The sequence below is a fragment of the Phytoamicus setariae genome (assembly GCF_016722925.1).
Taxonomy (GTDB): domain Bacteria; phylum Pseudomonadota; class Alphaproteobacteria; order Rhizobiales; family Rhizobiaceae; genus Rhizobium_E; species Rhizobium_E setariae.
Genome location: NZ_JAEQNC010000001.1, coordinates 1 through 54,289, shown reverse-complemented (window position 1 = coordinate 54,289; position 54,289 = coordinate 1). Strand labels below are relative to the sequence as shown.

57 protein-coding genes and 1 tRNA gene (1 of these 58 cut by a window edge) are annotated in these 54,289 nt (G+C 59.0%); 26 read left to right on the top strand and 32 right to left on the bottom strand.

What is annotated here, in order from left to right:
* On the bottom strand, positions 1-250 hold the start of the coding sequence (locus tag JJB09_RS00290) for a 3-deoxy-manno-octulosonate cytidylyltransferase (protein ID WP_201651652.1). 497 nt of this gene lie to the left of the window's left edge; 250 of the gene's 747 nt are visible here — the first part of the coding sequence; the start codon lies at positions 248-250; its stop codon lies off the left edge, out of view.
* Between the two features lie 152 nt (positions 251-402).
* On the opposite strand from JJB09_RS00290, the gene JJB09_RS00285 reads away from it, so the two are divergent.
* Both JJB09_RS00285 and JJB09_RS00280 read left to right on the top strand, forming a co-directional pair.
* Positions 403-954 (top strand): c-type cytochrome, encoded by a 552-nt coding sequence (locus JJB09_RS00285; protein ID WP_201651650.1) that lies wholly within the window; start codon positions 403-405, stop codon positions 952-954.
* Positions 955-1,073: 119 nt separating this feature from the next.
* Positions 1,074-1,550 (top strand): VOC family protein, encoded by a 477-nt coding sequence (locus JJB09_RS00280; RefSeq protein WP_201651648.1) that lies wholly within the window; start codon positions 1,074-1,076, stop codon positions 1,548-1,550.
* 35 nt (positions 1,551-1,585) lie between these two features.
* Here the strand turns inward: JJB09_RS00280 and JJB09_RS00275 are convergent, their stop codons facing one another.
* The 3 genes from JJB09_RS00275 to aroA all read right to left on the bottom strand — a co-directional run bounded on the left by JJB09_RS00275 (position 1,586) and on the right by aroA (position 4,246).
* Positions 1,586-2,206 (bottom strand): glutathione S-transferase family protein, encoded by a 621-nt coding sequence (locus tag JJB09_RS00275; protein ID WP_201651646.1) that lies wholly within the window; start codon positions 2,204-2,206, stop codon positions 1,586-1,588.
* A 66-nt stretch (positions 2,207-2,272) separates the two neighbouring features.
* On the bottom strand, positions 2,273-2,878 hold the full coding sequence (locus JJB09_RS00270) for a class I SAM-dependent DNA methyltransferase (protein ID WP_201651644.1): 606 nt from the start codon (positions 2,876-2,878) through the stop codon (positions 2,273-2,275).
* Between the two features lie 21 nt (positions 2,879-2,899).
* On the bottom strand, positions 2,900-4,246 hold the full coding sequence (gene aroA, locus JJB09_RS00265; RefSeq protein ID WP_201651642.1) for a 3-phosphoshikimate 1-carboxyvinyltransferase: 1,347 nt from the start codon (positions 4,244-4,246) through the stop codon (positions 2,900-2,902).
* 276 nt (positions 4,247-4,522) lie between these two features.
* On the opposite strand from aroA, the gene JJB09_RS00260 reads away from it, so the two are divergent.
* Complete coding sequence (locus JJB09_RS00260; RefSeq protein ID WP_201651641.1) at positions 4,523-4,915, top strand: TIGR02300 family protein; 393 nt, start codon at positions 4,523-4,525, stop codon at positions 4,913-4,915.
* A gap of 139 nt (positions 4,916-5,054) precedes the next feature.
* Positions 5,055-5,130: transfer RNA gene (locus JJB09_RS00255), tRNA-Ala, on the top strand.
* Positions 5,131-5,271: 141 nt separating this feature from the next.
* On the opposite strand, the gene JJB09_RS00250 is transcribed toward JJB09_RS00255, so the two are convergent.
* A complete protein-coding gene (locus JJB09_RS00250) occupies positions 5,272-5,835 on the bottom strand; it encodes a dual specificity protein phosphatase family protein (protein ID WP_201651639.1) in 564 nt (187 codons plus the stop codon).
* Between the two features lie 225 nt (positions 5,836-6,060).
* Between JJB09_RS00250 and JJB09_RS00245 the strand changes: the two genes are divergently transcribed.
* Positions 6,061-6,291, top strand: coding sequence for a hypothetical protein (locus JJB09_RS00245; protein WP_201651637.1), 231 nt, complete (start codon positions 6,061-6,063; stop codon positions 6,289-6,291).
* 69 nt (positions 6,292-6,360) lie between these two features.
* Here JJB09_RS00245 and JJB09_RS00240 read toward each other — a convergent pair whose 3' ends face one another.
* Complete coding sequence (locus JJB09_RS00240; protein WP_201651635.1) at positions 6,361-7,785, bottom strand: mannose-1-phosphate guanylyltransferase/mannose-6-phosphate isomerase; 1,425 nt, start codon at positions 7,783-7,785, stop codon at positions 6,361-6,363.
* Between the two features lie 281 nt (positions 7,786-8,066).
* Between JJB09_RS00240 and lnt the strand changes: the two genes are divergently transcribed.
* Together lnt and JJB09_RS00230 are read left to right on the top strand one after the other, a co-directional pair.
* On the top strand, positions 8,067-9,653 hold the full coding sequence (gene lnt, locus JJB09_RS00235) for an apolipoprotein N-acyltransferase (protein WP_201651633.1): 1,587 nt from the start codon (positions 8,067-8,069) through the stop codon (positions 9,651-9,653).
* A 145-nt stretch (positions 9,654-9,798) separates the two neighbouring features.
* Positions 9,799-10,221: a helix-turn-helix domain-containing protein gene (locus JJB09_RS00230; RefSeq protein WP_201651631.1), complete on the top strand. Its 423-nt coding sequence runs from the start codon at positions 9,799-9,801 to the stop codon at positions 10,219-10,221.
* Positions 10,222-10,318: 97 nt separating this feature from the next.
* On the opposite strand, the gene blaOXA is transcribed toward JJB09_RS00230, so the two are convergent.
* Complete coding sequence (gene blaOXA, locus JJB09_RS00225) at positions 10,319-11,101, bottom strand: class D beta-lactamase (RefSeq protein ID WP_201652622.1); 783 nt, start codon at positions 11,099-11,101, stop codon at positions 10,319-10,321.
* A gap of 151 nt (positions 11,102-11,252) precedes the next feature.
* On the opposite strand from blaOXA, the gene JJB09_RS00220 reads away from it, so the two are divergent.
* From JJB09_RS00220 to trmB, 3 genes are all read left to right on the top strand, one after another.
* The gene (locus tag JJB09_RS00220) at positions 11,253-12,134 is read left to right on the top strand and encodes a LysR family transcriptional regulator (protein WP_201651629.1); all 882 of its coding nucleotides are present in this window, start codon (positions 11,253-11,255) and stop codon (positions 12,132-12,134) included.
* 145 nt (positions 12,135-12,279) lie between these two features.
* The gene (gene metK / locus JJB09_RS00215) at positions 12,280-13,521 is read left to right on the top strand and encodes a methionine adenosyltransferase (RefSeq protein WP_201651627.1); all 1,242 of its coding nucleotides are present in this window, start codon (positions 12,280-12,282) and stop codon (positions 13,519-13,521) included.
* Positions 13,518-14,231: a tRNA (guanosine(46)-N7)-methyltransferase TrmB gene (gene trmB / locus JJB09_RS00210; protein ID WP_201651625.1), complete on the top strand. Its 714-nt coding sequence runs from the start codon at positions 13,518-13,520 to the stop codon at positions 14,229-14,231. The genes metK and trmB overlap by 4 nt, the downstream gene beginning before the upstream one ends.
* A 22-nt stretch (positions 14,232-14,253) precedes the next feature.
* On the opposite strand, the gene JJB09_RS00205 is transcribed toward trmB, so the two are convergent.
* Together JJB09_RS00205 and JJB09_RS00200 are read right to left on the bottom strand one after the other, a co-directional pair.
* Positions 14,254-14,511 (bottom strand): BQ00720 family protein, encoded by a 258-nt coding sequence (locus JJB09_RS00205; protein WP_201651623.1) that lies wholly within the window; start codon positions 14,509-14,511, stop codon positions 14,254-14,256.
* Positions 14,512-14,561: 50 nt separating this feature from the next.
* On the bottom strand, positions 14,562-14,993 hold the full coding sequence (locus tag JJB09_RS00200) for an Hsp20 family protein (RefSeq protein WP_201651621.1): 432 nt from the start codon (positions 14,991-14,993) through the stop codon (positions 14,562-14,564).
* A 167-nt stretch (positions 14,994-15,160) separates the two neighbouring features.
* On the opposite strand from JJB09_RS00200, the gene JJB09_RS00195 reads away from it, so the two are divergent.
* The gene (locus tag JJB09_RS00195; protein ID WP_201651619.1) at positions 15,161-16,105 is read left to right on the top strand and encodes a nucleoside hydrolase; all 945 of its coding nucleotides are present in this window, start codon (positions 15,161-15,163) and stop codon (positions 16,103-16,105) included.
* Positions 16,106-16,171: 66 nt separating this feature from the next.
* On the opposite strand, the gene JJB09_RS00190 is transcribed toward JJB09_RS00195, so the two are convergent.
* The 3 genes from JJB09_RS00190 to JJB09_RS00180 form a co-directional block, all read right to left on the bottom strand.
* Positions 16,172-18,415 (bottom strand): methyl-accepting chemotaxis protein, encoded by a 2,244-nt coding sequence (locus tag JJB09_RS00190; RefSeq protein WP_201651617.1) that lies wholly within the window; start codon positions 18,413-18,415, stop codon positions 16,172-16,174.
* A gap of 163 nt (positions 18,416-18,578) precedes the next feature.
* Positions 18,579-19,478: a ribokinase gene (locus tag JJB09_RS00185; protein WP_201651615.1), complete on the bottom strand. Its 900-nt coding sequence runs from the start codon at positions 19,476-19,478 to the stop codon at positions 18,579-18,581.
* Positions 19,479-19,528: 50 nt separating this feature from the next.
* On the bottom strand, positions 19,529-20,749 hold the full coding sequence (locus JJB09_RS00180; RefSeq protein ID WP_201651613.1) for a DNA recombination protein RmuC: 1,221 nt from the start codon (positions 20,747-20,749) through the stop codon (positions 19,529-19,531).
* A 285-nt stretch (positions 20,750-21,034) separates the two neighbouring features.
* Between JJB09_RS00180 and def the strand changes: the two genes are divergently transcribed.
* The 5 genes from def to truA all read left to right on the top strand — a co-directional run bounded on the left by def (position 21,035) and on the right by truA (position 24,067).
* Complete coding sequence (gene def / locus JJB09_RS00175) at positions 21,035-21,547, top strand: peptide deformylase (RefSeq protein WP_201651612.1); 513 nt, start codon at positions 21,035-21,037, stop codon at positions 21,545-21,547.
* 64 nt (positions 21,548-21,611) lie between these two features.
* A complete protein-coding gene (locus tag JJB09_RS00170; RefSeq protein ID WP_201651610.1) occupies positions 21,612-21,902 on the top strand; it encodes a FitA-like ribbon-helix-helix domain-containing protein in 291 nt (96 codons plus the stop codon).
* Positions 21,899-22,321: a type II toxin-antitoxin system VapC family toxin gene (locus JJB09_RS00165; protein WP_201651608.1), complete on the top strand. Its 423-nt coding sequence runs from the start codon at positions 21,899-21,901 to the stop codon at positions 22,319-22,321. Before JJB09_RS00170 ends, JJB09_RS00165 begins: the two co-directional genes overlap by 4 nt.
* 22 nt (positions 22,322-22,343) lie before the next feature.
* A complete protein-coding gene (fmt, locus tag JJB09_RS00160; RefSeq protein ID WP_201651606.1) occupies positions 22,344-23,279 on the top strand; it encodes a methionyl-tRNA formyltransferase in 936 nt (311 codons plus the stop codon).
* Positions 23,279-24,067, top strand: a complete 789-nt coding sequence (truA, locus tag JJB09_RS00155) for a tRNA pseudouridine(38-40) synthase TruA (RefSeq protein ID WP_201651604.1) — start codon at positions 23,279-23,281, stop codon at positions 24,065-24,067. Before fmt ends, truA begins: the two co-directional genes overlap by 1 nt.
* Here truA and JJB09_RS00150 read toward each other — a convergent pair.
* From JJB09_RS00150 to dapD, 4 genes are all read right to left on the bottom strand, one after another.
* The gene (locus JJB09_RS00150; protein ID WP_201651602.1) at positions 24,062-24,661 is read right to left on the bottom strand and encodes a hypothetical protein; all 600 of its coding nucleotides are present in this window, start codon (positions 24,659-24,661) and stop codon (positions 24,062-24,064) included. The genes truA and JJB09_RS00150 overlap by 6 nt on opposite strands.
* A complete protein-coding gene (dapE, locus tag JJB09_RS00145; RefSeq protein WP_201651600.1) occupies positions 24,648-25,841 on the bottom strand; it encodes a succinyl-diaminopimelate desuccinylase in 1,194 nt (397 codons plus the stop codon). Before dapE ends, JJB09_RS00150 begins: the two co-directional genes overlap by 14 nt.
* A gap of 51 nt (positions 25,842-25,892) precedes the next feature.
* Positions 25,893-26,270 carry a DUF805 domain-containing protein gene (locus JJB09_RS00140; protein WP_201651599.1) on the bottom strand — a complete coding sequence of 126 codons (378 nt, stop codon included), beginning with the start codon at positions 26,268-26,270 and terminating at the stop codon, positions 25,893-25,895.
* A gap of 127 nt (positions 26,271-26,397) precedes the next feature.
* Positions 26,398-27,255 (bottom strand): 2,3,4,5-tetrahydropyridine-2,6-dicarboxylate N-succinyltransferase, encoded by an 858-nt coding sequence (dapD, locus tag JJB09_RS00135; protein WP_201651598.1) that lies wholly within the window; start codon positions 27,253-27,255, stop codon positions 26,398-26,400.
* A gap of 85 nt (positions 27,256-27,340) precedes the next feature.
* Between dapD and JJB09_RS00130 the strand changes: the two genes are divergently transcribed.
* On the top strand, positions 27,341-28,228 hold the full coding sequence (locus JJB09_RS00130) for an LOG family protein (RefSeq protein WP_201651597.1): 888 nt from the start codon (positions 27,341-27,343) through the stop codon (positions 28,226-28,228).
* A gap of 39 nt (positions 28,229-28,267) precedes the next feature.
* Here JJB09_RS00130 and JJB09_RS00125 read toward each other — a convergent pair whose 3' ends face one another.
* From JJB09_RS00125 to JJB09_RS00110, 4 genes are all read right to left on the bottom strand, one after another.
* Positions 28,268-28,759, bottom strand: a complete 492-nt coding sequence (locus JJB09_RS00125; RefSeq protein ID WP_201651596.1) for an EF-hand domain-containing protein — start codon at positions 28,757-28,759, stop codon at positions 28,268-28,270.
* A 248-nt stretch (positions 28,760-29,007) separates the two neighbouring features.
* Positions 29,008-29,709: a pyrimidine 5'-nucleotidase gene (locus tag JJB09_RS00120; protein ID WP_201651595.1), complete on the bottom strand. Its 702-nt coding sequence runs from the start codon at positions 29,707-29,709 to the stop codon at positions 29,008-29,010.
* A 48-nt stretch (positions 29,710-29,757) separates the two neighbouring features.
* Complete coding sequence (locus tag JJB09_RS00115; RefSeq protein ID WP_201651594.1) at positions 29,758-30,189, bottom strand: PIN domain-containing protein; 432 nt, start codon at positions 30,187-30,189, stop codon at positions 29,758-29,760.
* Complete coding sequence (locus tag JJB09_RS00110) at positions 30,186-30,458, bottom strand: FitA-like ribbon-helix-helix domain-containing protein (RefSeq protein WP_246748518.1); 273 nt, start codon at positions 30,456-30,458, stop codon at positions 30,186-30,188. Before JJB09_RS00110 ends, JJB09_RS00115 begins: the two co-directional genes overlap by 4 nt.
* A gap of 46 nt (positions 30,459-30,504) precedes the next feature.
* On the opposite strand from JJB09_RS00110, the gene JJB09_RS00105 reads away from it, so the two are divergent.
* Complete coding sequence (locus tag JJB09_RS00105) at positions 30,505-30,915, top strand: ACT domain-containing protein (protein ID WP_201651592.1); 411 nt, start codon at positions 30,505-30,507, stop codon at positions 30,913-30,915.
* Between the two features lies 1 nt (position 30,916).
* Here the strand turns inward: JJB09_RS00105 and JJB09_RS00100 are convergent, their stop codons facing one another.
* Complete coding sequence (locus JJB09_RS00100; protein WP_201651590.1) at positions 30,917-32,911, bottom strand: CocE/NonD family hydrolase; 1,995 nt, start codon at positions 32,909-32,911, stop codon at positions 30,917-30,919.
* Between the two features lie 122 nt (positions 32,912-33,033).
* The gene (locus JJB09_RS00095; protein ID WP_201651588.1) at positions 33,034-33,984 is read right to left on the bottom strand and encodes a LysR substrate-binding domain-containing protein; all 951 of its coding nucleotides are present in this window, start codon (positions 33,982-33,984) and stop codon (positions 33,034-33,036) included.
* Positions 33,985-34,109: 125 nt separating this feature from the next.
* Between JJB09_RS00095 and JJB09_RS00090 the strand changes: the two genes are divergently transcribed.
* Both JJB09_RS00090 and JJB09_RS00085 read left to right on the top strand, forming a co-directional pair.
* Positions 34,110-34,397: a YjiS-like domain-containing protein gene (locus tag JJB09_RS00090; RefSeq protein WP_201651586.1), complete on the top strand. Its 288-nt coding sequence runs from the start codon at positions 34,110-34,112 to the stop codon at positions 34,395-34,397.
* A 193-nt stretch (positions 34,398-34,590) separates the two neighbouring features.
* On the top strand, positions 34,591-34,854 hold the full coding sequence (locus JJB09_RS00085; RefSeq protein ID WP_201651584.1) for a DUF1127 domain-containing protein: 264 nt from the start codon (positions 34,591-34,593) through the stop codon (positions 34,852-34,854).
* A gap of 163 nt (positions 34,855-35,017) precedes the next feature.
* Here JJB09_RS00085 and JJB09_RS00080 read toward each other — a convergent pair whose 3' ends face one another.
* Positions 35,018-35,647, bottom strand: coding sequence for a TetR/AcrR family transcriptional regulator (locus JJB09_RS00080; protein WP_201651582.1), 630 nt, complete (start codon positions 35,645-35,647; stop codon positions 35,018-35,020).
* A 407-nt stretch (positions 35,648-36,054) separates the two neighbouring features.
* On the opposite strand from JJB09_RS00080, the gene JJB09_RS00075 reads away from it, so the two are divergent.
* From JJB09_RS00075 to JJB09_RS00065, 3 genes are all read left to right on the top strand, one after another.
* Entirely contained in the window at positions 36,055-37,338 is a 1,284-nt protein-coding gene (locus JJB09_RS00075; protein WP_201651580.1) for a D-arabinono-1,4-lactone oxidase, read from the top strand.
* A complete protein-coding gene (locus JJB09_RS00070) occupies positions 37,335-38,504 on the top strand; it encodes an alanine racemase (RefSeq protein ID WP_201651578.1) in 1,170 nt (389 codons plus the stop codon). The genes JJB09_RS00075 and JJB09_RS00070 overlap by 4 nt, the downstream gene beginning before the upstream one ends.
* Before the next feature lie 70 nt (positions 38,505-38,574).
* A complete protein-coding gene (locus JJB09_RS00065) occupies positions 38,575-39,447 on the top strand; it encodes an NAD(P)-dependent oxidoreductase (RefSeq protein ID WP_201651576.1) in 873 nt (290 codons plus the stop codon).
* Here JJB09_RS00065 and JJB09_RS00060 read toward each other — a convergent pair whose 3' ends face one another.
* Positions 39,448-41,148 (bottom strand): long-chain-fatty-acid--CoA ligase, encoded by a 1,701-nt coding sequence (locus JJB09_RS00060; RefSeq protein ID WP_201651575.1) that lies wholly within the window; start codon positions 41,146-41,148, stop codon positions 39,448-39,450.
* A gap of 183 nt (positions 41,149-41,331) precedes the next feature.
* On the opposite strand from JJB09_RS00060, the gene JJB09_RS00055 reads away from it, so the two are divergent.
* A complete protein-coding gene (locus JJB09_RS00055) occupies positions 41,332-42,414 on the top strand; it encodes a lactonase family protein (protein WP_201651573.1) in 1,083 nt (360 codons plus the stop codon).
* Here JJB09_RS00055 and JJB09_RS00050 read toward each other — a convergent pair whose 3' ends face one another.
* The 5 genes from JJB09_RS00050 to JJB09_RS00030 form a co-directional block, all read right to left on the bottom strand.
* Positions 42,415-43,374, bottom strand: a complete 960-nt coding sequence (locus JJB09_RS00050; protein WP_201651571.1) for a 2-hydroxyacid dehydrogenase — start codon at positions 43,372-43,374, stop codon at positions 42,415-42,417.
* A gap of 14 nt (positions 43,375-43,388) precedes the next feature.
* The gene (locus JJB09_RS00045; RefSeq protein ID WP_201651569.1) at positions 43,389-45,017 is read right to left on the bottom strand and encodes an ABC transporter ATP-binding protein; all 1,629 of its coding nucleotides are present in this window, start codon (positions 45,015-45,017) and stop codon (positions 43,389-43,391) included.
* On the bottom strand, positions 45,014-46,126 hold the full coding sequence (locus JJB09_RS00040; protein ID WP_201651567.1) for an ABC transporter permease: 1,113 nt from the start codon (positions 46,124-46,126) through the stop codon (positions 45,014-45,016). Before JJB09_RS00040 ends, JJB09_RS00045 begins: the two co-directional genes overlap by 4 nt.
* A gap of 1 nt (position 46,127) precedes the next feature.
* The gene (locus JJB09_RS00035; protein ID WP_201651565.1) at positions 46,128-47,213 is read right to left on the bottom strand and encodes a microcin C ABC transporter permease YejB; all 1,086 of its coding nucleotides are present in this window, start codon (positions 47,211-47,213) and stop codon (positions 46,128-46,130) included.
* Between the two features lie 152 nt (positions 47,214-47,365).
* A complete protein-coding gene (locus JJB09_RS00030) occupies positions 47,366-49,186 on the bottom strand; it encodes an extracellular solute-binding protein (RefSeq protein ID WP_201651563.1) in 1,821 nt (606 codons plus the stop codon).
* 186 nt (positions 49,187-49,372) lie between these two features.
* Here JJB09_RS00030 and mepA point away from each other — a divergent pair, with 186 nt between their 5' ends.
* Together mepA and guaB are read left to right on the top strand one after the other, a co-directional pair.
* A complete protein-coding gene (gene mepA, locus JJB09_RS00025) occupies positions 49,373-50,458 on the top strand; it encodes a penicillin-insensitive murein endopeptidase (RefSeq protein ID WP_201651561.1) in 1,086 nt (361 codons plus the stop codon).
* A gap of 212 nt (positions 50,459-50,670) precedes the next feature.
* Entirely contained in the window at positions 50,671-52,167 is a 1,497-nt protein-coding gene (gene guaB, locus JJB09_RS00020; RefSeq protein ID WP_201651559.1) for an IMP dehydrogenase, read from the top strand.
* A gap of 198 nt (positions 52,168-52,365) precedes the next feature.
* Here guaB and JJB09_RS00015 read toward each other — a convergent pair whose 3' ends face one another.
* The 3 genes from JJB09_RS00015 to greA all read right to left on the bottom strand — a co-directional run bounded on the left by JJB09_RS00015 (position 52,366) and on the right by greA (position 53,900).
* Complete coding sequence (locus JJB09_RS00015) at positions 52,366-52,554, bottom strand: hypothetical protein (protein WP_201651557.1); 189 nt, start codon at positions 52,552-52,554, stop codon at positions 52,366-52,368.
* A 219-nt stretch (positions 52,555-52,773) separates the two neighbouring features.
* Positions 52,774-53,253, bottom strand: coding sequence for a hypothetical protein (locus JJB09_RS00010; RefSeq protein WP_201651555.1), 480 nt, complete (start codon positions 53,251-53,253; stop codon positions 52,774-52,776).
* Between the two features lie 164 nt (positions 53,254-53,417).
* On the bottom strand, positions 53,418-53,900 hold the full coding sequence (gene greA / locus JJB09_RS00005; protein ID WP_201651553.1) for a transcription elongation factor GreA: 483 nt from the start codon (positions 53,898-53,900) through the stop codon (positions 53,418-53,420).
* Between the last annotated feature and the right edge of the window lie 389 nt (positions 53,901-54,289).

The following is a 54,289-nucleotide window of genomic DNA, read 5'->3' as shown; positions in this document are numbered from 1 at the left end:
TCCTGTCCGAACCCGATTGATGATCGACACTGGTCATCACGGCTTCGAAACCTGCCCCGACCACGGCATCGAAGATATCCTGGTGATCGACGGCAACGGCAACCCGGCCGAGACCGGATTCGACGGCCCGACGCGCGACCTGCACGATCATCGGCACCCCTGCGATATCGGCAAGGGGCTTGCCCGGCAGGCGGGTCGAGGCCATTCTGGCTGGAATGAGGATCAAGGTGTTGTCAAAAGTCGGTATCATCCTGCAAGGCCCTTCAAATTCCAGCGGAAAAGTGTCAATTAGTCTCACCTGCGTCGGTGAATTATGGTTGCGCTCATAGTTCAAAAGACATAGGTTCCGGCCGATTTCAAGATGGCCCGGGGGGCATCAGGCGGCAAGGGGAGCTTTGCAAGATGAATTCTAAAGTGAATATGGGTTTGGGTGCATTGCTGGGGACGGTGTTCGTGCTGTTCACCGTGTCGCTTGCATCGGAGAGTCTCTTCCATTCGGAGACTCCGGAAAAGCCCGGCTTCGAAATTGCCGCTGCCGAGTCGACAGATGGAGCTGGCGCGGCTGCCGAAGCACCTGCCGCCGTTCCTGTCGCTGATCTCATGGCCACTGCGGATGCGGCTCGCGGCGAAGCGCTATTCAAAAAATGCGCCAGCTGTCATAGCGCCGAGAAGGGCGCAGGCAACAAGGTCGGCCCGAACCTCTTTGGCGTCGTCGGCCGCCCGATCGCTCACCTCGGCGATTTCGGCTATTCCGGCGCGATGAAGGAATTCGCGCAGGGCGGCAAGGAAGTTTGGGACTGGGATCATCTGAACCACTTCCTGACTGCCCCGAAGAAGTACATCAAGGGCACCGCGATGGGCTTTGCCGGCGACAAGAAGGATGCCGAGCGCGCAGACCTGATGGCCTACCTGAACTCGAAGTCGGATAGCCCGCTGCCGCTGCCGACCAAGTAAGGTCAGGAAACTCGCTGATTTCAGGCCCGGTTAACGCCGGGCCTTTTTGTTGTGCGGCCGTTTTCTTGACCCATCAGGGATTGGCCGCTAAATTTCCTCTCCACCAGAGGAGGATGGAAATGGCCAGAATTTCGACATGCCTGTGGTTCGATGGCAAGGGCGCGGAAGCTGCCGGGCTCTATACATCGCTGATCCCAAACTCGAAAATCCTCACCAATTTCGGCCAGACAGAGAGCGGCGAGCCGCTGGTCGTCGATTTCGAGCTCGATGGCGTCCCTTATCAGGCCCTGAATGGCGGGCCGCTTTTCAAGCCCAGCGAATTCGCCTCGATCGTGGCCCATACTGACAATCAGGCCGAAACGGACCGACTCTGGAATGCCCTGACCGCCGACGGCGGCGCCGAAAGCCAATGCGGCTGGCTGAAGGACAAGTACGGCGTCTCCTGGCAGATCGTGCCGCGGGCGCTTCTCAAATCGCTTGCCGGGCCTGACAAGGCCGGCGCCGGCCGGGCCATGCAGGCGATGATGCAGATGAGGAAGATCGACATCGCTGCAATCGAGGCGGCCTATTCCGGAACGAGCGATTCCGGCGGCTAGCATCCTGTCCCCGAAATCGCGTCATGACCGCCACGTTACTGCGACTGGCGCGACAACGCCCTTTGGACGCTTTCAAGCTGAGTCATGCGGTTGAGATGATCGCTGACCTTCGGATACTCCTTCACGTCAACGCCGTCGCCTTCCAGCCAACGGGCGATTGTAAAGAGATATGGATCGGCGACGGTGTATTTGTCGCCCATCACCCACGGGCCCTTGAACATGCTCTGTTCGATCAGTCCGAAACAGGCCGCCATGTTCTCCGGCACCTTCTGCTGCATGTCCTCGAAGGAGGATTGCTGGGTTGCCCAGCGGCTGCCACGCCGGCCATGGGCATGGGCAACGTGCACAGTGGAACAGAGATAGGAGTTGAACGCCTGCAGCTCGCCGAAGGCGAACGCATCGTCGAGAGGGGCAAGCTCGGCTTCCGGAAAGCTCTGGGCGATGAAAGCGAGGATCGCCGGGTTTTCCGTGAGAATCCCACGCCCTGTGACCAGCGCCGGCACCCGGCCCTTTGGATTGACCGCAAGATAGTCCACCCCCCTCTGCTCCCCAGCCTTGAAATCCAGGCGGATAAGCTCGTAGTCGGCACCGGCATCCTCGAGCGCGATCTGGGACGCGAGCGCGCAGCTGCCGGGAGAATAGAAGAACTTGAGCATGAGAACTCCTTGGGACGACGGGCGAGACAGGGATTTATAGCAGAAACCGATTGCGTGTCAGCGCTTCTATTCGCCAAACCGTGCCAGCCAGATTGTATGACCGCCGCACGTGGGATCCTCGGCCACATGCGCCATGACCGCAAAACCGTTGTCTTGAAGCAGCTGCCGGTACTCCTCCGGAGCCAGGCTTGCATGATAAAGCTCTTCGCCTTCGAAGCTGCCGATCGCCTCGCCGTGAGCAGGGCCGCTGGTAAACATCAGCCGCGCACCCGGTGCGGCATGATCCCGGAAGATCGGAAACATCGCGCGCTGATCGTCATAGGTCAGATGAAAGAAGCTGTCCCAGGCAATCAGCCCATCAAACCTTTGGCCGAGCGATAGCTTGCGCATGTCGGAGACATGCCATTGATGGCCAGGAAAGCGAGCGCTGCAGAGATCGATCAACGGTGCGGACGAATCGATCCCTGTCACGTGAAAGCCCGATGCCGTAAAATACGCGGCAATCGGCTCACCGGAGCCGCAACCGATGTCGAGGACGGCGGCGCCCGCCTGAAGGCCGTCAGTGAACCGGTCGAGCCAAGGCTTTTCGCCCAGCGTCTTGCCACGGCCTGCATCCCAATGGGCGGCGAAGGTTTCGTAGAGTTCGATAATCCTTTGCGCCGCATCCGTCATGACTTACCTCAGCGTTTTGCCTCAGCCTATTCTGGCGCCCAATCCCGTCATCAGATCCATGAACTCCGGAAAGCTGGTGGCAATCATGCGCGCGTCGTCGACCGTCACAGGATGCTCCGAAGCAAGGCCCATGACAAGGAAGCTCATGGCAATGCGATGATCGAGGTGCGTCTTGACCTGGCCATCCGAACGATTACCGAGCCCCTTGCCTCCGGGCACCCCATGCACGACAAGCGATGTCTCGCCTTCCTCGCACTGGACGCCATTGAGCTCGAGACCCCGGGCCACGGCGGCAAGGCGATCCGATTCCTTGACGCGGAGTTCTTCCAGGCCATCCATGACGGTCTTGCCTTCGGCGAAGGAAGCGGCGACCGCCAGCACGGGATACTCGTCAATCATCGACGGCGCGCGATCGGCGGGGACGGAAACACCCTTGAGTTCGGAAAATTGCACGCGCAGATCGGCAACATCCTCGCCGCCGGCATTGCGGACATTGAGCACTTCGATCCTTGCACCCATTTCCTGAAGCGTCAGGATAAGGCCCGTGCGGGTCGGGTTCATCAGCACGTTGACAATGGTGACGTCGGAGCCCGGCACCAGCAGCGCCGCGACCAGCGGGAAGGCTGTGGAGGACGGATCGCCCGGCACGTCGATCACCTGCCCGGTGAGCTTGCCCCGGCCTTCGAGGCGGATCGTGCGGACGCCTTGGGCGTCGGTTTCGACGGTGAGGTTGGCGCCAAAACCCTGCAACATCTTTTCAGTGTGGTCGCGGGTCATGATCGGCTCGATCACCGTGGTAATTCCCGGCGTATTGAGGCCCGCGAGCAGCACGGCCGACTTGACCTGCGCCGAGGCCATCGGCACGCGATAGGTAATCGGGTTCGGCGTCTTGGGTCCATGCAGCGTGACCGGCAGCCTGTCGCCATCGGCCGACTGAACCTGAACGCCCATTTCACGCAGCGGATTGAGCACACGGCCCATGGGGCGCGAAGTCAGCGAGGCGTCACCGACAAAGGTCGAGGCGAAATCGTATACGCCGACCAGACCCATCGTCAGGCGGCAACCTGTGCCGGCATTGCCGAAGTCGAGAGGCGCCTCGGGCGCCAGCAGCGCGCCGTTGCCGGTGCCGTTGATGATCCAGGTCTCGCCGACCTTTTCGATCTTGGCGCCCATCGCGGCCATCGCCTTGCCGGTATTGATCACGTCCTCGCCTTCAAGAAGGCCGGTGATACGGGTTTCGCCGGCTGCCAGCCCCCCGAACATGAAGGAGCGATGCGAAATCGACTTGTCGCCGGGGATGCGCACCGTGCCCTTGAGATTCTCGGATTTCCTTGCTGTGGCGGGAGCGGGGTTACCACTATGCGACATGTAATTAGCCCTTCGAAAGACTGCTTTTGGCGGCTGGAAAGGGTCGCTCGAAACCGTCCCCCCTCGCCCGATTGCGCGCTGGTTAACACAAAGGTGTTTCAAGGTCATCACGATAGTTGCGATTTATGCAACTCCCGCCATCGTTCGCTTGAACTTTAGCTTTGACAGATGCGGGCAAGATCGCTAATGGGCTTTCACCTTATTTACCGCCAAAGCCGGCTTTCCGGCTCGCCGCCTTTGACGCATTGGACGGCTTATCATTCAAGAGGTCTTGACGTGGCAAAACCAGAACTTGGTACCAAACGCATCGATCCGGAAACGGGCAAGAAATTCTATGACCTGAACAAGGACCCGGTGGTCTCGCCCTATACCGGCAAGGCCTACCCGCTTTCCTTCTTCGAAGAGACTTCCGCGGCCAAGGTCATGGAGAAGGCCGCCGAAGAGGAAGAAGTGGCGGAAGTCGATGCCGAAAGCACGGAAGTCGAGCTGGTTTCCCTGGAGGAAGCCGACGACGAAGCAGCGGGTGGCGAAGACATTCCGGATCTCGGTGACGACGATGTGGATATCGGCGACGACGATGACGACACGTTTCTCGAGCAAGACGAAGACGAAGACGAAGACGACATGTCCGATCTGATCGGCGTCAACTCCGACGAAGACGAAGTCTGATCTGCAGTTTTCTCCGGCGGATCAAAAAAATCCGCCGGATGTGAATTTCCTGCTTGCCATTCGGAAAAAGCAGAAGTAAACACCCGGCATCGAAGCCAAACAGGCGCCGGTAACCACCCACCCGGAAACGGGACAGGATGGGGCTATAGCTCAGCTGGGAGAGCGCTTGCATGGCATGCAAGAGGTCAGCGGTTCGATCCCGCTTAGCTCCACCAAATTCTTCTCCCAGAATATCACAAATTTCCAAGTCTTTGAGATTGTTGCAGGATTTCACGCGCTTCAGGCACTACACCCGGCCAGCTGTGCGAATCGTGTTGCTGCGTCTTTCGCTTCGGGAGCCGGCTGAACGAATCGCCTCAGCTCGGCAGGCCGAAATACTTTTCGAGATCTTCCCAGCTCTCGTCCATCGCATAGGTCGGCGAGAGATAGGGAATGCCGATATGGCCGAATCGGATGGACAGCTGCCCTTCGGCAGTCTCTTCGTCAACGCCGGCCAGGCGCTGCAGATAAATGATCGAGACAAGGCCCGTCCGGTCAGAGCCGGACTTGCAGTGGATGAGAATGGGCTTTGGCGCATCCTTCAACAGCGCAATCAACTGATCGGTCTGCTTTGAGGTTAGCGGCCGGCTTGCCGACATTCCGAAATCGATGAGCTTGATGCCGGCCTTCTGGGTCGCTGCGACCTCCTGCCGGTACCATTTCGCATCGCTGGCGCCACGGAGGTTGACGACGGTTTTGATGCCATAGCGCTCGGCATAGCGGGCTATGTCATCGGCCGATGGCTGTGCGGAACGATAGAGTTGGTCGGGCAGCACCTCGGCGAAATTGCCCGTCATCTGGATCACGACCAGATACGTACCGGCCAACACGCCACAAGCAGCAACGCCCACCCCCACACGCTTCCAGAATTTGCCGAACATGCCGCCTCACCCCTCCGGGAATAATTCTCGATGCAACCGCATTTTATAAGGGCTGAATTTTGGCCAAAGGCCTGCAGCTGCTTAGATTCATTCCAAAATTGCGCTTTGAAGGTCAATATGCCTCTTCAACATTACACGCAAATGAAGATTTCCACCAAGGCCGCGCCGCCACCGGAACTTCAGCGCCTTCGGATCGTTTTGTTTATGAGGGAAAGAAGGTGGCCTATGAAGACGCGCACGCGAGTGACAATCGTCATTTCCACTGCCTTGAACGCCTTATCGTTTGCGGCTGGCATAGTGCTGGTCTACGCTCTTGCGGGCCTCGTCGATCGTGCCGAACTGATCCTGCCGGTGGTAATGCTGGCGAGCCTTGTGATGACGCCGATCATTGTGTCCTGGCTCATCTGGCATTTCTACGAGCGGGAGCATATTGGCACGCATCGTCATCGATATTAGCCGAGACCCGCCAAGCGTAAGAAGCGGCCAGATGGCCGCTTCGATAAGTGGATAGGTACGAACAATACCTTAGCTGCGCCCAAACGTGTCCTCGAGCCGGATGATATCATCCTCGCCCAGATAGGAACCGGTCTGCACTTCGATCAGTTCGAGCAGGATCTTGCCTGGATTGGAGAGCCGGTGCACATCGCCCTGCGGGATATAGACCGACTGGTTTTCGCGAAGCATCTGGACGGTGTCGCCGATCTGGACTTCGGCGGTACCCCGCACCACGATCCAATGTTCCGAACGATGGTGATGCTTCTGAAGCGACAATTGCTTGCCCGGCTTGACGAACAGCCGCTTCACCTGGAAACGATCCCCCATCAGGACCGAGGAGTAACCGCCCCAAGGCCGATAGCTGGTGCGATGCTCTTCCGTCAGTTTGGCGGTCTTCGGGTTCTTCATCAATTCCTTGACGACGCGGCCGACGTCCTGGGCATCCGAAAGCTTGCCGACATAGACGGCATCCTCGGTGGCGATGACCACGGCGTCCTCTACCCCATTGACGGACACATGCATGCTTTCCGACAGCACCAGCGACTGCCGGGTGTTGAAGAGGTTGACCGGCCCGCGTGAAACGTTGCCCGCCTCATCGGCCTGGCTTTCCTTCCATACGGCGTCCCAGGCGCCAAGATCCGACCACTGGATCGGCGACGGCACCACGGATGCGAGCCGGGTCTTTTCGAAAATCGCATAATCGACGGAAATATCCGGCGAGGCGGAAAACTCGGCTTCGCCAAGACGGATGAAATCCAGATCGACGCGGGCAGCTGAAACCGAAGCGTCGGCAGCCTTGAAGACGTCAGGCGCGAGCACCTTGCATTCGGCGGTGAAGACGGTGGAATCGAACATGAACATGCCCGAATTCCAGTAGTAATTGCCGCTCGCGATCATCTCGCGTGCCTTGTCCTCACTGGGCTTTTCCACGAAGCGCTTGACTGTGTGCGCGCCGGTCTTTTCCTCGGTTCCTGCCTCGATGTAACCGAAACCGGTGGCCGGAGAGGTCGGCGTGATGCCGAAAGTGGCAAGGCGTCCTGCCTTTGCTGCCGCAGCGGCGGTGTCGACGGCCGCCAGATAGGCATCGTCCAGCGTGATGTTGTGATCGGATGCGAGAATGTGGATCAGACAAGGGCCATTGCGGGCAGCGATCAGGGTGGCGGCGGCAATCGCGGCTGCCGTGTTTCGTGCCACCGGCTCCAGCACCACGGCTTCAAGTTCGATGCCGGCTTCCTGCGCCTGCTCGGCGACGAGGAAGCGGTATTCCGCGTTGGTGACAACGACGGGCTTGCCATACCGCGACGGATCATCCAACCGTTTCAACGTCATCTGAAACAGGCTCAGGTCGCCGGTCAATGCAAGGAATTGCTTCGGACGCTGCGAACGGGACATCGGCCACAGCCGCGTTCCCTTGCCGCCCGCAAGAATTACCGGAACAATCAGATTGCTTCCCATCGTCTCATCTCTCCAAAAGTGCTGGCTACAGTTTCCGGCGGCGGCGATTGCGCGTCAGCGCTTCGTTGCCACATCAGAAGCTGAGAATTCCGGTCCATCCATACTATTTATCCGTTTCCGGATCCTTTAAATCCAAAGTGTTTGCGGGTCATCGTTAACGAAGCACCCTATAAACACTTGGGGCGCGGTGAGTCGCTGAAGCAGATATCGCGACAAATGCGGCGAAATCCTGCAAAACTGCGCAAATAGAGTGATTCGACGCATTTTATGGGATGAGCAGAATGGATCGGCTAGCGGCTTTCGTCACGCTGAGTTCAGGCACGAAACGCTTTCTGATCGCACTTTTCGCCGGGGCCCTCGCGGCCTTTGCGCTGCCGCCCTTCGGAATTTTTGTCGTCGGCTTCGTGTCCTTTTCCATCTTGGTCTGGCTGCTCGACGGCGCAGCCGGCAATCCAGACCGCAATTTTCTCGTCCGGCTTCTGCCCGCCTTTCTGATCGGCTGGGCGTTCGGGCTCGGCTACTTCGTCACCGGCCTCTGGTGGATCGGCAACGCACTGCTGGTGGAAGCTGAGAGCTTTGCCTGGGCGCTGCCGCTGGCTATTCTCGGCCTGCCCGCCTATCTCGCATTGTTCTACGGATTGGCCGCGGCACTTGCCCGCTTGTTCTGGACGGACGGCTTTGCCCGCCTGCTCGGCCTCGGAGCGGCATTCGGACTTGCAGAATGGCTGCGCGGTTTCCTGTTTTCCGGTTTCCCCTGGAATTCGATAGGCCAGGCCGTCATGCCGTTTCCGGCGATGATGCAGTCGATAGCCATCGTCGGCAGCGACACGATGAACGTTATCGCCGTCGTGGTTTTTGCTGCCCCCGGCCTGATTGCCGCCGGCCGCGGTGCCCGACCGGCGCTGGCGCTGGCGTGTGTGCTGCTTGCCATGCATGTCGGCTTCGGGCTCTACCAGCTTCAGCAGCCGGCAACATATCCGGAGAACGCCCGTGTTGTGCGACTTGTCCAGCCTGTCATAGACCAGGCCGCCAAGATCGACGACAACGAGCGCAGCCGGATCTTCGCCGAACACCTCGCATTGACAAAAGCACCAGCCAAGGGCGGCGGCAAGCGTCCCGACTACATCGTCTGGCCGGAGACTTCGATTCCATTCATCCTCACGCAGAATCCCGATGCGCTGGTGCAGATTGCTGATACGCTGGAAGACGGCCAGGTATTGATTGCCGGGGCGGTGCGAATGGAAAGCGACAGCGCCGGCCAGGAGCCGCGATATTACAATTCCATCTACGTCATAGATTCCCAGGGCCAGATCATCAGCGCCGCCGACAAGGTTCATCTCGTCCCGTTCGGCGAGTACCTTCCTTTCGAAGACTTACTGGAGCGAACCGGCTGGTCGGCGGTTGCGGCCATGCCCGGCGGCTTCAGCGCCGCACAAAGCCGGCAGAACCTGACATTGCCCGATGGCCTCAGGTTACTGCCGCTTATCTGTTACGAAATCATCTTTCCAAACGAGATCTCTTCAGAATCGCAGGCAGATGCGATCGTCAATCTCACCAACGACGGCTGGTTCGGCTACTCGCCGGGGCCATGGCAGCATTTTTTCCAGGCAAGGCTCCGCGCGGTCGAAACCGGCCTGCCCGTCATCCGCAACTCGAACAGTGGCATCTCAGCAGTGATCGATGGTCGCGGCAGAATACTTTCCGGCCTCGATTTTCAAGCTGTGGGATACATAGACGAAACTTTACCTTCAAAGATTGCAGTAAAATTGAACGAACAAATTCGCAGTCTGAACTTCGGGTTGCTGGAATTCACTATATTCGTGATTGTGCTGATCACCCGCATGAGTTTTATTTTCAAACGGAATTGACCAAAACCCCTAAAAAGGCATAGTATATTTAGCGGGTCGTTCCCGCGATGGTGAAAAGTTCTCAATCGATAGCTTACAACGCAGCGTTAGCGCTTATGCCTTTGCCGGGCAGCAAAGGCTACCCTACCACCAATAGGACACTAACATGATCGAAAACAAGAAGAAGCCAAACCCAATCGACATACATGTCGGTAGCCGGATTCGCCTGCGCCGTACGATGCTCGGTATGAGCCAGGAAAAGCTGGGGGAAGCCCTCGGCATCACTTTCCAGCAGATCCAGAAGTACGAAAAAGGCACAAATCGCGTCGGCGCCAGCCGCTTGCAAGCGATTTCCGGCATTCTGAACGTCCCGGTATCCTTCTTCTTTGAAGACGCCCCGGACGGCAATCCCGCAAACAGCCCCGCCGGCATGGCGGAAGCTTCCAGCTCAAATTATGTGGTTGACTTCCTGTCTTCATCCGAAGGTCTGCAGCTCAATCGCGCTTTCGTGAAGATCAATGATCAGAAGGTGCGCCGCAAGCTTGTGGATCTCGTCAAGGCTTTGGCTGCCGAGGCCGAAGCCGAATAAACCGATCATGCCCTGCGATTGCGGACCTGGACAGAAAATGGCAGGTCCGCAACCGGGTCAAAGGCACGCTCAGCCATAGATTTGGGCTAGATATGCCTTAAAGCTTCTCCATCAGCTCCGGCAATTCCTTCAGGAAAGTGGCCCTAAGCGCCGGCCCTGGCGGCAAATCCGTATCGGGAACGCCGATCTTCATTCGCACGAAGACCAGACGGCGGCCATCGTTCTCAGCCCAGCCGACGAACCAGCCGATCGGGTGGCTTTTGTCGATCCTGCCCTTGCCGTTCCTAAGCCAACCGCTCCCGGTCTTTCCCTGCACGGTCCAGCCATCGCCGCTTTCGAAAGTCGGGATGACCTTTCGGGTCATTTCCACCGCCTTGGCGTTCACGGGCAAGTCTCCCCCCAGCAAACGCCTGAGGAATGCGGCCTGTTCGTCCGGCGAAATAACCAGCGACGACATCAGCCAGGAATGCGTCAGGCCATTGTTTTCGCCGGGCCTGCCGGCAACATCTGCGTTCCCATAACCGAACTTGGCGACATAGTCGGCAAATTTCCGGTCGCCGAGCTTGCGTGTGATCTCCTGCGAGTACCAGACGATCGAATCCTTCTCCCAGATCGTCGGATCGACGGATTTCCGTTCGCGCTTGCTGGCCTTGAATTCCGGCTTGTAGTCCCAGCGAGGCTGATGTTCACTTTTCAGAATGCCGGCATCGAAACCGATAACCGCCAGCGGAAGCTTGAACGACGACATCGGCGTGAAGCGCTGATCGCATGTGCCGTCGCGGTAAAGCGTCTTGCCGGAAGGCTGATCGACGATCAACGTGCACTCAGCCGCGTCTTCGGCTGCCAATGCAGGCGACAACGGCAGCAGAACGCACAACATTGCCACCAGATTTGCAATTCTCGGCTTTTTCACCACGCAGTCCTCATTTTCTGATTTTCGATGAGCCATTAGCTAGATTGATTGAGCGGGGGTCGCAAACGATGTTATCTCGTGCCTGACCCAAGCAAAATTAGGCCTTCAGATACCCACGATGGTAAGACCCTACCTTCCCCTCAACGCGCTCAGGGCCTTTGAAGCGTCCGCCCGGCATCTGAGCTTCACGCGCGCGGCCATCGAACTCCGCGTCACGCAGGCCGCCGTCAGCCACCAGGTGAAACTGCTGGAAGAGCGGCTGAAAACCCCGTTGTTCAAGCGTTTGCCACGTGGCTTGATGATCACGGAAGAAGGACAGGCCTTGCTGCCAGTACTCAAGGATTCGTTCGATCGCATGGCCGACGTCGTCGAACGTTTTGAAAACGGCCATTTGCAGGAAGTCCTGACCATCGGTGCCGTCGGCACCTTTGCAGTGGGCTGGTTGCTGCCCCGTCTCGGTGATTTCCGCGACCGTTTCCCCACGATCGATATCCGGCTTTCGACCAACAACAATCGCACCGACATCGCGGCCGAAGGGCTCGATTACGCCATTCGGTTCGGAGACGGCGCCTGGCACGGAACCGAGGCATACCCGTTGTTCGAGGCGCCTCTCAGCCCGCTCTGCATCCCGCAGATCGCCCGCAATCTTCATACCCCGATCGCAGTGACTGACTATCCGATGCTGCGCTCCTATCGCGGCGACGAATGGAGCGGCTGGTTCGATGCCGCAGGCGTCTCTCCGCCCCATGCAGGCACCAAGGGCATCGTTTTCGATTCCTCGCTGGCCATGATGGAGGCGGCGGTCCAGGGCATGGGCATTGCGCTCGCACCGCCATCGATGTTCTCGCGCCTGTTGCTCAACGGATCGATAGAGCAGCCATTCCGGATCTATACGTCGAGGGGCAAATACTGGCTGACGCGCCTAAAATCGCGCACCCCGACGCCTGCCATGAAAACCTTCAAAAACTGGCTGCTCGGCCCAGCGATGACAAGGTTCTGAACACCGGAAATTACCGTCTGTCAAAGCGGCGAACAGTCACGCAAAACTGATCACATAAAGATATATTTATGTCCTTCTGCGCTTGTTTTTCGATGGGGGAATGACTACACATGCGTCGTTATTTTTCATTGAGGGAAGATCCCGCATGCGCTCCAGCTATCTCTTCACCAGCGAATCCGTATCCGAGGGTCACCCGGACAAGGTTTGCGACCGGATTTCGGATGAAATCGTTGACCTCGTCTACCGCGAGGCCCTGAAAACCAATACAGATCCGTGGTCGGTTCGCATCGCCTGCGAAACGCTGGCGACGACCAATAGGGTCGTGATCGCCGGTGAAGTCCGCCTGCCGAGCAGCCTGCTCAAGAAGGACAAGAACGGACACGACCAGATCAACCCGTCGAAGTTCAAGGCTGCGGCGCGCAAGGCAATCCGCGACATCGGCTACGAGCAGGATGGCTTCCACTGGAGGACCGCCAAGATCGACGTCCTGCTGCACTCGCAATCGGCAGACATCGCGCAGGGCGTCGATAGCGCCGCCGACCAGCAGGGTGAGGAAGGCGCGGGTGACCAGGGCATCATGTTCGGTTACGCCTGCAACGAGACGCCGGACCTGATGCCGGCACCGATCTACTACTCGCACCGCATCCTGCAGCTGCTGTCCGAAGCCCGCCGGAAGGGCGAAGGCGATGCCGGCAAGCTCGGCCCCGACGCCAAGAGCCAGGTGACCGTACGCTATGTCGATGGCAAGCCGGCCGAGGCTACCTCGATCGTGCTCTCCACCCAGCATCTCGATGCGGACTGGGATTCCAAGAAGGTGCGCGAAGTCGTCGAGCCCTATATTCGCGAAGCGTTGGGTACCCTGCCGATCGCCGCAGATTGCAACTGGTACATCAATCCGACTGGCAAGTTCGTGATTGGCGGACCGGATGGCGATGCGGGCCTGACCGGCCGCAAGATCATCGTCGACACTTACGGCGGCGCAGCCCCGCATGGCGGCGGCGCGTTCTCCGGCAAGGACACGACCAAGGTCGACCGCTCCGCAGCCTACGTCGCCCGCTACCTCGCCAAGAATGTGGTTGCCGCTGGCCTGGCTGATCGTTGCACCATCCAGCTCTCCTACGCCATCGGCGTCGCCCAGCCGCTGTCGGTCTATGTCGATCTGCACGGCACCGGCAACAAGGTGACCGAGGACCAGGTGGAAGCTGCGATCCGCAAGGTGATCGACCTGTCTCCATCCGGCATCCGTCGCCACCTCAACCTCAACAAGCCGATCTATGCCAAGACGTCGTCCTACGGCCACTTCGGCCGCAAGGCTGGCCGCGACGGCTCGTTCTCTTGGGAAAAGCTTGATCTGGTCAAGCCGCTCAAGGAAGCCATCACCGCGTGAGCCCGAAGGATGACAATCAGGAGCGTCGGTCACGTTCGACCGAAGCGTTCTTCGGAAGGCGCAAGGGCAAGCCCTTGCGCACCAATCAAGTGCGGCTGTTCGAGGAAGAACTGTCCGCACTTCGACTGGATCTGAGCAATCCGGCTCCGACCGACCTAGCTACACTCTACCCTGTTGCCGTCAGCAGGATCCGCATGGAAATCGGGTTTGGCGGCGGCGAGCACCTGATTCATCGCGCTGTCGAAAATCCCGAAACCGGGTTTATCGGCGTGGAGCCGTTCGTCAATTCCATGGCGAAGCTTCTCGCACAGGTGGAAGCCCGCGACCTCAGGAACATTCGCCTGCACGACGACGATGCGACCGTGGTGCTGGACTGGCTGCCGGCAGCGTGCCTAGATCAGATCGACCTTCTCTATCCCGACCCCTGGCCGAAGAAGAAACACTGGAAGCGACGCTTCGTCTCGGATGTGAATTTGAAGAGATTTCACCGCGTGCTCAAGCCCGGCGGTCTTTTCTGCTTTGCGTCCGACATCGATACCTATGTCAACTGGACGCTTCAACATGTCAGCCGCAATGACGGCTTCGAGTGGTTGGCTGACAATGCAAGCGACTGGCTAACGCCCTACCCGAATTGGCCAAGCACCCGCTATGAGGCCAAGGCGCGGCGCGAAGGAAGATCCTCCGCATATCTGACATTCCGCAAGCGGTAAGGCAGAAAACTGCCCCCGACTGTCAGTGCAGACTGACAGTCGTCAACTCGTCTTCGGCGGCCTTGTAGAAGGTCGAAGAGCGGTTGTCGGTCAGGAGAATCGGCGTGCCGTCGGCGCCGAATAGCGCCCAGAGATCCAGTCCCGGATTGAGATCGGGCGCTTCGGGGAACACACGCGAAACGTCTTCCGACCTCATCTTCCTGATGTAACCGACCTTGCCGGCCCCGAGATGGGCGAATTCGTTTCTTGTCAGTCTGTCGAGCGTAGCTCTCGTGGCCATCTTGTGCCTCCTTCTCATTCAGAAGACGCGGGAGGGATTCTCCCACCATGTCATTCTGAAACAGAAATGTTAATTTTTCTTACCATGCGCTCGGGCTCGGGGCGAATAAGGTCAACCGACAGAAGTCCATTCTTGAGGACCGCTCCGACAACTTTCATTCCGTCTGCAAGCATGAAACAGCGTTGGAACTGGCGTGAGGCAATGCCACGGTGAAGATACTCCTTTTCGCCCTGATCGTTTTGACGCCCACGGATAAGCAACTGGTTCTCTTCCGTGGTGACATCGAGATCTTCTTCAGCGAAGCCGGCCACCGCGAGGGTGATCCGCAATCTCTCGGGCTCATCGAGCGAAGGATCGGCCTTCAGTCTCTCGATATTGTATGGCGGGTAGCCATCGTTGCTCTTGGCAAGACGCTCAAGCGTCTTCTCCATCGCATCGAACCCCAGCAAAAGCGGGCTAGCAAAAGGCGTAACTCTCGTCATCTCATTCCTTGTCCTTGGCTGCAAGCGACAATCGCCGGGCCTTGTTCAAGCGCCCGACACCACAACATATGGGGCCTGTTGGTAAGACTTGCAAGACGCTTGCATCGTCAGGATCGGCAGACCATAGTCGCGTCCACCGGATGACGAAAACATAAGGAATTCAGTATATGGGCAGTCCCCGCAAAATCATTATCGACACAGACCCCGGCCAGGACGATGCAGCCGCACTCATGCTGGCTCTCGGCTCTCCCGAAGAGGTCGAGGTGCTCGGCATCACCACGGTTGCCGGAAATGTTCCGCTTGCCCTGACCACCAAGAACGCCCGGATCGTCTGCGAGTTTGCAAATCGCCCCGACGTCAAGATCTATGCGGGCTCGGACCGCCCGCTGAAGCGAAAGCCGGTATCGGCAGAGCATGTCCATGGCGCGACCGGCCTGAACGGCCCGGAACTCTTTGAGCCGACCATGCCGCTGCAGCCCGAACATGGTGTCGATTTCATCATCGATACGCTGCGGCGCGAACCCGCCGGCACGGTGACGTTGTGCACCCTTGGCCCGCTCACCAACGTCGCCGCAGCCTTGATCAAGGCACCGGATATCGGCCCCAGGATCAAGGAAATCGTCATCATGGGTGGCGGCTACTTCGAAGCCGGCAACATCACGCCGGCGGCGGAATTCAACATCTATGTAGACCCTGAAGCTGCAGACATGGTTTTCCAGTCCGGCATACGGCTTGTGCTGATCACGCTCGACCTGACCCACAAGGTTCTGACGCTCAAGCACCGCGTCGAGAAAATCCGCGCGCTGGGCACCCGGCCTGCCGTCGCGTTGGCCGAAATGCTCGATTTCTTCGAACGTTTCGACATCGAGAAGTACGGCTCGGACGGCGGCCCCCTGCACGACCCCACCACCATTGCCTATCTCATCAAGCCGGAGCTTTTTGCCGGCCGCGAATGCAATGTCGAAATCGAGACCAGTTCCGAACTCACCCTCGGCGCAACGGTTATCGACTGGTGGAAGGTGACCAACAGACCGACCAACGCGCTCGTTCTCAAGGACGTCGACGCGCAGGGCTTCTTCGACCTACTGACCGAGCGTGTGGCCCGGCTCTGATCCAATGAGAAAGGCCCCGGTGGAGATCCACCGGGGCCATTTGCAAGCAGTCCGTTTGCGTTCGGCTTACGCCCGCATGCGGCCTGCCATCGCACGAAGCGAGCCGGTATGGGCAACAGCGGCGCGCTGCTCGCTAGTACGGAAGCGGGCAACCAGGTTCTTGAGGCCTTCTGCCTCTTCGCCGAGCGTCATCGAGGCGGCGGTCGTCTGCTCCACCATCGCGGCGTTCTGCTGCGTCACCTGATCCATCTGGTGCATCGCCGAGTTCATTTCCTTTAGGCCGACAGCCTGCTCGCTGGCCGAGACCGAAATCATGCGGATCAGACCGTTGATCTGCACCACCTGCGAGGCAATCGCCTGCAGAGTATCGCCGGTCCGGGCAACAAGACTGACGCCGTCATTGACCTGGGTCTCCGAGGCGCTGATCAAGGTCTTGATTTCCTTTGCGGCCGTTGCCGAGCGCTGGGCAAGCTCACGCACTTCCTGGGCTACGACGGCAAAGCCCTTGCCGGCCTCGCCGGCTCGCGCTGCTTCCACGCCGGCGTTCAGCGCCAAAAGGTTGGTCTGGAAGGCGATGTCATCGATCACACCGATGATGTTGGTGATCTGGCCAGACGACTTTTCGATGTTCTGCATCGCCTCGATCGCGTTCTTGACGATAGCACTGGAGTTTTCGGCGTCGTTGCTCGCCTTCTGCACCGCGTTGGCCGCCGTCTTGGCATTCTCCGCGCTGGAATGGACCTGCTCCGTCAGCTGGTTGAGGGCGGCTGCGGTCTCCTCGAGCTGGGCGGCCTGTTGTTCGGTGCGGCGCGACAGATCGTTGGCGCCGGAGCTGATTTCGTGCGTGCCCGAGCCAATGGCGACGACAGCACCGTTGACCATGCGGATCGTCTCTTCGAGGCTATCGAGGGCTGCGTTGAAGTTGCTCTTCAGGCTATGATATTCGCCGGGGAAATCGGAGTTGATACGGAACGCGAGATCACCGCCGGATAGCTTCTCAAGGGCGCGGCCGACTTCCGCGACGATATACTGCTGCTGGCGGGCGTTTTCGGCGCGTTCCCTTTCGGTCTCCAGCCGCTCCGACTCGGTGGCGCGGCGTGCCGAATCAGCTTCCGATTCGTGTCGCTTGGAATCTGCAAGCTTGTGGCGGAAGCCTTCCAGCGCGCGCGCAACCTCACCGGTTTCATCCTGACGATCCTGACCGGAAACGTTCAGATCATATTTTCCGGCGCTAAGCATCGACACATCGCCGATCAAGCTTTCGATCGGTTTCTGCACGAACTTTCGAACGGAGAAATAGAGGCCGCCCAGCACCGCAAGCAGCAGCAGCAGGCCGCTGGCGACCATCATCATGGTCTGGTCGCGGACAGGGCCGGTGAGTGCAGCTTCGGGGATATCCACCAGCAATACCCATGACGCATTCAGGCCTTCGAGCTTGAAAGGATAGACGAGCCGGCTGAAGCGATCGCCCTGCTCATTGGTGATATCGGCGACCGAAGCGACCTTGCCGGTCTCCAGCGCGGCCTTGATCTCCTCAGACCCTGCACCGTCGTAGGCCTTGCCCATCTGCGCCGGAGTCGGCGCTACCAGCCAGTTGCCATCCTGCGCCACAAGCAACACCTTGCCTGTGCCGAAAGGCTTGAGAGTTTCCAGCTTGCTGCCAAGCACGGCAAGCGAGACATCAACACCTGCTACACCGATCAGTTTGTCGCCATCCGTGACTGGATAGGCGATAGAACTTGCCGCAGTAGGGACTTCGAGTCCGCTGATCACGTAAGGCTTGGTAATCGCGCCTTTGCGGCTTTCCGCGGCGAGTTGGTACCATGCAGCCTGATAGTCCGTGTCGAATGCACTGAACGTATCTTCGCCGTTCTTGCCCTTGGTCCAATAGGGATTGAAATTACCGAGCTTGTCCGCACCAAGTTCCAAAATGCCCTTGGACGTATCCTGCAGATTGTCGAATCCTTTCGGGGCTTCTGAAAACCAGCTTCCGAACGCCATGTCATGCTGTTCGAGGTTCGTCTTCAGGATCTTGACCACGCCCTTGCGATCAAGCGCTCCGGACTTTTGTCCATGCGCGATAATACCGGCCATGGTGCGGGCCGCACTGGCGAGCGAACCGGTACTGGCAGCCACGTCCGCCGCGATCGACTTGGCTTCGGTTTCGGCCTGCGTGTTGATCAGCGTGCTGACCCGGTCACGGGTTTGGGAAATCTGGAAGAAACTGGATGCAAGGAGCAATGTGGCGACCGTTGCTCCGGTTACGAGAAGCAATTTTGTCGCCAGGGACTTTGGGGCAAGCAAACGCATGGAGGCCTCAGACAGCAAGAAGAGAGTGGACAAGCGCCTGAGACGTCCCAGACGATCGGCGCCGGAGAACCGGCACTGATCATCTGACTAAAATGTATTCGTTAAATTAGAGGAAAAACAATTTGCGATTTATTAGCCCTAAAGTGGTGGTTTTGTTGCCATGTTAGAGGCTTGCGTCGACTTCTGCCGCAAACGGAATAGAAGGCTGGGCGCCGGGTTTGGTGCAGGCCAGCGAACCCGCCGCAGCGGCCCTGCGTAGAGCGGTCTCAAACTTCAACCCTGCATCAAGCCCAGCGGCAAAATAGCCGCAAAAGGTGTCGCCCGCGCCGACCGTGTCGATGGGATCAACCTTGAGGCTTGGAGCGCGGGCGAGCTTGCCGTCCCTTGCCGCAACGACGCCGTCAGCCCCGAGCGTGACAATAACCGTCTGTCCGGCTTTGCGCCCATAGTCCAGCATCGCAAGTTCGCGCGCATCCGCGTCCAGTCCGGCCCTGCCCACCAGCAGCTCGAACTCGGTCTCGTTGGCAATGACGATGTCCGCGAGCGCCGCCAGCCGCGGCGCATCCGCCGTCAACGGCGCCGTATTGAGGATGGTGCGAATACCCTTGGCACGGGCAGAGATCAAAGCCGCTTCGATCGTGGCCGGCGGAATTTCGAGCTGCAACATCAGCGTATCGCCTCGCGCCATCGCGCCCACCGCGGCCTCCGCATCCTGGACGGAAACCAGCCCGTTCGCCCCGGAAATGATGACAATGACGTTTTCACCGTCCCCACCGACGAAGATGAGCGCAACGCCCGTCGCCGCAGACGCGTTCCGCACGCGGTCGAGGCCCACGCCGTCGTAGCGCAGATATGTCAGGGCCGGCACAGCAAACTCGTCCTCGCCGCAGGCGCCCGCCATCGTCACATCAGCACCGGCGCGGCGTGCGGCAAGCGCCTGGTTGGCGCCCTTGCCGCCGGGCGCGGTGACGAAGTTATCGCCGGCAAGCGTTTCGCCCGGCTTCGGAAGCCGGAAAACAGTGGCAATGAGGTCCATGTTGATGGAGCCGAGCACGGTGATCATGACAAATCGCTTTCCCGAGAAATGAGTGCGGCACCTATTTCGCCGGAAGATCAGTCCTCGTCAACCACCCTCAGCTTCAACATCCCGGTACGGCTTTCGACCGAACGCTGCGGCGCATCGGAGACACCATTGGACGGCTGCGGCGGCACGCCTGCTTCGAATTCCATTGCCTCGATTTTCTGGCCGCGCCTGGCGAGCTTGTCCGATGAGGTTACGATCATCTCCACATCCTTTTGCGCGGCGATGAAATGCGCCTGCAGCTTGCGAACCCGATCATCAAGCCGGCCGAGATCCTCCATCAGGCGGATGACCTCCCCTTGAATCAAATGCGCCTGCTCGCGCATGCGCTGATCCTTGAGCACGGACTGGATCACCTGGATAGACAGCATCAGCAGCGAGGGAGAGACGATGACGATCCGGGCCCGATGCGCCTTCTGCACTACGGCTTCGAAATTTTCGTGAATTTCCGCGAAGATCGATTCGGAGGGCACGAACATGAACGCGGTATCCTGCGTCTCGCCCTGTATCAGATACTTCTCCGAGATATCGCGGATATGCACCTCGATATCCCGGCGGAACTGCTGGCTGGCGACTTTGAGCCCTTCCGGCCCGCCATCGCGTATAGCATTCCATGCTTCGAGTGGAAATTTTGCATCGACCACCAGCGATGGTTGGCCGTTCGGCATCTTCACCAGGCAATCCGGCCGGTAGCCGTTCGACAGCACGGCCTGGAACTCGTACGCGCCCATCGGCAATGCGTCGGCAACAATCGTTTCCATCCGGGACTGGCCAAAGGCGCCGCGTGTCTGCTTGTTGGACAGGATCGCCTGCAGCCCGACGACGTCCTTGGCCAAGGCTTGAATGTTGTTCTGAGCTGTATCGATCACCGCCAGCCGCTCATGCAGGTGCCTGAGGTTCTCATGGGTCGTCCGCGTCTGTTCGGTCATGGACTGTCCGATCCGATGCGTCATGCCATCGATGCGCTGGTTGATCGCCTGATTGAGTTCCGCCTGCCGGGCCCCGAACACATTGCCCATAGCGGCGATCCGGCCCTGCATCTCGGTCTGTGCCTTCAGGATATCGGCCAGCCTGAGCTCGGCAGCGGCGGCGCGCTCGCGTGCCTGTAAATTTTCCATGGCTGCTGACTGGCGGGCGCTCATGAGGATCAGGAGCAGCATCGCCGCGAACAGCAACGCAAGTCCGCCAGCCGCCAAGACCAGGTGCGCCGGCGTAATGGGTAGAGTGCCGATAAAGAAAAGCGCCTCGCGCATTGGATTGCCTTGTTTCCGTGTCGGCCGAACATAACAGATTCTTTGAAGAGAACCAGATCAAAGCGTGAACATTCTTCCAGTCGGTGCATTGACCAGCAGTCGGAAAACTCATCCGCGGTCCAGTTCGATTTCAAGCCCCGCGACCGTCGCCAGCCTGAGCCACAAGTCCAGTCGCCAGCACAGCAAGCCGGGCACTCAACCGAAAGTCAGGAGACCGCCCATCACCTGTCGCAGGGTGTCAACTGCAATCTTGCAAGACATCCGAGCCTGTAATAAGGAAGCGGCATGACCATCAAGCCGCTTATTATCCTTCCCGATCCCATTCTTCGCCAAGTCTCGACCAAGGTCGAACAGGTGAATGGCGAAATCCGCACACTCGCCGACGACATGCTTGCGACCATGTATGACGCGCCCGGCATAGGGCTTGCCGCCATACAGATCGGCATTCCCAAACGGTTGCTGGTGATCGATCTGTCCAAGGACGGCGACGAGAAGGCGCCGCAGGTGTTCATCAACCCCGAAATCCTGTCCTCGTCCGACGAGCGCTCGGTGTATGAGGAAGGCTGCCTGTCGATCCCCGACTATTACGCCGAAGTCGAACGGCCTGCGAAGATTGCGGTCAACTATGTCGACATCGACGGCAAGCAACAATCGATCGAGGCCGAAGGGTTGCTCGCCACCTGCCTGCAACACGAGATCGACCACCTGAACGGTGTTCTTTTCATCGACCACATCTCCCGCCTGAAGCGCGAGATGGTGATCAAGAAATTCACCAAGGCCGCCAAGCTGCGGGCCTGAGCGACTGCATTGATTTTCGTGGTTGGCACGCCTATGATATCACTGATATCAAGGAAGATGTCGCATGAGCAACCTTTTGGTGCGGGACATTCCCGAAAGCCTCAAGCAGGACCTTAGCAATGTGGCACGGGAAACCGGGCGGAGCATGTCGGACGAGGTGAAAGACATGATCCGTCAGGGTATTGCCGCACATCGGGCTGAGAAGTCCGGCGTTCATGCGAAAAACGCCTTTGAAGAACTGCGGGAACTGTTTGCCCCATCTGACGAGGAAAGCGAGCATTTCGCCGAAATCATGAACGATATCGAGAACGGTCGAAAGAAGGACCACGTCCGCTCATTCAGCTTTGACGAATGATAGTCCTCGATACGAACGTCATTTCGGAGACCAGCAAGCCATTGCCAAATGCGGCTCTGGTTGCGTGGCTCACGCGACAAGAGGCCGTAAACTTGTATTTGACCGACCTGACTGTCATGGAGATGGTCTACGGCGGCGAAAAATACCGGTTGAAAACCGGATCTTCGCGCTACGTCGACAATGTAACGGAATTGGTCCAGAAGCGTTATCGCGGACGCATCTTGCGATGGGATGAAACTGCTGTCGGGCTGGCAGGCCGTATGCGGGCACTTCGCGAAAATGCCGGCCGCTCCCTCACCATCCAGGATGCCATCATCGCCGCTATCTGCCTGTCCAACGGCGCAACCCTTGCCACGCGCAACGTCAAAGACTTCGAGGGGCTTGATCTTCTGCTCATAAACCCGTTTGAAGGGACTTGAGAGTCGATCTTCGGGAAATAGCATGCCGCTTCGTATCATCTTCATGGGAACGCCGGATTTTTCGGTGCCGGTCCTCAGGGCGCTGCATGCAGCAGGCCATCAGATCGTGGCGGCCTATTCGCAGCCGCCACGGCCAGCGGGCCGGCGTGGACTGGAGCTGACGCCTTCTCCTGTTCATCAGGCCGCCGAGGCGCTGTCAATTCCGGTTCTGACGCCGTTGAACTTCAGGAATGACGAAGATGTTGCGACCTTCCGCGCCTTCAATGCCGATGTCGCCGTCGTGGTCGCCTACGGGCTTCTGTTACCACTATCGATCCTCGAGGGCACACGGTTGGGCTGCTACAACGGCCATGCCTCGCTGCTGCCGCGATGGCGCGGCGCAGCCCCGATACAACGAGCGATCATGGCGGGCGATGCCGAGACCGGCATGATGATCATGAGAATGGACAAGGGACTGGACACTGGCCCAGTAGCGCTGACCAGCCGTGTCGGCATTCCGCTCGACATGACCGCCGGGGAACTACACGACCAGCTATCCGTAGCCGGAGCATCCCTGATGGTCGAAGCCATGGCCAAACTCGAAGCCGACGAACTGCCGCTGACCCCGCAAGCCGAGGCCGGCGTGCTTTACGCCGCCAAGATCAGCAAGGATGAAACGCGCATCGATTTTTCGCGCGACGGGATCGATGTTCACAACCACATCCGCGGTCTTTCCCCTTTTCCCGGCGCATGGTTCCAGGCCGACGTCGGCGGCAAGACCGAGCGTATCAAAGTGCTTAGAACCGAGCCTGCAACCGGGTCCAGCACGCCCGGAGACGTGCTGGACGATCACCTGACGATCGCGTGCGGCACCGGTGCGGTGAAGCTGCTCAGGCTGCAGAAGGCTGGCGGCAAGGCAATGGACGCAGTCGACTTCCTGCGCGGCACCGCGCTGGCGCGCGGCATGAGGGTTTCCTGATGCCGCGTTTCCGCATGACCGTCGAATATGATGGCGCCCCTTATGTCGGCTGGCAGCGGCAAGACAACGGTCACTCGGTACAGGGCGCGATCGAAAAAGCGATCCTTGCGATGACCGGCGAGGCGATTTCGCTCAAGGCCGCCGGCCGGACGGATTCCGGCGTTCACGCCTTCGGTCAGGTCTGCCATGCCGACCTGACCAGGGACTGGAAGGCCATAACCGTGATGAACGCGGTCAACGCCTATCTCGCGCAGGCCGAGGAGCGCGTTGCCATCCTGGATGTACAGGTCGCGCCTGACACCTTCGATGCACGCTTCTCCGCCACCAAGCGGCACTATCTCTATCGCATCGTCAACCGGCTGGCGCCGACGGCCATCGAGGCCGAGCGCGCCTGGCATGTCAAGAAGCCGCTCGACCATGAGGCCATGCATGCCGCCGCGCAGGAACTCGTCGGCCATCACGATTTCACCACCTTCCGGTCGACGCATTGCCAGGCCAAGAACCCCAACCGCACCATCGAACGGCTCGACGTGAGCCGCAACGGCGAGTTGATCGAGATTCGCGCATCGGCGCAGAGTTTCCTCCACAACCAGATCCGCTCGTTTGCCGGGACCTTGAAGCTGGCCGGCGAAGGAAAGTGGTCGCTTGCGGATGTCCGCGACGCGCTCGAAGCAAGAGACCGCACGCGTTGCGGCCCGGTGGCGCCGCCCTGGGGGCTGTTTTTCATGCAGGTGGATTACGGCGACGTGACGAAACTCCTGCGCTACGACACAGACGAGGATTCATAGGCCGACGGTGAGGCCCAGTGTGGATTGCAGCGTCGACGAAGCCCAGAAGCTCGAAACCATCATCGTCAGCAAGCTCGCCGCTGCTGGCAGCGACTTGCCCCCCATGAACTGGCGCATGATCAGGAAATAGGCCGCACCGGACATCATCAGCAAAGGCAGCCCGATCGACAGTTGCGCATCGATGTTGAGCGGCGAAAAAACCTGCACCAGCGACACCGGCACCATCGCCCATTGCAGCAATACCGACAGCCAGTTCAGCGCGATCATCACAACGGGAATTACGGCCCTAAGTCCCGCCAGCGACATGACCACGGCAAGCGCAATGTAGGGCACGACCCAGTTACCAATTTCCACCGCCAGCAATTTTGCGAAGAAAAAGGCACCCAACGAGGTGCCTTCGGGCATCATCGCCAGGTAATAGAGCCTGAAGCCGGCCCAGCTCAGCAGCATGGGAGGAAGGCAAAAGCCAACGGCCCACCAGGAGCGCCAGAACCCGCGCTCGGTCAGATCGAGCCAGGCAAACCCCTCCGGTTTGCCCATGCCCAGCAGCCAGAGTCCCCTGAAATAGCGGAACAGCTCATCAAGCCCCGGCATCGGCGAACCAGCGCGCGATAAAGGCTTGATAGATTCTAGTCAGCGCCTCCAGATCGGCGACGGGAACGTTTTCATCGACCATGTGCATGGTCTGGCCGACAAGCCCGAACTCGACAACCGGGCAGTAATCTTTGATGAAGCGCGCGTCCGACGTGCCACCGGTCGTCGACAGCTTCGGCGTGCGGCCGGTGCTCTTCTCGATGGCAGCGTTCAATGAATCCAGCAGCCGGTTGTTTCTGGTTAGGAAGACATGGCTGGGGCGCTCTGCCCAGGTCAGATCGTATCGCGCAGGCTGGCGGCCGGGACGAAGATCGGATTTCGCCGCAGCGTTGTCCAGTCTGCGGGTAATCTCCGCCATCAGGCTTTCGGCGGTCCATATGTCGTTGAAGCGGATATTGAACGCGAAAGTGACCTTGGAGGGCAGGACATTCGTCGCCGGATTGCCGGTGTCGATCGTCGTCACTTCCATATTCGACGGTTGGAATTCGTCCGTGCCATGATCGAAGGGTGGATCCATCAGCGCGCCCGCCATGGCGATTGCCGCCCGTAGCGGGTTGTCGGCGAGATGCGGATAGGCCACATGGCCCTGCACTCCATGTACGACCACCTTGCCGGAAACAGAACCCCGGCGGCCGATCTTGATCATGTCGCCGAGTTGGTCCGGATTGGTGGGTTCGCCGACGAGGCAAGCGTCCCAACGCTCACCCTTCTCGTGTGCCCATTGCAGCAGCTTTATGGTGCCATTGATACCCGGCCCTTCCTCGTCGCCTGTGATCAGGAACGAGACCGAGCCTTTCGGCGCGCCGTGGTTTTCGATGTGTCGCGCAACGGCAGCGGCAAAGCAGGCGATTCCGCCCTTCATATCGACCGCACCACGGCCATACATGATGCCGTCGACAATTTCGGCCGCAAACGGCGGGTGGGTCCAGGCGCCTTCATCACCGACGGGCACGACATCGGTGTGGCCGGCAAACATCAGATGCGGCCCATCGTTGCCCAATCGGGCGTAAAGATTCTCGATGTCGGGCGTGCCGTCCTCGGTCGACACAACGCGATCGACCTTGAAGCCGAGTGGCAAAAGCATTGCTTCGAGCGCGCTCAATGCGCCACCCTCGGCAGGTGTTACGGACGGGCAGCGGATGAGCCGCTGCAGATTCTCGACAGGATCAGTTGTGCTCATGCGCAAGGCGTTTAATCCAAAGCGAAAAAGCTGTCACGGAAAAAGCGCAAATCATTTCGGACGGTTGGTCGAATTGCCGAATTCATTGGGTCCTGGCGACGGCCAGAAAAGAAATGCGACCACGGCAAAAAACGACACGACCGGCACGAAGGTCAGCAATGCGAAGATGCCGGCAAAGCCCATATCATGCACACGCTTGACGCTGAGCATGAAAAACGAAACCACCGACATCAGGCTAACGATCACGAGAGCAAGCGTCCAGAGAGCAAGGGCGGGATCATTGTGCTCATTTGCCATCATCTGCGAGATCGCGACACCGGGAAGCACCATCCAGAACAGGATAGCAAGTCCATAGGGCAGACGGCCCAGACGCCCCGACGGACTGAAAAACAGCCAGAACATGCCCGGATTTTCGTCCTGTTCAACCATCCCGACCATTCTTTCCGGAGTCTCGATCGACAACCAATGCCCTTGCAATGCTACAGACACTTGAGCAGACAAACCAAAATCCCGGCCGAATGGCCGGGATCGTGGTAAGCTCAAACGCATGTACCGGTCAGTCGCGCAACAGTTCATTGATGCCCGTCTTGGAGCGGGTCTTCTCATCGACCCGCTTGACGATGACGGCGCAATAAAGGTTCGGCGCGGGCATGCCGTTGGGCATGTTGCCGCCGGACGGCATGGAGCCTGCCACGACGACCGAATAGGGAGGCACTTCACCATAAGTGACTTCGCCGGTAGCGCGGTCGACGATCTTTGTCGACTTGCCGATGAACACGCCCATGCCCAGCACGGAACCTTCGCGGATGATGCAGCCTTCGACGACTTCCGAGCGCGCGCCGATGAAGCAATTGTCCTCGATGATCGTCGGGCCGGCCTGCATGGGCTCGAGCACGCCACCGATACCGACGCCACCCGAAAGGTGAACGTTGGCGCCGATCTGGGCGCACGAGCCGACGGTCGCCCAGGTGTCGACCATGGTGTTGGCGCCGACATGAGCACCGAGATTGACGAAGGACGGCATCAGCACTGCGCCTGGAGCGATAAAGGCCGAGCGGCGAACGACGGCATTTGGCACGGCGCGGAAACCCGCCTTTTCGAACTCGTTGGCGCTCCATCCGTCAAACTTGGAGGCGACCTTGTCCCACCAGACCGACTCGCCGGGCCCACCCTTGATGACCTCCATCGGCTGCAGCCGGAACGACAACAGAACCGCCTTCTTCAGCCACTGGTGCACCGTCCACTGACCATCGTCACCACGCGTGGCCACACGAGCCTTGCCGTTGTCGAGAAGGTTGAGCGCTGTATCGACCGCATCGCGAATTTCGCCGCGTGTCGAGATCGAGACGCTGTCGCGAGCTTCGAAGGCAGCGTCAATGATTTTTTCGAGCTGGGAGAGTGGGGTGGAGTTCATGGGAATTCCTTAAGATTTGAAGGATTATTCTTCCGCCAATGGACATGAAGGCCTGTCAACGGCTCTATAGCGAATGGAAATGGCAATGGCAAAGGGGAAAACCGACGGTTTGCGAGGCAAAGGCGGCGTCTGGGCGCCGCTCGAAAGCAGCCGAAGCGCCAGACAGACCGCCGAAAGAGTACCGGAAACCCCGCAAACCCTTTCACCCTCCTATCGGCTGGCGTATACCGATGCGGACTTCCTTTGCAGCGAGGACTTGCGCCCCGTACGCCTGCAACTGGAACTCCTGAAGGCGGAAGCGATCCTCTCCGCCCGCGGCATCAAGTCGACCGTCGTCATGTTCGGCGGCGCGCGGATCCCAGCGCCAGGACAAGCGGCCTGGGCGGCACGAAACGAAACCCAGAAGAAAAATCTCGAGTCGGCGTCAATCTATTACGACGAAGCGCGCGAATTTGCCCGGCTGTGCTCGGAATGGTCCGCAAAGCATCACTACCACGAATATGTGGTTGTCACCGGTGGCGGCCCCGGAGTCATGGAAGCGGGGAACCGGGGCGCTGCAGAGGTCGGCGCGCCCTCGATCGGTCTCAACATCGTGCTCCCGCACGAGCAGGCACCGAACCCTTATGTCACCCCGGAACTCAGCTTCAACTTCCACTATTTCGCCATCCGCAAGATGCATTTCCTGATGCGCGCCAAGGCTATCGTCGTGTTTCCGGGCGGCTTCGGCACGCTGGACGAAATGTTCGAATCCATCACGCTGATGCAAACGGGAAGAATGGCCAAGGTGCCCATCATTCTCTTCGGAGAGAAATTCTGGCGCACGATCATCAACTTCGAGGCGCTTGCCGAGTTCGGGACGATCGCCCCGGAGGACATCAATCTCGTGCAGTTCGTCGAAACCGCTTCGGAAGCCTGCGATATCATCGCCTCGTTCTACGAAAATGGGAAGGCCGGAAAAACAAGCGGCCCGTGAGACACGGGCCGCCGTCATCCACGCGTGGATTTCATATACTCAAACGTTGAAATCCGCTGCGGATATGTAACCGTCCTTGTTGTGATCCCGGCGCTTGAAGACACGCTCAGCGACATGCTTCAACTCGCTCTTCGAGATCGCACCGTCACCATTGGCATCGACCTTGGCAAAATGCTTGCCGACAGCCTTGGGCAAGCGGACGACGCCCGCGATTTTGTTGCCTGCATTGCGCTCTGCCTTGACCTGCACCCTATAGGCTTTGTAGGCCGCCTTGCGTCCAGCCAACTCGGATTGGCTGAGGACGCCATCGCGGTTCGTGTCGAGGACTGCAAAGCTGCGTTCCAGCGCCTGCACGAGTTCGGCCGGCGATATGCGCTTGTCACCGTTGAGATCAGCACGCTTGACCATGCGATGGATACGCTTTTCCTTCTTGGCCGGATCACCTTTGGATGGATCGTTGGCTGCGAATGTGGGCGCTGCTGCAGTCACCGCGACAACCGAGGCGATGGCGGCAATGATAAGAGACTTCATTTTCATTCCTGAGGACCTTTCACTTGATTTCTCAAGGTGATGGCTAGCGCGACCGTTACGCGCTTTTTTGCTTCCTCTGGGCGATCGGGGCACTCGATGCACGCAACCAGTCTGCCGTTCGCCAAAGTTGAGAACGGTTATAGGGATTACGGCTGAATACAGGCTGAATGGGCGGTTCATCTCAGATTATCCGTGTTGGCCCAAAATCGCTGGGCCAACACGGATAATCTTGGAACCGCCGAGAAAAATCAGAGAATGGCCTTCAGGAAGCCGGTCAGATCGCTGGTGACGTAGTCGATATGCTCGTCATTGTCGTCGGCGATTTCCCAACGCTCCAGCGGTTGGTCGACGACAGAGGGAACGATCAGGACGGTTTTCATGCCAAGCAGCTTCGGCGCGATCAGGTTGCGCGGAAGATCCTCGAACATCGCGGCCTTGTTGGTGGTCACACGATGAAGGCTTGCGAACTTGTCATAGGTCTGGCCCGCCGGCTTGGGAACGTAGTCGGCTGCAACGATGTCGAAGATATCCTCAAAATGATCGAGAATACCGAGGGCCTTTGCCGCAGCTTCCGCGTGCTTGACGGTGCCATTGGTAAAAATGAACTTGCGGCCCGGCAGAGCCTTGATGACGGCGCTAAGGCTTTCATCGACCGGCAACGGCGAGTAGTCAATCTTGTGGGCGGCATCGAGAAAGCCGGCCGGATCGATGTTGTGATGATGCATCAGGCCGCGCAACGTCGTGCCGTGGTCGTGGTAATATTGCTTCTGCAGCTTGCGCGCATCCTCGGGCCCAAGGTCGAGCAGATCAGCGACATAGGCCGTCATGTTCCTGTCGATCTGCGCGAAAAGATCGATGTGGTGCGGATAAAGCGTGTTGTCGAGGTCGAAGACCCACTCGCTCACATGTGAGAAGTCGCTTTTGCTCGGAAGGTCTGTTTTGTCGTTCATGTGAGGGGTTATGACAGGGATCGCAGATTTGGCAAGGGGATATGACGTTCACAAGGCCGGCATTGCAAGCAGATCGTAGCACTTCACGGCAGCAAATTGCTGTTGTTGAGGCTTGCGTATCAGTCGAGCGTCTGCCGTGACAAAAGGGCAATTGGCTTCGAGAGCTGCCGCAAGATACACACAGTCATAAGCAGGATGGCCAAGCGCTAAAGCAAAATCGGTGGCTTTTTCCAGTAGACCGCGCATGGAAGCATATGAGATACCCGAATTTGCCAGCAGTTCGGCAGCCAATCCCGCTTCTGCGGCGGAGAGTTCGCCTCTCTGGAATTTCTTCCAGAGTATGTTGGCAATTTCTGGAATGATCAGCTCGGGTGCGCAGAGATCGTATTTCAGCCTGAGCGCCAATGCCTCTTTACTGCCAATCTCCGGCACAACCCATTTTATGGCGACACTTGAATCAATGATGATGAGATCGCTCACCGGTCGTCACGACCCTCAAGCATCAAGATTTCGGATTGGGTATGGTGACGACCTTCGAGCATCTCCCGCATTTTGCCGGCCAGCTCTTCAAACGACAGCTTGGCGTCAAGAGCCTGCATGAGAATGGCACGATGCTCTGCTTCGATCGTCCGGCCGTGCCTTACTGCGCGATCCGAAAGTTTTTTGACGATTTCATCATCCACATTTTCGACTCTCAAAGTCTGAGACATGACCGCAACCTTGTTACCGGATAGGATAATATCAGCCAACACGCTTTCAACGCAACAGTCCTTCATTGATCATCAAGAGAGTTGTATGACCGGCATCACTCACATTGCACAACTACTTACCAGCATGGAGCCGGAATTACAGCCGGGCGAGTTCGTATTCTGCGCGTTGCCTGCTGGGCGCAACCTAGCGCCACACATCGAGCCTCTCGGGCTGTTTGCGGAGAAGGAAGGCCGCACGGCTATTGTCGATGCTGAGTCCGCCAAGAGTCTGGACTATCCGAAGAGCCTGCCGATGCGCCAGATCTCCCTGACCGTGCATTCGTCGCTGGAAGCGGTTGGACTGACAGCTGCTATCTCGGCGGAACTGGCCCGGCACGACATCAGCGCCAATGTGGTCGCGGCGTACTACCACGACCACATTTTTGTTCCTTCGTCCGATGCCGTCAGAGCCGTCGAGGCGCTGCGAGAATTAAGCCGAAGCAGCGCTGGCGCCTGAGCTACATCATATCGCGCGGGACACTCTTCTCCCAGGTCTTCTCGAAGATCTGGTCGTGGCCTTCGTAGGCCAGGACGCTCGCGCTCAGCACCCAATCCGTCTTCGTGCAGGATATTTTAGCCATCGACACGGTGCGAACGGACCAACCGGGGCGCGACATGTCACAGGTCCAGACCGAGCGGCCGGTCATGGATGTGGGATCGTTGTCAGATATGGACCAGAGTTCCTCGCGGAGCTGACGGGTGGACAGCCCGGTTTGCGGATGTTCGTGAAGGCCGGTGTCTTCGTGGATGAGATAGTCCGTACGCGCGTGAGACAACTCACGCGTGACGGCACGGCGCGTCGCGCCGGCGTGATGCTCGATATAGGTTGGCAGCGGCGAGGGATTTTCAGGCTCCTTCATCGCGATCCGTTCGGCAGTTCCGAGTTTCGGCAGCGCGACATCGATCGAGGCAACATCGATGGTAACGCCGGCATCGGTGGGTGGCGGCAGGATCATCGGCCAATAGGAGGTGGAAAGCGACAGGCGGATCTTGTGGCCCTTGGCAAAGCGGTAACCGCAGGCATCGAGCACGAGGGTAATCTCTGTCTTTCGGCCGGGCACCAGCGGTTCAGGATGCTCGTTCGAGTTCCTGTGCGCCAGATTGAGCACGCCGAAGGAAACACGTTGGGCAGAACCATCGGGATGGACATCGACGATGCGGGCACACAGATTGGCAAGCTCCGCTTGGCAGGAGAGTGTCAGCCTGACCACTGGCATGCCCAGGCAGTCCAGATCCCCGGTGAGTTCCGCGGTTTCGAAAACCAACGAGCCGGCGTCGTCACCGCGCTGATCGACCGCCATTTCGGCATCGGGCTTGAGGGTGAAGAATTCGCCTGATGATGTGCCGGTATCGAGAGGTGAACGCAGAAACGCTTCGCCCCCTACCCCCCTGCCCGCACCGCTTGCCAAGGCCCCATCCGCATTGACATGGAAATGTTGCTTTTCCGGGCTGGTCCAGCGGTCCTTGGCGATCCAGAAACCGGGGTCGAAATCGCGACGCGCAGCCGGCTTGATTGCGTCCATGATATAGGCGCGCACCTGCGGCAGGCTTTCGGCGCCATTCTCCTCACCGCGCAGCCAACGGTTCCACCAGCGGATCGCCTCGCCAAGAAAGTCCGCGCGGGGTTTGGGCCAGGCGAAGTGCGGGTACTTATGCACCCACGGGCCGATGATAGCCTTGGATTTCGGGCCGAGACCCTCAACAGCCTTCAGCGGCGTGTTGCGATAGCCGTCTGCCCAGCCGGCGATCACCAGCGCCGGGATCTCGACATCTCCGAAATTATCCCCGATGGATCCGTGCTTCCAGAAATCGTCGCGACGCTGGTGCTGGAGCCATTCTTCCAGGAAAAACGGCTCGGCCTCCAACCGCTCCATCCACATGTCCTTCCAGCGGTTGCCGGTCAGCTCCGGATCGGGCGAGCGCGACTGATAGGCGAGCATGGTTGCCGCCCAGGAAAGCTGTGCCGAAAGATGGGTGCCGTTCTTGTAGTGGATATCGTCGTTGTAGCGATCGACCGTGGAGGCGATGGAAATCACCGCCTTGAGCGCGGTCGGGCGCAAGGCTGCGACCTGCAAGCAGTTGAAGCCGCCCCAGGAGATACCCATCATGCCGACCGAACCGTTCGACCACTTCTGTGCGGCGATCCATTCGATCAGTTCACAGGCATTTGCCAGCTCCAGCGGCGTGTATTCGCCATCGATGACACCATCGGATTCTCCGGAGCCCCGGATATCGACGCGAACGCCGGCGATGCCGGCTGCCGCAAAAGCCGGATAGGTGGATTCATCGCGTGCGCAGGTCCCATCCCGCTTCCTGTAGGGCAGGAATTCGAACACGGCTGGGACGGGATCGTTCTCGGCGTTGTCCGGCATCCAGATCCGCGCGGCGAGCCGGGTGCCGTCCTTGAGCGTGATCCACTGGTTTTCGATTGTGGTGAACGAACGGTCGGTCATATCAGGCGCCTTCTGGAAATTGGCATGCAGAAAAAAAGCGGGCCTTACCGACCCGCTGACATGTTAGATTGCATCCAGAAGATTGTCATGCCGATTGCGGCTTAATGACAGTCCAAAAGCGGCTACCAGCCCGGCAGCATATGGCCGGCCTTGAGGCGCGGCAGGCGCGGCCACATCTTGACGTCGCGATCAAGTTCATCATCGACATTGGCGGGCGTGATGTTGTCCAGGCAGGCGCTGATATGGGCCGTAATCGCGTTGGTCAGCGACGTCGAAAGGCCCGGCCGCTTCATGATGCCGATTTGCACGGGCGCAAGCGGCGGAAAGCCATCCGGCTGGCCGAGCACCTTCATGCCGGTGCGCAGAGCCGATTCAGGCAGTACCGAGACCGCCATGCCGGCGAGCACGGCAGAGGCCACGACCGTGGACGACCAACTGGTAAACAGGATCTGGTATTCGCGCCCGACGGCATCGAGCGAGGCGCAGGCGAGCCGCCGCCACTGACAGTCGCGGCGTCCCACGGCAAGCGGTACCGGCGCATTTTCCGGCAATGGGTGATTGGCCGACATCACCCAGCAAAGCGGTTCGGTGCGCACCACCTCGGATTCGCGTTCGAGCGGATTGTGGGTCACAAGCGCGATGTCGAGTTCGCCACGGCTCATCTTCTCGGCAAGATCCACCGAAGGTTCGCAGACGATATAGAGTTCGACATTCGGATGCGAGCGCGCGAACCGTTGAATGATTTCCGGCATGTAGCGATCGGCATAATCGTCCGGCGTGCCGATGCGCAGCGTGCCCTCGAGACGGTTGTCATCGAAGGCAGCTACAGCTTCGTTGTTGAGCCGCAGCATCCGGCGCGCGTAGTTCAGGAGCTTTTCGCCTTCGGGCGTCAACCGGTTACCACGGCCATCCTTGACGAACAACGGCTTGCGAATGCGCTCCTCAAGACGGCGCATCTGCATCGAGACCGCCGACTGCGTCTTGAAAACGCGGTCGGCCGCCTTGGTGAAACTGCCTGCGTCGGCAATCGCGACGAAGGTCTGCAACTGATCGATATCCAGCGGCGCGGTCATGGCTCTAGCACCCATAAGAGAGTTTGATGATAATGATTAGAAACATTCGTTGGACTGATCAATAGTAATTTTCGATATTGCGAGCATCAAATGCGTCGCGTTGGCGGCGTCCGAGGAGAAAATCGATGTCTACGCTGGAACACGCGCCCGTTTGCGCAACTGCGGGCAGAGAAGAAAGAGTTTTTGATTTTGGATTGTCGGCGGCGTTACGTACGCTACTGAGCCTGGCTCGTGCCGTCAGAGGCCGTCGCGCGGTGTTGAATATGCGTGAATTCGATGACGCGCAGCTTGCCGACATCGGCCTGAAACGTTCGGATGTTGAAGTTGCGTTGCTGTCGCCGCTGACCAGCGATCCCTCTCGCTCGCTGGTCTCGGCGCGACAGAACCCACTCAGAGGCATCAAGCGGTTCTGAGCCAAAGTTTCCCCGCAGGGTGAATAGCCAAGCAACCCTGCTTTTTGCCCGGTCCCGTTGCCTCCCAGCAACCGGCCGGGCTTTTTCTCTACAGGAGCGCACGGAAGCCCTCCCCGACTACCATGTCTGTTCCTGCGGATACTGCCGCCCTTTCCAAGGATCGGTAGACAATGCACTGCAAAGGAGACTGACCATGACGTTCGAATCAATTCCGTCTGCGGGCATTATCCAGAGCCTGCTTGCGCGCGCGTCCTCGGCGTTCGCCGGCAACCGTCAGACCCGCGCCAACCGTGAGGTACTCAGGGATCTGGCATCGCATCCTGATTATCTCCTCTTCGATATCGGGATCAGTCGTGATGATGTGGAGTTTGCGCTCTATTGCCCGTCATCCGCCGAGGCGGCTTCGTTGCTGGTGCGTGCGCGCCGAAATCCTCTGAGAGACGGCAAGGCAATCTAAGCAGCCTTGCCGCGGAGCGAGACTAGGGTGCCCTCAAAATAGAATGAAGTCGATCATTCTGGCGGCACTCCCCAAGACGTCGAAATCGGAGACCCGTCACCATCGCATCCGCTTGCGCAAATACATAAATAGCCCAACCTTGAGGACTGACTGAAGGGTCCGATCAGTCCGGCTTGCGGACAAAATCCCTCAGTTGCGTCTGGATGACCATTTTGTAGTCGGCGAGGATGGCGCCGGCCTCGGCAGGCTCTCCCGCAAGCGCCATCCGCACAACGCCGTTGGCAAGCTGGAACATCATGAAGGCAATGCGCCGGAAAGCATCATAGCGTTCGGTATCGACCCAAGTACGCGCGACGCTACAGAGCAGATCCACATGGAATTTCGTTTCTGCAATGTCGATATTGTGCAGCGCTTTGTCGGCCTGAATTGCGTTCAAAAGATCAAGGATAGCGGGATCCGATGCGATCCGCTCGTAGTAGAAATCCAGAATTGACGATATCGCATCGATCAACCCGTCCAGGTTCTCGACGCCAGCCATTTGCGATTTCATCACATCGGCCAATTCTTGCGCCCACTTATTGTAGAGCGTGGCGATGATCGCGGATTTGTTTGGAAAGTATTGGTAGACTGACGAAATCGGCCCGCCAGCAAGCGCCGCGATTTCCCGCATCTTTACCGCGTCGACGCCTTTTTCGCCGATCAGGCGCTTTGCCGCGACAAGTATTTCGTCAACTCTTTCACGGCTTCTATCCTGCTTTGGCGGGCGCCTGAGAATTGTCTTACCGTTCGGCATGTAAAAGCAACGTCTTTCCTCTCCAAGAGCGGGCATTGACAACAACCTGATCGAATGTCAGGTTCGCAATGCTTGCCCCCACTTATATTAGAACAGTGTTGTCCGACCCATGCGAAAAATGCAAGTGCGAGGCGCGTCGATGCAGCAGGAATCCTCTGTATCGAAGCGGATTTCGACCGGCTGGGCAACTGTGGGGAGCGCGTTTTCCCGCGCTCGCGCGCCCGGTTCTTCCGGCAGCCTGACACAAGGGCGTCAACTGGTTTTACTTGGCGCGCCGTTTTCGCCAAAGCGCACTACTTTCGCCCCGACCCACCACTTCCTGAACGCAGGCGATGACGCCGCACGGCTCCAGCAAGCCGGCGTTGTTCCTCCAGCATTGTCCAAAAACAACCAAACGGATTTTCAGAATGGCCTCTGCATCGGGATGGACGAACTGGTCGGGCTACATTTCCGCCGAGCCTGCACAGCGAGCGTCGCCCGGCTCGGTGGAGGAATTGCAGGCGGTCGTCAGATCCGCACCCGGACCGGTACGGGTTGCCGGCTCCGGGCATTCGTTCACACCACTCGTTCCCAGCGCAGGCACCATCGTTTCGCTGCAGAAGCTTGAAGGCTTAAAGTCGCATGATCCTAAGACGTTGCAGGCAACGGTCGGCGCGGGCACCACGCTCGGCAAGCTGACGCCGATGCTGCAAGGTGTCGGTCAGGCACTTGCAAACATGGGTGACATCGACAAGCAGACGATCGGCGGTTCTCTCGGCACGGCCACCCATGGGACTGGATCAAGGCTCGGCGCTTACCACACTCTGGTCGAGCGGGTAGAGCTTGTCGATGGTAGGGGCGGGCAGCGCAGCTATTCAAAGGCGGTGCATGGCGACATGCTCGAGGCCACAGGCGTGACACTGGGAGCTTTCGGCATTATCACGGAGGTTACGCTGAACAACCTGCCAGCGTACCGCATGCGCAAGCGGCGTTGGGTGTTGCCGATCGAAGACATGCTCGCCAACTTCCACGACATGATGACGGCCCACCGCTCGGCCGAATTCTACTTCATCCCCTTTTCCGGCCACGCGATGTTCCTTGCGAGTGACATCACCGACGAGCCGATCACCCATCGCCCGCCGGAAGACGACGAGGAGGGGCTGGCAACTCTGAAAATGCTGCGCAACATGCTCAAATGGTTTCCCTGGGCCCGCCGCGCACTGATCTGCAATGCCATGCGAAAGCTGCCGCGCGAGGACTATGTCGAGGACTGGCTGAAGGTCTACACCAGCGACCGCCGCACGCGCTTCAACGAGATGGAATACCACCTGCCGATCGAGGAAGGCCCCAAAGTGCTCGCGGAAATCATCCAGTTGACCGAGGATCTCTTCCCGGATGTCTATTTTCCGATGGAAGTCCGCACTGTCGCCGCGGACAATTTCTGGCTCAGCCCCTTCTACAAACGCCCGACCTGCTCCATCGCCATCCACCATGATGCGTCGGAAGATCCCCTACACTACCAGAAGGCAGCCGAATCGATCTTTCGTCGCCATGGCGGCCGGCCGCATTGGGGCAAGATGCACAATCTCAGCGCAGTAGAGCTGTCAAAGCTCTATCCCCGATGGAAGGACGCGATGGAGGTCCGCCGTGATCTGGATCCCGACAATCGCTTTGTAACGCCCTATATCGCCAAGTTGTTGGGTGTTGAATGACGGATGGCGCCTATTTCGAAGTGCTGGGCCGCGCGCTGCGTGAAGCGGGCTGCTGGCGACCTGCACTCGTCATCGACAAGATCAGGCTCGACGCCAATATCGATCTCGTCAAGCAAAGACTTCAACCCGGGCGACCGGTGAGGCTGGCCGACAAATCGCTCGCCGTCCTGCCCTTGCTCGGCCATCTCATGAACAGGCTTCAGACCAACCGCATCATGAGTTTTCACCTGCCAATTGCTCGCGCGGTGCTGTCTGCCATGCCCGATGCCGAAATCCTGTTCGGCAAACCGATGCCCATCGGTGCGCTCCAGCATTCGTTGGCATGTATGAACAGCTGCGAACGTGAAGACATGTCCGACCGGGTGGTCCACCTCATCGACAGCACCACCCGTCTGCACGCCTATGCAGACCTTGCCCGCAATACCGGCCTCCGGTTGCGGTTTGCCGCCGAGGTCGATGTCGGAATGCATCGCGGCGGCTTTGCCGACCCCGAAAGCCTGCGCGATGCGCTGCTGTCCGTTGCAGGCGATCCAATGCTGAAATGCGAAGGGTTGATGGGCTATGAAGCGCATCTGTCGAAAATACCCCGTATGCTGGGCGGGGCGGACGGCGAGCGCCGCAAGGTGGTCGAACGCTTCAACGCATTTGTTGCAGTGTTCGACCCCGCTGACCGGACTATCCTCAACATCGGGGGAAGCCTGACGGCGTTGGGCTATGGTGGGGAAAGCAAGGCAAACGAGGTATCGATGGGCTCGGGGTTCCTGCAACCCACCGATTTCGAAGGCGACGAACTCGCTGGGCTCTTGCCAGCATTGTTCATCGCGACACCGGTGCTGAAAATCGTCGAAGCCCGGCTGCCCGGGCCGCGCTTGCTGACCCAACTCATGCAAAAGATCGGCAGATTCCCAAACAAGGGATGCTTCCTGTATAGCGGCAAGTGGATGGCCAAGCCCGCCTGGCCGGCCGATCTCAGGGAAAATTCACTCTGGGGTGCAAGTTCCAATCAACAGTTCTTTGCGCTCGGCACTGGCAGCACGCTTGCGGAAGGCGACTACGCTTTCTTGCGCCCCACCCAGAGCGAGGCAGTGTTGCAACAATTCGGGCCGCTGCTCGTATTCGAAAACGGCCATATCACTGGGCAATGGCAACCGCTGCCGCTTGGATAACACTCCAGCGCCCTTGTTCCCGATCGATTTTTTGGTCTTATACCCTCCTGACATATTGCGGGAGGTTTGCATGACGAAAATTGCCTTTTTGGGAACCGGATTGATGGGTGCGCCGATGGTGCGCAACCTCTTGAAGGCCGGATTTGACGTAGCCGTCTGGAACAGGACGGCCAACAAGGCGGAAGCTCTCGTTGTCGACGGCGCAACGCTTGCCTTCACGCCCGCCGATGCGGTGGCTGCGGCCGATATCATCATCACTATGGTATCCGACGGTGCAGCCGTACGCGCGCTGATAGACGGCTGTGGTGTTGCCCGGTCTGCCCGCAAGGGTGCAGTGCTGGTGGACATGAGCTCGATCAAGCCGAACGAGGCACGCGCGCACCGCGATCTGCTTTCGCCATTCGGCATCGGTCACATCGACGCGCCGGTGTCGGGCGGCACCAAGGGTGCAACGGATGGAACCCTGGCGATCATGGCAGGCGGCACCGAAGAAGATTTCGCCAAGGTGGAGGCCGCGCTTTCGGCAATGGGGCGGCCAGTGCTGGTTGGTCCCTCCGGATCGGGGCAGCTTTCCAAGCTCGCCAACCAGGGCATCGTGGCGACCACGATCGGCATAGTTGCGGAAGCCATGCTGCTGATGAAAGCCGCCGGCGCTGACATGAACAAGTTCCGCGATGCGCTCAAAGGCGGCTTTGCCGACTCGGTCATCCTGCAGCAGCATGGTAAGCGGATGGCCGATGAGAACTTCGTGCCCGGCGGCCGCTCCGCGCTGCAGCTCAAGGACCTCAACAACCTGATCGAAGCCGCGACCGATCTGGGCCTTAGCCTGCCGCTTTCGGAATTGCAGCAGGGCCGTTTCCATCGCTTGGTGCATGAGATGGACGGCACGGATCTTGACCACGCCGGTCTTTATCTCGAACTCATTGACCGCCAGAAAAAATAGTCAGCCCCTGAGTTCCTTACGCAGGATCTTGCCCACATTGGATTTGGGCAGACTGTCGCGGAACTCGATAAATTTCGGGCGCTTATAGTTGGTAAGCGACGACGCACAAAAGGCCTTGACCGCATCGGCCGTGAGGCTCGCATCTCTTTTGACGATGTAGAGTTTCACGGCCTCGCCGGTCACATCGTCAGGCACGCCGATGGCCGCCACCTCCAGGACACCGGGATGCGAGGCGACGACTTCCTCCACCTCGTTGGGATAGACGTTGAAGCCGGAAACGATGATCATATCCTTCTTGCGGTCGACAATCTTGGTGTATCCGTCCGCATCCATGAACCCCATGTCGCCGGAGCGGAAGTAGCCATCTGCCGTCATCACCTTGGCGGTTTCGTCGGGCCGGTTCCAGTAGCCCGCCATCACCTGGGGACCACGAATGCAGATTTCCCCGACCACGCCGAGGGCAAGGGAATTGCCGTCATCGTCGCGGATATCGATTTCGGTCGAGGGCAGCGGCAGACCGATGAAGCCCGTGAACCCCGCCGCATCGAGGCGATTGACCGTAGCAATCGGCGACGTTTCCGACAGGCCGTAACCTTCCGAAATTACGCATTTGGTGATCGACTGCCAACGCTCGGCGACGGACCGCTGGCATGCCATACCACCGGACAGCGTCAGCATCAGCCCCCGGAAATCGACCGCTGCAAAATCCGGATTGTTGGCAAGCGCGTTGAACAGCGTGTTGAGACCGGGGAAAACGTGGAAACGTGTTTTCTTCAATTCCTTGATGAAGCCGCGTATGTCGCGCGGGTTCGGTATCAGCAGGTTGCGCGCGCCTTCGGTCATGCCCATCACCATGTTCACGGTCAGCGCGAAGATGTGGTAGAGCGGCAGCGGGCAGACGAAAGTCAGATCAGCCGGATGCCCCTTCAAATCGAACGCGGTCTTCAGCCACGCGGCTGTCTGGGCGGCATTCGACAGGACGTTGGCATTGGTCAACATCGCGCCCTTGGCAACCCCGGTGGTGCCACCGGTATACTGCAGGAAGGCGATGTCAGACGGCTCGATGGAAACCGCTGTAAAGGGCAGTGACGCGCCCGCGGAAAGGAGTGCTTTAAATCCTGTATGCTCGGGCAGCGACCAGGCCGGGACCAGTTTCTTGACCTTGCGGACGACGAAATTGACGAGGTGCCCCTTGAGGCCAAGCAAATCGCCCATCGTCGCGATGACCACATGCCTGACGCTGGTTTCCTGCAACGAGGCCTGAACGGTCGACGCGAAATTTTCCAGAGCAAACAGGACGGTCACGCCGGAATCGGCCAGCTGGTGGTGCAACTCGCGTGGCGTATAGAGTGGATTGATGTTGACCACGATGCACCCGGCCCGCAGCGCGGCCATGGTCACGACCGGAAACTGCAGGATATTGGGCAGCATGATGCCGACCCGGTCACCCTTGACGACACCCTTCGACTGCAGCCAGGCAGCCACCTTGAGAGATTGCTCCTCGACTTCGCCGAAGGTCATGGTGCGGCCCATGCAGGTGAAGCCGGCCTTGTCGCGATTGTCGCTGCAGGAGTTTTCGAAGAGCGCGGCGACCGAGCGATGCTGCAACGGCCCAATGTCGTGCGGCACGCCATCCGGATAGGACTTGAGCCAGGGCCGCGCTAGAGCCGTCACCTCTGGTTTCTGCTCGATTGCCGTCATTCATTCCTCCCGATTCGCCCTGATCATCCGCACCTCTCCTCCGGAGGATGATCAAGAACCGATGGTGCCGCAAGCTCTTTATCCCAGAGATATTTGCCATTGACGTAAACGTCAATGTATTACTCGCTGCCTTGCCTTCACGATCAAAACCGGCATGAGTGCCGCTGCAACAGGAGATGAATGATGCCGGAATTGTTGGTCGCGACCCTCTCTGCAGCTTCGGGCAGCGGCGGGACCGGCCAGATCTCTCTTTTCAAAACGGATGGCGCACTGACAGGTGTTGCCGAACACGCAACCACCAAGACCGTTCCGCACCCCTCCTTTGCCGCGTGGTCGGCGCGAAGAAGCAAGCTCTATGTGACCAGCGAAATTGCCAATGGGCAAGGCAGGGTGACCGCCGTGTCCGTTTCAACCGCAGGGCTCACAGCCGAAAGTCACGCAGCGACCGGCGGAAACGCCGCGGTTCATATCAGTCTCGACCGGCGGGAGAACTTCCTCTTCGTGGCGAACTATCAGACTCAACCCGAGGCGGGGCCGCTGTCGATTGCCATATTCTCGCTCGAGGCGGATGGCAGCGTCGGTAGGCTGACGGGCCACGCCGAGCATGATGGGCACGGACCGGACCGGGCGCGCCAGCAGGGGCCCCATTGCCACTTTGTGTCAATCAGCCCGGACAATCGGCTGCTCGCCGCTATCGATCTCGGCACCGACAGCCTCCACTTCTATCGGTTCGACGCTGCGAACGGCACGATCGCCCTGGCATTTCATTTGAAATTGCCGCCGGGAAGCGGTCCCCGGCACGCGGTTTTTCATCCCTCGAGGCCGCTGATCTACGTGACCGGCGAGCTTGCTTCGAGCCTGATGAGCGTCTCGTTCGATGTGCACGCACAGACCGCAGAGCTATTGGCAAGCGAGCCTGCGACCGCCCGAGACACTGAGGTTCGCAACTACCCTTCCGGTATTTCAATTTCGCCGGAAGGCCACTGCGTGCTCGCTGCCAACCGTGGGGCCGACACGATTGCCACCTTCTGGACAGACCCGGAAACCGGCATCGCCCGGCTGAAAAGCGAGACCGATTGCGGCGGCGCCTTTCCCCGCGCCATCCGCTTCGACGCCACAGGCCGCTACCTTGCGGTCGCCAATCAGAAATCCGATACCGTCTGCGTGTTCGGCTGGGATTTTGCATCGGGGCAATTGTCGCCCCGACCTATTTTGTCCTGGCCGGTTCCGGCACCTCTGGACGTGGCATTCCTGCAGCCCGAATGATCAGTAGCCGGCGTCGCGAGCCACCAGGTTTTCCATCGGCTCGCCACGTTCGAAGCGATCGATCTGCTTTTCGACATAGGCAAACAACGCGCTGACGTCGGAATCGGCCGCCGAGTGCGGGGTCAGGATCACGTTGCTCAACGTCCAGAATGGCGAAGTGTCCGGCAAGGGTTCGATCTGGAAGACATCCAGCGAAGCACCCTTGAGAACGCCAGTCTTCAGCGCTTCCGCGAGATCGGCCTCCACCTGACTGCCGCCGCGCCCGGCATTGATGAATACCGGCCCACCAAGCGGGCCGTGTTTCCTGAGTTTCGCAAACAATTTCGCGTCGAAGATGTTTGCGGTGTCCGCCGTCAGCGGCAACAGCCCAACGAGGATATCGGTCTTCGACAGGAATTCGTCGAGCCCGCTTTCACTATACATCTCTATGCCCTCGACCGGCCGGCCGCTTCTGGACCATCCGAGTACGTTGAAGCCCATGACCTTGAGCTTCCTGGCGGCATCGCTGCCCAGCACACCCATGCCCATCATGCCGACCGTCAGCTCGGCGGCCTCGGGCTGGTTAAGAGCATTCCAGATCTTCTTGTGCTGCTGGCGATCGTAGGCAAGGTGCTGGCGAAGATGCATCAGGCATTGCATGACGATCCATTCGCTCATGCGGGTCGTCAGCGTATGGTCTACGAAGCGCACCAAGGGCAAGTTCGGCAGGCCCGGCAGGGTCAGTACGTGGTCCACTCCCGCGCCGCCCGAAAACAGCACTTTCAGATCCGTTGCCCGCGTAAACAGATCATCAAGCGGCTTCCAGAGAACGGCATAGTCGATACCGGAGAGATCGCGGTCGGCATGCTGCGGATCGGCGCGATTGATGACTTCGCGACCTGGAAACGCATGCTTCAAACCCTCGCGAACTTGCTCTGGATGGAATCGGAGATCGACAATCACGGGGCTCTTGGCAGGCATGGCAGGCTCTCGGTTCACTGATGGATGGATTTCGTTTTAACAGCTTCGATATTGAAGGCGGCAGCAAGCAGCGCCTTGGTATAGTCTTCCTGCGGCGCTGAAAACAGCGACTTGGACGGGCCCTGCTCCACCACCTTGCCCTGGCGCATGACGATGATGTCGTTGGCCAGCGCCCGCACCACTTTGAGATCGTGACTGATGAACAGGTATGCGAGGTCGTGCTTGACCTGCAGGTCGCGCAGCAACTCGACCACTTGCGCCTGTACGCTCATATCGAGGGCGGAGGTCGGTTCGTCGAGCATGACGAATTTCGGCTTCAGCACCATGGCCCGGGCGATGGCAATGCGCTGGCGCTGGCCACCGGAAAACTCGTGCGGGTAGCGATGTCGCGTCTCGGGGTCCAGCCCGGTTTCGGCAAGCGCCGCCGACACGCGCTCATCGCGTGCATCCGCATCGATCCCGGGTTCATGCACACTCAGGCCCTCACCGACGATTTCGCCGACCGACATGCGCGGCGACAGCGAGCCGTAGGGGTCCTGAAAGACGATCTGCATCTCGCGCCGCAACGGCCGCATCTCCGAGAAGGTGGCGCCCTGGATATCCTTGCCGACAAACGCGATACGACCGCGCGACGAGATAAGTCGGGTGATCGCAAGTCCGAGCGTCGTCTTGCCGGACCCGGATTCGCCGACGATTCCGAGCGTATGGCCCGCTTTGAGTGTCAGATCGATGCCGTCTACGGCTTTTACGTGATCGGTGACCTTGCGGAGAAAGCCGGTCTTGATCGGAAACCAGACCTTGAGATCCTGCGTCTCGACGATGATCGGCTTGGTCGAATCCGAGACCGGCGGCTCGCCTTTCGGCTCCGCGGCCAGCAAGTGCCTCGTATATTCATGCTTGGGATTGGCGAAGATATCCGCGGTCGGCCCCGTCTCCACGATCTTGCCCTTGGTCATCACGCAGACGCGATCGGCAATCTTGCGGACGATGCCGAGATCGTGGGTGATGAACAGCATCGACATGCCGTGCTCAGTCTTGAGCTTGGTGAGAAGCTCCAGGATCTGCGCCTGTACCGTCACATCGAGCGCGGTGGTCGGCTCGTCGGCGATCAGCAGCTCCGGGCGATTTGCCAGCGCCATGGCGATCATCACACGCTGCCGCTGGCCGCCCGACAGTTCATGCGGAAACGCTCCAAGCCGCTTTTCCGGCTCGCGGATGCCGACCTGTGTCAGCAGTTCGATCACCCGCTTGCGCGCCTCGGCAGCGCCGATCGGCTGGTGCAACTGCAGAATCTCGGCGATCTGCCGTTCGACCGAATGCAGCGGGTTGAGCGAGGTCATCGGCTCCTGGAATATCATGGTGATGTCGTTGCCACGCACCTGCCGCAGCGCCTCGTCACCTGCCTTCAGCAAGTCCTTGCCCTTGAACAGGATCTGGCCGGAAGGGTGGCTGGCGGCCGGATAGGGCAGCAATTTCAGCACGGAATTGGCGGTCACCGACTTGCCGGAACCAGATTCCCCGACCAGCGCGACAACTTCACCGCGGGCGATATCAAAGGATACGTGATCGACGGCAACAGAAGTCTTGCCACCCTGATGAAACGCTACGGACAAATCACGTATGGAAAGCAGAGGATCGGTCATCCGAATGTCTTCCTTGGATCGAAGGCGTCGCGAACAGCCTCGCCGATGAAGATGAGGAGCGACAGGATCAGCCCCAGTGTGACGAAAGCGGTGATCCCGAGCCACGGCGCCTGCAGGTTGGCCTTGGCCTGGCCGACGAGTTCACCGAGCGAGGCCGACCCCGGCGGCAGACCGAAGCCGAGGAAGTCCAGCGAGGTCAGGGTGGTGATCGAACCCGACAGGATGAAGGGCAGGAAAGTCAACGTCGCCACCATCGCGTTCGGCAGGAGGTGCCGCCACATGATGGTTATGTTGCCGACCCCGAGCGCGCGCGCCGCTCGCACATATTCGAAGTTCCGTGCCCGCAGGAATTCTGCCCGCACGATGCCGACGAAAGCCGTCCACGAAAACAGCAGCATGATGCCCAGCAGGATGAAGAAACCCGGTGGCAGGATCGCTGCGATGATCAGCAGGATATAGAGCACCGGCATCGACGACCAGATCTCGATGAAGCGCTGCATGATGAGGTCGGTGCGGCCACCGAAATAGCCCTGTACCGCGCCGGCGAGCACCCCAACGATAGCTGAGGCGAAGGTGAGAGCAAGCCCGAACAGGATCGAGATACGCGAGCCATAGATGATACGGGCCAGGACGTCGCGCGCTTGGTCGTCAGTACCGAGCCAGTTCATGTTGCCCAGCGTACAGCCAGGATCGCTGTCGCCGAGCGGATAGGCCGAGCAACGGTCCTTGGCATCCATCAGCCACCATGGCTCGGTCGGTGCGGAATGGGGAATATTGGAATTGACCGTGCCATAGGAATAGCGGATCGGCGGCCAGACCATCCAGCCATTCGCGTTGATCTCGTCGCTGATGTAATCGGTGCGATAATCCGTCTGTGCGAGAAATCCACCGAACTTGTCTTCCTGGTAGTCGACCACGATGGGAAACAGGATCTCGCCCTTGTAGGACACGACGATCGGCCGGTCGTTGGCGATGACCTCGGCAAACAGCGTCAGCATGAACAGGACGACAAACACCCAGAATGCCCAATAGCCGCGCTTGTTGGCCTTGAAATTCTGGAGGCGGCGCTGGTTGATCGGCGAGAAAAATGGCCTCTTTGGCTTGGACATCTCAGACCTCCCGCTTGTCGAAATCGATGCGCGGATCCACCCATGTGTAGATCAGGTCCGAAAGCAGGGCGATGAGCAGGCTCATCAGCGAGAAAATGTAAAGCGTGCCGAAGACAATCGGGTAGTCTCGCTTGACGATCGCATCAAACCCCATCCGCCCCAGTCCGTCGAGCGAGAAGATCGTCTCGATCAGCAACGAGCCGGAGAAGAACGCCCCGATGAACGCGCCGGGAAAGCCGGCGATGACGATGAGCATCGCGTTGCGGAACACATGACTGTAGAGCACCTTGCGTTCGGGCAATCCCTTGGCGCGCGCCGTCACCACATACTGTTTCTTGATTTCGTCGATGAAGGAATTCTTGGTGAGCAGTGTCGTGGTGGCAAAGGACGACAGCACCAGCGTCAACACCGGCAGCGTCATGTGCCAGATATAGTCCAGAACCTTGCCGCCAACGCTGAGTTCGTCGAAATTGTCCGAAACGATGCCGCGCAACGGGAACCAGTTGAAGAACGAACCGCCGGCAAACAGCACGATCAGCAGGATGCCGAACAGGAAGCCGGGAATTGCGTAGCCGACGACGATGACGCCGGAAGTCCAGACATCGAAGGTCGACCCATCCGAAACAGCCTTGCGGATGCCTAGAGGGATCGAGATGGCATAGGACAACAGCAGGATCCAGAGGCCAAGCGAGATCGATACCGGCATCTTCTCGATGATCAGATTGAGGACGCTTTCGTTGCGGAAGAAGCTCTCGCCGAAATCGAAGCGGGCGAAATTCCAGATCATCTCGCCGAAGCGCTGGTAGGCGGGCTTATCGAAGCCGAACTGCACTTCCAGTTTCTTGATCAGATCCGGATCAAGCCCCTGCGCACCGCGATAGCGATCCGAACTGCCGGCGGTGTCGTTCAGGCCTGTATCGTTGCCGCCGCTATCCAGCCGGTCTCCGCCGTTCTGGCCGGTCAGGTCGGCAATGATCTGCTCGATCGGCCCGCCCGGTGCGAACTGAACGATGGTGAAGGAAAGCAGCATGATGCCGAGCAAGGTCGGGATGATCAGCAAGAGGCGCCGGAGGATATAGGCTCCCAAATCAGATCTCCGTTCCGGTAGATGGTGTCGTCATCGATGCCAACAAAGTCTCCAATTCTCGCGGGGCCGCGCAATCGGGCCGCCTGATTCGCACAACTGCAAACAATTCCATCATCCGTATGGCGAAAGCCTTTCGCCAGCCTCGCGTAACCCTAGCGCTTGGCCCACCAGATGGTCGGAAAGCCGATCGAATAGTACGGAAGTTCCTTGGGGCGCTCGAACCTGTCCCAATATGCGATGCGGGACTTCCTCAACGTATAGCTTGGCACCACATAGTGATGATGCAGCAGCACGCGGTCGAGCGCCTTCACTGCCGCAATCTGATCCTCTCGCACAGGCGAGAAGATCACCATCTTAACCAGTTTGTCGATCGCCGGATCGGAAATACCCGCCCAATTGCGTGTCCCTTCCGTCTCGGCCGATTTCGAGCCCCAATATTCCGCCTGCTCGTTGCCGGGGTTCAGAGACTCTTCCCATCCATTGTACATGACGTCAAAATCGCGGTTTCTTCCACGTTCGGTAAACTGCGAGTCGTCGACCGAACGAACCGAGGCCTTGACACCGATCAATTTCAGATTGTTTGCGAAAGCCAGCGCGACGGGTTCGATAATCGGTGTATTGAGCATGATCTCGAAAGCAAAGGGCTCGCCGGTCTTGGTATTGACCATCTTGTTACCGCGGATCTCGTAGCCCGCCTGCTTGAAGAGACCGACGGCCTGCCGGAGATTTTCGCGAAGCTTCTTCTGGTCGCCACTGACGGGACTCTTGTACTCCTGAGTGAACACGGAGGGAGGAACTTCATCCCTCATGCCTTCAAGGATTGCAAGTTCCTTGCCCTGCGGCAGACCGCTGGAGGCAAGCTCAGAGCCGAAGAAATACGAATTCACCCGCTGGTAATTATTATAGAAAATCGTCCGGTTCAATTCCTCGAAATCGAAGCAGTAATTCAAGGCTTCGCGCACGCGCGCATCCTTGAATTTCTCCCGCCGCAGGTTAGGGATGAAGCCGACCATCACACCGGATCTGCGATACTCATTGTCAAAAAGCTCCTTCTTGACCTTGCCCTGCTTCACCGCAGGAAAGCCGTATTGGGTCGCCCAGCGCTTAGCCTGGTTCTCTGCCCAATAGTCGACATTGCCACCTCGGAAAGCCTCGAACTCGACGTTGCGGTCCGAGAAGTAGGTGTAGTCAATTGTCCGGAAATTGTTCTGGCCGACATTGACGGGCAGATCCGTGCCCCAGTAATCGTCGCGCAACTGGTACTTGATCGTCGAGCCCGGCTTGACGGAAACGATCTTGTAGGGGCCTGATCCCATTACCGGTTCGAGCGTCGTTGCAGCGACATTGCGCTTCTTGCCGCGTGCGTCCGTGCCTTCCCACCAGTGCTTGGGCACGACGAGCAACTGGCCGACGATGTTGGGCAGTTCGCGATTGTCCTTCTGGTCAAAGGTGAATTTCACTTCGGCGTCGCCGATCTTCTCCGCCTTGGTGACGTGGCTGTAGTAAGACGCCTTGCTGGGATCCAGTTCCCTTGATTTTTCAAAGGAAAAGATCACGTCGTCAACCGTCACTGGCTGGCCATCGGCCCATCTCGCTTTCGGGTTCATGCGGAACGAGACGGAAGAGAAGTCGGGCGGGTAGGAAATGCTTTCCGCCAGCAGGCCATAGCTCGAAAACACCTCGTCTGAGGATGGCTTCATCAGCGTCTCGTAGACAATGCCGACACTCGCGACGATGTTTCCCTTGTTGGGTATGGGATTGAGCGTATCGAATGTACCAAGCTCTGAAAGATGCAGGTCACCGCCCTTCGGGGCATCCGGATTGACATAATCGAAATGCTCAAAGCCCGGTGGATACTTCAACTGGCCGATAGTGGAAATGCCGTTGGTCCAGCTTTGGGCCAAGGCGGCGGCGGGAAGGACAAGGGAAAGCGCGAGGATCGCTCCCGGCAGTCGTGCGAGCTTTCCAGACATGTTCAACCCCATATCAAATCCCTTCAGCAACCGAATCCGGCACAGGTCTAATGTGAAAAACCGATCGTGGCAAATTTGCCGCTGGCGGAAAAGCAATTTAGCCATCTCCATCGATTCACCAAAATTGCTGCTATCTGTGGTACAAAACCAAATCACTTTCCTGCCGGCTGGTCCGGCAGCCAAGTCATGAAGGACAGCGAATTGAGATTTAACCTTTTTCGCATCGCGGCACTCGCGCTCGGCCTGACAATTAGCGCGACCTCGGTGCATGCCGGCGATCCCATTCCCGCAAAGCAACTGTTTGGCGCGGCAAAACTGCCGACACGCAGCGATCCGGAATCCCTCGGCTTCTACGCCAAGGGCTGCCTGGCGGGCGGCATGGCCATCCCGGCGGATGGCCCGACATGGCAGGTGCTGCATCCTTCGCGCAACCGCCGCTGGGGCAATCCGCGCATGATCTCGTTGCTGGAGCGACTGTCACGCGAGGCGCACGCCGAGGATGGCTGGAACGGCCTGCTGCTTGGCGACATTTCGCAGCCGCGCGGCGGACCCATGCTGACCGGCCACGCCTCGCACCAGATCGGCCTGGATGCCGACATCTGGCTCACCCCGATGCCGAACCGCAGGCTTTCCTACCAGGAGCGCGACGACTTTCCGGAAAATTCCGTTCTCCGCAGGGGCACGCTCTATGTCGATCCGAACAAATGGACCCAGTCGCATGCCAACCTGATCATGCGGGCAGCGAGCTATCCACAGGTCGAGCGCGTCTTTGTCCATCCCGGCATCAAGAAGAAGCTTTGTGAATCCTGGGAAGGCAATCGCTCGCTGCTCTCCAAGGTGCGGCCGATCTACGGCCACCACTACCACTTCCACATCCGTATGAAATGCCCGCCCGGCCAGGCCGGCTGCGAGGATCAGGTCAATCCGCCTGATGACAGCGGATGTGGCAAGCCGCTGGCCGAGTGGTTCGACCGCCTTAAGCCACGCCCGGCCAAGAAACCGGAAAAGAAGCCGGTCAAGCCGACGAAGCCGACATATCTGACGCTCAAGTCCCTGCCCAATGCCTGCACGGCAGTGCTGAACGGCAGGTCGGTGACGTCGATGGCCGCGGCGGAATATGGGGCGCCAGCGCATGCCGATGACGTCACACCGGTCACCGAAACCGCCTTTGCCTCGCCGCAAACCGCTGATGCGACCGCTTTCCGCGCGATCGAAGATTTTTCGGATCTGGTGCCGAAGGGCGTTATTCCGGTGCCCGCGGAAAGGCCGTGATATCCGTGCCTGATCGCCGATGGCGATCAGGCACCGTTTTGGCAATCCAAGCGCGCGGCGCATTGGAGCCCTGCATAAATTTCATCTGATTTTCGTAGGGCGGCCTGTTCCCTTCGGCGAATGAACGTGTTACCAGCCCTCGTCATCTTCCCACAGGTTTTTCCTGCCCCCGTGCTTAGAGTATCGGGTGGATTCGATATAAGGAACATGGCATGGCGCGCATCATCCAAACGATCACCGGGCTCGAAGCTCTTACATTTGACGATGTGCTCTTGCAGCCCGGGCATTCGGAGATCATGCCGGGCCAGACCAACATTGCCACAAGGATCGCTTCCGATATAGAACTGAACCTGCCGCTTCTTTCGGCGGCGATGGATACGGTCACCGAAGCCCGCCTCGCCATCGCCATGGCCCAGGCCGGCGGCATCGGCGTGATCCACCGCAATCTCACCCCCGAGGAACAGGCCGAGCAGGTTCGCCAGGTCAAGAAATTCGAAAGCGGCATGGTCGTCAATCCAGTGACGATTGGCCCGGACGCCACGCTTGCCGAAGCGCTTGCGTTGATGAAGGTGCACAGCATTTCCGGCATTCCCGTGGTGCAGAACAGCGGCAAAGGCCGCACCGGCAAGCTGGTCGGTATCCTGACCAACCGCGACGTCCGGTTTGCTTCCGATCCGAACCAGAAAGTCCATGAACTGATGACCAAGGAAAACCTGGTCACGGTGAACGAAACCATCAATCAGACAGAAGCCAAGCGCCTGCTGCACAATCGCCGCATTGAAAAGCTGCTCGTCGTCGACGACTCCGGCCATTGCATCGGTCTGATCACCGTCAAGGATATGGAGAAATCGCAGCTCAACCCGCATGCCTCCAAGGACGCACAAGGCCGACTTCGCGCCGCAGCCGCAACAAGCGTCGGCGATGACGGCTTCGAACGCGCCGAGCGGCTGATCGATGCAGGTATCGACCTTCTGGTCATCGATACCGCCCACGGCCATTCCCAGCGCGTGCTCGACGCGGTGACCCGCGCCAAGAAGCTTTCCAACTCGGTCCGCATCATGGCCGGCAATGTCGCGACCCCAGATGGCGCCAAGGCGCTGATCGATGCGGGCGCGGACGCGGTCAAGGTCGGTATCGGCCCTGGCTCGATCTGCACCACCCGCATCGTCGCCGGCGTGGGCGTTCCGCAGCTTGCCGCGATCATGGGCGCGGTCGATGCGGCGAGCAAACAGAACATTCCGGTCATCGCCGATGGCGGCATCAAGTTCTCCGGCGACATGGCCAAGGCCATTGCCGCCGGCGCTTCGGCCTGCATGATCGGCTCGCTTCTGGCTGGCACCGATGAAAGCCCGGGCGAGACCTATCTCTATCAGGGCCGCTCCTTCAAGGCCTATCGCGGCATGGGTTCGGTGGGCGCCATGGCACGCGGCTCAGCCGACCGCTATTTCCAGGCGGAAGTGCGCGACACGCTCAAGCTCGTGCCGGAAGGCATCGAAGGCCAGGTCCCCTACAAGGGGCCGGTTTCGGCCGTGCTGCACCAGCTCGCCGGCGGCTTGCGCGCGGCGATGGGCTATGTCGGCGGCAAGGATCTGAAGGACTATCAGGAAAAGGCGACTTTCGTGCGCATTTCCGGCGCCGGCCTCCGCGAAAGCCACACGCATGGCGTCACCATCACGCGCGAGAGCCCGAACTATCCGGGCGGCTCCTGATCAAAGGCCTGCCGGGTAGCGGTCGGCTGATCGCCGGGTCTTGACCTCAAGCATATCGCCCGAACGCTTCGTGTGAGCGGGCGATATGCATCAGATTTGGCGAAGATGATCGGCAGTATTGTCAATCATCGTCCCGATCTGTTTCTCTCAGATCGTAGAAAATAACCAGCTTGGACTATCATGGCCAAGCTCTTCAGGTCAGCAGCCTGAAGAAGAACTGTCCTGTTTGCCCTTGTCGCCTTTTGCATGGCCGGGATCACGGCTGTCTGCAAGAGCTGAGCTATTGCTAAAGCCCGTTGTATATGTGGCGTGTGGGGCTAGGGGAATTGCCAGAATATAGGCGCTGGCAATCAAACTCAGAGATAGCAGTCTTAGAAATGCTTTCATGCCACTTCTCCCCTTGACTTGCGTTGACTACTCGACGGCAAGATTAGTGATCCAGGCCGCAAGGATAACATTATCTTTTTCTAATGTTCAGTCAATTTGGGCGAGCTATGTTATTCTTGCATCCACCAACCTAATACCCAACGCATCCGCGTGGAAAATATCGTGCCGAATCAATAGCCTCCGGCGCCTATCGCCGGAGGCTAAATGGCCGTCATCGGCTTACATCACATAGATCGCGTGCTGGTCGGCATATGCTGCCGCTTCCTTGTCGTCGCCAAAGCCGATGAACAACATCTGCAGCTTCTGTTCACTTTCACTGCCACGCTTGCGGCAGATCATCTCGATCTGCATTGTCGGTCGGGTATGGTCTTCGTTGAGTGTTTTCAGGATTGCCGCCTGCCCCTCTTTCGGCACTTTGCCGCTCCATGCGAGAAACTGGCCGTTGGCGACGAACCGGTCGAAAGCGGCGAAAAAGGCATCCTTGTCGGACTGGAAATTTTGGCGGAACGCCGAATCCTTGATCTGGAAGGTCTCCTGCTTCAGCTTGGGGCTGTGCATGATGCCGGCACCGACGGGGTGACGATCCAGCGTGATCCCGCATTTCATGCCGAATTTTACCAGCGCGGGATCGCCGTCGCGGTACTGCTGCACCAGACCTGCGATTTCCTTCACCAGATCCGCTTGTTTTACGTGTGCCATGGAAAACCCCTCTGAGCTCGTTTCCCCGGCAAATAGCACAAACGCGGCGCGATCCAAGCAGTTTCGGCGCCGCCGTGTACTGCAATCCGGGTGGCGGCAGCACGTTGCCCAGGGGGGACAGCACGGGTAATTTCGGTGCGCTCGTATGGGGACCCTATGACGTTTTACGAAATGGCAATGATCTCAATCTCTTGAGCTCCAGCGCCCACGACATCCCCGACCGCTTTGCCCATCAATAACCTTGCCACCGGGGATGCGAAGGAAATCGACCCGGCCTTGGGGTCCGCTTCGTCCTCCCCCACAATACGATACATCTGCACGCGCCCATCGTTACGGCTGAACGTCACTGTGCTGCCAAAGGCAACAATGTCGATTGAAGCAGGGTCAGGCATAACCTGAGCCGTGTGAACTCTTGCCGCAAAGTAGCGCGCGTCACGCAACGGGTTGGCCGCCTGCCGCCGCCGTTCATTCACGTCCTCGATTGTGCTGGTCGCATCGTAGACTTCGCGCGCTTGCTGGAGTTGCAACTCCAGAGCCTTCAACCCCGCTTCCGTAACGAGATTCGGATGCGGTGAAATCGCACGGTCAGGCAACAGGGTTTCCGAAGCAGTTTCGGCACTTTCTTCCTTGACGAAGGCAACGCTCAATTTCGAACTCCCTTTGGCCGCGATGCGCTCTTACAACGCCTGGGGCAATTTCCCCATGCATTTGCCAGAACGATATATACGATGACAATGGCGATCCGCCAACATTGCAGCATGGCGTCCATGCGGATCAGCGCACTACCATGATTTAAGGTGGCCGCAGGCGACCAGAATGACCTGGTTAGACAAAGCCAGTGTCGATTATTGATTTCTACCCAATGGCCAATTTCCGCTGTAGGTCGACAGGAGGCCGGTTACCACGTCTCCTGTCGCGCCAGAAGCCGTCATCGCATTCGGGAGCCTTGCGCGGAACGAAGACGGCAGGCAAGGTCCTTAACGTGTCCGAAAGTCAGTCGAGGAGTATCCAGCAAGTGCGCGTACCCTTTTTTCAA

What these genes read in the sequence shown, in the direction of transcription:
- JJB09_RS00140 (WP_201651599.1), bottom strand. Translation starts at nt 26,270, where the DNA reads ATGGTTGAACAGGACGAAAATCCGGGCATGTTCTGGCTGTTTTTCAGT.
- guaB (WP_201651559.1), top strand. Translation starts at nt 50,671, where the DNA reads ATGGCGCGCATCATCCAAACGATCACCGGGCTCGAAGCTCTTACATTT.
- JJB09_RS00080 (WP_201651582.1), bottom strand. Translation starts at nt 35,647, where the DNA reads ATGCCGAACGGTAAGACAATTCTCAGGCGCCCGCCAAAGCAGGATAGA.
- mepA (WP_201651561.1), top strand. Translation starts at nt 49,373, where the DNA reads ATGAAGGACAGCGAATTGAGATTTAACCTTTTTCGCATCGCGGCACTC.
- JJB09_RS00090 (WP_201651586.1), top strand. Translation starts at nt 34,110, where the DNA reads ATGTCTACGCTGGAACACGCGCCCGTTTGCGCAACTGCGGGCAGAGAA.
- JJB09_RS00205 (WP_201651623.1), bottom strand. Translation starts at nt 14,511, where the DNA reads ATGGCCACGAGAGCTACGCTCGACAGACTGACAAGAAACGAATTCGCC.
- JJB09_RS00245 (WP_201651637.1), top strand. Translation starts at nt 6,061, where the DNA reads ATGAAGACGCGCACGCGAGTGACAATCGTCATTTCCACTGCCTTGAAC.
- fmt (WP_201651606.1), top strand. Translation starts at nt 22,344, where the DNA reads ATGCCGCTTCGTATCATCTTCATGGGAACGCCGGATTTTTCGGTGCCG.
- JJB09_RS00185 (WP_201651615.1), bottom strand. Translation starts at nt 19,478, where the DNA reads ATGATCACCGTGCTCGGCTCCATCAACATGGACCTCATTGCCACTGTT.
- JJB09_RS00165 (WP_201651608.1), top strand. Translation starts at nt 21,899, where the DNA reads ATGATAGTCCTCGATACGAACGTCATTTCGGAGACCAGCAAGCCATTG.
- JJB09_RS00120 (WP_201651595.1), bottom strand. Translation starts at nt 29,709, where the DNA reads ATGAACGACAAAACAGACCTTCCGAGCAAAAGCGACTTCTCACATGTG.
- JJB09_RS00070 (WP_201651578.1), top strand. Translation starts at nt 37,335, where the DNA reads ATGACGGATGGCGCCTATTTCGAAGTGCTGGGCCGCGCGCTGCGTGAA.
- JJB09_RS00085 (WP_201651584.1), top strand. Translation starts at nt 34,591, where the DNA reads ATGACGTTCGAATCAATTCCGTCTGCGGGCATTATCCAGAGCCTGCTT.
- JJB09_RS00150 (WP_201651602.1), bottom strand. Translation starts at nt 24,661, where the DNA reads ATGCCGGGGCTTGATGAGCTGTTCCGCTATTTCAGGGGACTCTGGCTG.
- JJB09_RS00030 (WP_201651563.1), bottom strand. Translation starts at nt 49,186, where the DNA reads ATGTCTGGAAAGCTCGCACGACTGCCGGGAGCGATCCTCGCGCTTTCC.
- JJB09_RS00220 (WP_201651629.1), top strand. Translation starts at nt 11,253, where the DNA reads ATGGTAAGACCCTACCTTCCCCTCAACGCGCTCAGGGCCTTTGAAGCG.
- aroA (WP_201651642.1), bottom strand. Translation starts at nt 4,246, where the DNA reads ATGTCGCATAGTGGTAACCCCGCTCCCGCCACAGCAAGGAAATCCGAG.
- JJB09_RS00270 (WP_201651644.1), bottom strand. Translation starts at nt 2,878, where the DNA reads ATGACGGATGCGGCGCAAAGGATTATCGAACTCTACGAAACCTTCGCC.
- JJB09_RS00180 (WP_201651613.1), bottom strand. Translation starts at nt 20,749, where the DNA reads ATGCGCGAGGCGCTTTTCTTTATCGGCACTCTACCCATTACGCCGGCG.
- def (WP_201651612.1), top strand. Translation starts at nt 21,035, where the DNA reads ATGACCATCAAGCCGCTTATTATCCTTCCCGATCCCATTCTTCGCCAA.
- JJB09_RS00250 (WP_201651639.1), bottom strand. Translation starts at nt 5,835, where the DNA reads ATGTTCGGCAAATTCTGGAAGCGTGTGGGGGTGGGCGTTGCTGCTTGT.
- dapD (WP_201651598.1), bottom strand. Translation starts at nt 27,255, where the DNA reads ATGAACTCCACCCCACTCTCCCAGCTCGAAAAAATCATTGACGCTGCC.
- JJB09_RS00075 (WP_201651580.1), top strand. Translation starts at nt 36,055, where the DNA reads ATGGCCTCTGCATCGGGATGGACGAACTGGTCGGGCTACATTTCCGCC.
- lnt (WP_201651633.1), top strand. Translation starts at nt 8,067, where the DNA reads ATGGATCGGCTAGCGGCTTTCGTCACGCTGAGTTCAGGCACGAAACGC.
- JJB09_RS00130 (WP_201651597.1), top strand. Translation starts at nt 27,341, where the DNA reads ATGGCAAAGGGGAAAACCGACGGTTTGCGAGGCAAAGGCGGCGTCTGG.
- JJB09_RS00095 (WP_201651588.1), bottom strand. Translation starts at nt 33,984, where the DNA reads ATGACCGCGCCGCTGGATATCGATCAGTTGCAGACCTTCGTCGCGATT.
- JJB09_RS00125 (WP_201651596.1), bottom strand. Translation starts at nt 28,759, where the DNA reads ATGAAGTCTCTTATCATTGCCGCCATCGCCTCGGTTGTCGCGGTGACT.
- JJB09_RS00100 (WP_201651590.1), bottom strand. Translation starts at nt 32,911, where the DNA reads ATGACCGACCGTTCGTTCACCACAATCGAAAACCAGTGGATCACGCTC.
- JJB09_RS00190 (WP_201651617.1), bottom strand. Translation starts at nt 18,415, where the DNA reads ATGCGTTTGCTTGCCCCAAAGTCCCTGGCGACAAAATTGCTTCTCGTA.
- JJB09_RS00015 (WP_201651557.1), bottom strand. Translation starts at nt 52,554, where the DNA reads ATGAAAGCATTTCTAAGACTGCTATCTCTGAGTTTGATTGCCAGCGCC.
- dapE (WP_201651600.1), bottom strand. Translation starts at nt 25,841, where the DNA reads ATGAGCACAACTGATCCTGTCGAGAATCTGCAGCGGCTCATCCGCTGC.
- JJB09_RS00240 (WP_201651635.1), bottom strand. Translation starts at nt 7,785, where the DNA reads ATGGGAAGCAATCTGATTGTTCCGGTAATTCTTGCGGGCGGCAAGGGA.
- JJB09_RS00170 (WP_201651610.1), top strand. Translation starts at nt 21,612, where the DNA reads ATGAGCAACCTTTTGGTGCGGGACATTCCCGAAAGCCTCAAGCAGGAC.
- JJB09_RS00010 (WP_201651555.1), bottom strand. Translation starts at nt 53,253, where the DNA reads ATGGCACACGTAAAACAAGCGGATCTGGTGAAGGAAATCGCAGGTCTG.
- truA (WP_201651604.1), top strand. Translation starts at nt 23,279, where the DNA reads ATGCCGCGTTTCCGCATGACCGTCGAATATGATGGCGCCCCTTATGTC.
- JJB09_RS00200 (WP_201651621.1), bottom strand. Translation starts at nt 14,993, where the DNA reads ATGACGAGAGTTACGCCTTTTGCTAGCCCGCTTTTGCTGGGGTTCGAT.
- JJB09_RS00065 (WP_201651576.1), top strand. Translation starts at nt 38,575, where the DNA reads ATGACGAAAATTGCCTTTTTGGGAACCGGATTGATGGGTGCGCCGATG.
- JJB09_RS00280 (WP_201651648.1), top strand. Translation starts at nt 1,074, where the DNA reads ATGGCCAGAATTTCGACATGCCTGTGGTTCGATGGCAAGGGCGCGGAA.
- metK (WP_201651627.1), top strand. Translation starts at nt 12,280, where the DNA reads ATGCGCTCCAGCTATCTCTTCACCAGCGAATCCGTATCCGAGGGTCAC.
- JJB09_RS00060 (WP_201651575.1), bottom strand. Translation starts at nt 41,148, where the DNA reads ATGACGGCAATCGAGCAGAAACCAGAGGTGACGGCTCTAGCGCGGCCC.
- JJB09_RS00040 (WP_201651567.1), bottom strand. Translation starts at nt 46,126, where the DNA reads ATGTCCAAGCCAAAGAGGCCATTTTTCTCGCCGATCAACCAGCGCCGC.
- JJB09_RS00055 (WP_201651573.1), top strand. Translation starts at nt 41,332, where the DNA reads ATGCCGGAATTGTTGGTCGCGACCCTCTCTGCAGCTTCGGGCAGCGGC.
- JJB09_RS00045 (WP_201651569.1), bottom strand. Translation starts at nt 45,017, where the DNA reads ATGACCGATCCTCTGCTTTCCATACGTGATTTGTCCGTAGCGTTTCAT.
- JJB09_RS00285 (WP_201651650.1), top strand. Translation starts at nt 403, where the DNA reads ATGAATTCTAAAGTGAATATGGGTTTGGGTGCATTGCTGGGGACGGTG.
- blaOXA (WP_201652622.1), bottom strand. Translation starts at nt 11,101, where the DNA reads ATGTTGTGCGTTCTGCTGCCGTTGTCGCCTGCATTGGCAGCCGAAGAC.
- JJB09_RS00195 (WP_201651619.1), top strand. Translation starts at nt 15,161, where the DNA reads ATGGGCAGTCCCCGCAAAATCATTATCGACACAGACCCCGGCCAGGAC.
- JJB09_RS00275 (WP_201651646.1), bottom strand. Translation starts at nt 2,206, where the DNA reads ATGCTCAAGTTCTTCTATTCTCCCGGCAGCTGCGCGCTCGCGTCCCAG.
- JJB09_RS00050 (WP_201651571.1), bottom strand. Translation starts at nt 43,374, where the DNA reads ATGCCTGCCAAGAGCCCCGTGATTGTCGATCTCCGATTCCATCCAGAG.
- JJB09_RS00105 (WP_201651592.1), top strand. Translation starts at nt 30,505, where the DNA reads ATGACCGGCATCACTCACATTGCACAACTACTTACCAGCATGGAGCCG.
- JJB09_RS00230 (WP_201651631.1), top strand. Translation starts at nt 9,799, where the DNA reads ATGATCGAAAACAAGAAGAAGCCAAACCCAATCGACATACATGTCGGT.